The sequence below is a fragment of the Nocardia takedensis NBRC 100417 genome (assembly GCF_000308695.1).
In the GTDB taxonomy this organism is placed as follows: Bacteria; Actinomycetota; Actinomycetes; order Mycobacteriales; family Mycobacteriaceae; genus Nocardia; species Nocardia takedensis.
Genome location: NZ_BAGG01000031.1, coordinates 57,672 through 107,943 on the forward strand (window position 1 = coordinate 57,672; position 50,272 = coordinate 107,943).

The 50,272-nt window shown below is 70.0% G+C and carries 41 protein-coding genes and 2 tRNA genes (1 of these 43 running past the window's edge); 18 read left to right on the top strand and 25 right to left on the bottom strand.

Annotated elements, in window-relative coordinates:
* Positions 1-6,517 carry the 3' portion of a type I polyketide synthase gene (locus ON30_RS06875; RefSeq protein ID WP_040704981.1) on the top strand. 2,816 nt of this gene lie to the left of the window's left edge, so the window shows 6,517 of its 9,333 coding nt (coding positions 2,817-9,333); the start codon falls outside the window, past its left edge; its stop codon occupies positions 6,515-6,517.
* A gap of 11 nt (positions 6,518-6,528) precedes the next feature.
* Positions 6,529-6,957 carry a holo-ACP synthase AcpS gene (acpS, locus tag ON30_RS06880; RefSeq protein WP_040705035.1) on the top strand — a complete coding sequence of 143 codons (429 nt, stop codon included), beginning with the start codon at positions 6,529-6,531 and terminating at the stop codon, positions 6,955-6,957.
* A 76-nt stretch (positions 6,958-7,033) separates the two neighbouring features.
* Here the strand turns inward: acpS and ON30_RS06885 are convergent, their stop codons facing one another.
* Positions 7,034-7,654, bottom strand: coding sequence for a TetR/AcrR family transcriptional regulator (locus ON30_RS06885; RefSeq protein WP_245553962.1), 621 nt, complete (start codon positions 7,652-7,654; stop codon positions 7,034-7,036).
* Positions 7,655-7,891: 237 nt separating this feature from the next.
* Here ON30_RS06885 and ON30_RS06890 point away from each other — a divergent pair, with 237 nt between their 5' ends.
* Positions 7,892-9,310: a DUF7159 family protein gene (locus ON30_RS06890; protein WP_157183644.1), complete on the top strand. Its 1,419-nt coding sequence runs from the start codon at positions 7,892-7,894 to the stop codon at positions 9,308-9,310.
* 76 nt (positions 9,311-9,386) lie between these two features.
* On the opposite strand, the gene ON30_RS06895 is transcribed toward ON30_RS06890, so the two are convergent.
* Both ON30_RS06895 and ON30_RS06900 read right to left on the bottom strand, forming a co-directional pair.
* Positions 9,387-10,166 carry an ABC transporter permease gene (locus ON30_RS06895; RefSeq protein WP_040704983.1) on the bottom strand — a complete coding sequence of 260 codons (780 nt, stop codon included), beginning with the start codon at positions 10,164-10,166 and terminating at the stop codon, positions 9,387-9,389.
* Positions 10,167-10,192: 26 nt separating this feature from the next.
* On the bottom strand, positions 10,193-11,152 hold the full coding sequence (locus ON30_RS06900) for a daunorubicin resistance protein DrrA family ABC transporter ATP-binding protein (RefSeq protein ID WP_040704985.1): 960 nt from the start codon (positions 11,150-11,152) through the stop codon (positions 10,193-10,195).
* Positions 11,153-11,295: 143 nt separating this feature from the next.
* Between ON30_RS06900 and ON30_RS06905 the strand changes: the two genes are divergently transcribed.
* A complete protein-coding gene (locus tag ON30_RS06905) occupies positions 11,296-12,024 on the top strand; it encodes a TetR/AcrR family transcriptional regulator (RefSeq protein ID WP_040704987.1) in 729 nt (242 codons plus the stop codon).
* Between the two features lie 29 nt (positions 12,025-12,053).
* On the opposite strand, the gene bcp is transcribed toward ON30_RS06905, so the two are convergent.
* A complete protein-coding gene (bcp, locus tag ON30_RS06910) occupies positions 12,054-12,527 on the bottom strand; it encodes a thioredoxin-dependent thiol peroxidase (protein ID WP_040705038.1) in 474 nt (157 codons plus the stop codon).
* Positions 12,528-12,664: 137 nt separating this feature from the next.
* Here bcp and ON30_RS06915 point away from each other — a divergent pair, with 137 nt between their 5' ends.
* Positions 12,665-12,886 carry a DUF3618 domain-containing protein gene (locus tag ON30_RS06915; protein WP_040705039.1) on the top strand — a complete coding sequence of 74 codons (222 nt, stop codon included), beginning with the start codon at positions 12,665-12,667 and terminating at the stop codon, positions 12,884-12,886.
* A 69-nt stretch (positions 12,887-12,955) separates the two neighbouring features.
* Here the strand turns inward: ON30_RS06915 and ON30_RS06920 are convergent, their stop codons facing one another.
* Complete coding sequence (locus tag ON30_RS06920) at positions 12,956-13,249, bottom strand: excalibur calcium-binding domain-containing protein (protein ID WP_040704988.1); 294 nt, start codon at positions 13,247-13,249, stop codon at positions 12,956-12,958.
* A gap of 284 nt (positions 13,250-13,533) precedes the next feature.
* On the opposite strand from ON30_RS06920, the gene ON30_RS06925 reads away from it, so the two are divergent.
* Entirely contained in the window at positions 13,534-14,004 is a 471-nt protein-coding gene (locus ON30_RS06925) for a MarR family winged helix-turn-helix transcriptional regulator (RefSeq protein WP_040704989.1), read from the top strand.
* Here ON30_RS06925 and ON30_RS06930 read toward each other — a convergent pair whose 3' ends face one another.
* The 3 genes from ON30_RS06930 to ON30_RS06940 all read right to left on the bottom strand — a co-directional run bounded on the left by ON30_RS06930 (position 14,005) and on the right by ON30_RS06940 (position 16,199).
* Positions 14,005-14,325: a hypothetical protein gene (locus ON30_RS06930; protein ID WP_051029016.1), complete on the bottom strand. Its 321-nt coding sequence runs from the start codon at positions 14,323-14,325 to the stop codon at positions 14,005-14,007. It lies immediately after the preceding gene.
* Between the two features lie 81 nt (positions 14,326-14,406).
* On the bottom strand, positions 14,407-15,030 hold the full coding sequence (locus tag ON30_RS06935; RefSeq protein ID WP_040704992.1) for a transglycosylase SLT domain-containing protein: 624 nt from the start codon (positions 15,028-15,030) through the stop codon (positions 14,407-14,409).
* 1,096 nt (positions 15,031-16,126) lie between these two features.
* Positions 16,127-16,199, bottom strand: a tRNA-Lys gene (locus ON30_RS06940).
* Positions 16,200-16,532: 333 nt separating this feature from the next.
* On the opposite strand from ON30_RS06940, the gene ON30_RS06945 reads away from it, so the two are divergent.
* On the top strand, positions 16,533-17,750 hold the full coding sequence (locus tag ON30_RS06945) for a L,D-transpeptidase (protein ID WP_040704993.1): 1,218 nt from the start codon (positions 16,533-16,535) through the stop codon (positions 17,748-17,750).
* 60 nt (positions 17,751-17,810) lie between these two features.
* Here the strand turns inward: ON30_RS06945 and ON30_RS06950 are convergent, their stop codons facing one another.
* The 3 genes from ON30_RS06950 to orn all read right to left on the bottom strand — a co-directional run bounded on the left by ON30_RS06950 (position 17,811) and on the right by orn (position 19,099).
* Positions 17,811-18,104, bottom strand: coding sequence for a hypothetical protein (locus ON30_RS06950; RefSeq protein ID WP_157183645.1), 294 nt, complete (start codon positions 18,102-18,104; stop codon positions 17,811-17,813).
* Positions 18,105-18,317: 213 nt separating this feature from the next.
* A tRNA-His gene (locus ON30_RS06955) sits at positions 18,318-18,390 on the bottom strand.
* 55 nt (positions 18,391-18,445) lie between these two features.
* A complete protein-coding gene (orn, locus tag ON30_RS06960; RefSeq protein ID WP_040704995.1) occupies positions 18,446-19,099 on the bottom strand; it encodes an oligoribonuclease in 654 nt (217 codons plus the stop codon).
* Positions 19,100-19,292: 193 nt separating this feature from the next.
* Between orn and ON30_RS06965 the strand changes: the two genes are divergently transcribed.
* Both ON30_RS06965 and ON30_RS41670 read left to right on the top strand, forming a co-directional pair.
* Complete coding sequence (locus ON30_RS06965) at positions 19,293-21,104, top strand: helicase HerA-like domain-containing protein (protein WP_040704996.1); 1,812 nt, start codon at positions 19,293-19,295, stop codon at positions 21,102-21,104.
* Positions 21,105-21,196: 92 nt separating this feature from the next.
* The gene (locus ON30_RS41670; protein WP_051029017.1) at positions 21,197-22,843 is read left to right on the top strand and encodes a S8 family peptidase; all 1,647 of its coding nucleotides are present in this window, start codon (positions 21,197-21,199) and stop codon (positions 22,841-22,843) included.
* A gap of 216 nt (positions 22,844-23,059) precedes the next feature.
* On the opposite strand, the gene lysA is transcribed toward ON30_RS41670, so the two are convergent.
* The 4 genes from lysA to ON30_RS06990 form a co-directional block, all read right to left on the bottom strand.
* Positions 23,060-24,403, bottom strand: coding sequence for a diaminopimelate decarboxylase (gene lysA, locus ON30_RS06975; RefSeq protein WP_040704998.1), 1,344 nt, complete (start codon positions 24,401-24,403; stop codon positions 23,060-23,062).
* A gap of 134 nt (positions 24,404-24,537) precedes the next feature.
* Positions 24,538-25,341 (bottom strand): mycolate reductase, encoded by an 804-nt coding sequence (cmrA, locus tag ON30_RS06980; protein WP_040704999.1) that lies wholly within the window; start codon positions 25,339-25,341, stop codon positions 24,538-24,540.
* Between the two features lie 30 nt (positions 25,342-25,371).
* Complete coding sequence (locus ON30_RS06985; protein WP_040705041.1) at positions 25,372-27,402, bottom strand: NADPH-dependent 2,4-dienoyl-CoA reductase; 2,031 nt, start codon at positions 27,400-27,402, stop codon at positions 25,372-25,374.
* 13 nt (positions 27,403-27,415) lie between these two features.
* Positions 27,416-27,973 carry a PadR family transcriptional regulator gene (locus ON30_RS06990; RefSeq protein WP_040705000.1) on the bottom strand — a complete coding sequence of 186 codons (558 nt, stop codon included), beginning with the start codon at positions 27,971-27,973 and terminating at the stop codon, positions 27,416-27,418.
* An 801-nt stretch (positions 27,974-28,774) separates the two neighbouring features.
* Here ON30_RS06990 and ON30_RS06995 point away from each other — a divergent pair.
* Positions 28,775-30,169, top strand: coding sequence for an MFS transporter (locus tag ON30_RS06995; protein WP_051029018.1), 1,395 nt, complete (start codon positions 28,775-28,777; stop codon positions 30,167-30,169).
* A gap of 4 nt (positions 30,170-30,173) precedes the next feature.
* On the opposite strand, the gene ON30_RS07000 is transcribed toward ON30_RS06995, so the two are convergent.
* Entirely contained in the window at positions 30,174-30,785 is a 612-nt protein-coding gene (locus ON30_RS07000; protein ID WP_040705044.1) for a TetR family transcriptional regulator, read from the bottom strand.
* A 150-nt stretch (positions 30,786-30,935) separates the two neighbouring features.
* Here ON30_RS07000 and ON30_RS07005 point away from each other — a divergent pair, with 150 nt between their 5' ends.
* From ON30_RS07005 to ON30_RS07015, 3 genes are all read left to right on the top strand, one after another.
* Entirely contained in the window at positions 30,936-32,039 is a 1,104-nt protein-coding gene (locus ON30_RS07005) for a ferredoxin reductase (protein ID WP_051029019.1), read from the top strand.
* A gap of 45 nt (positions 32,040-32,084) precedes the next feature.
* A complete protein-coding gene (locus tag ON30_RS07010) occupies positions 32,085-33,269 on the top strand; it encodes a fatty acid desaturase family protein (RefSeq protein WP_040705003.1) in 1,185 nt (394 codons plus the stop codon).
* A 107-nt stretch (positions 33,270-33,376) separates the two neighbouring features.
* On the top strand, positions 33,377-33,610 hold the full coding sequence (locus ON30_RS07015; protein ID WP_245553960.1) for a hypothetical protein: 234 nt from the start codon (positions 33,377-33,379) through the stop codon (positions 33,608-33,610).
* A 34-nt stretch (positions 33,611-33,644) separates the two neighbouring features.
* Here the strand turns inward: ON30_RS07015 and ON30_RS07020 are convergent, their stop codons facing one another.
* Positions 33,645-34,160, bottom strand: coding sequence for a DUF4254 domain-containing protein (locus ON30_RS07020; RefSeq protein ID WP_051029024.1), 516 nt, complete (start codon positions 34,158-34,160; stop codon positions 33,645-33,647).
* 447 nt (positions 34,161-34,607) lie between these two features.
* Here ON30_RS07020 and ON30_RS07025 point away from each other — a divergent pair, with 447 nt between their 5' ends.
* On the top strand, positions 34,608-34,928 hold the full coding sequence (locus ON30_RS07025) for a hypothetical protein (RefSeq protein WP_040705005.1): 321 nt from the start codon (positions 34,608-34,610) through the stop codon (positions 34,926-34,928).
* 139 nt (positions 34,929-35,067) lie between these two features.
* On the opposite strand, the gene ON30_RS07030 is transcribed toward ON30_RS07025, so the two are convergent.
* The 4 genes from ON30_RS07030 to ON30_RS07045 form a co-directional block, all read right to left on the bottom strand.
* The gene (locus ON30_RS07030) at positions 35,068-35,934 is read right to left on the bottom strand and encodes an ABC transporter ATP-binding protein (protein ID WP_373282504.1); all 867 of its coding nucleotides are present in this window, start codon (positions 35,932-35,934) and stop codon (positions 35,068-35,070) included.
* A gap of 128 nt (positions 35,935-36,062) precedes the next feature.
* Entirely contained in the window at positions 36,063-36,896 is an 834-nt protein-coding gene (locus ON30_RS07035; protein WP_040705008.1) for an ABC transporter permease, read from the bottom strand.
* A complete protein-coding gene (locus ON30_RS07040; protein ID WP_085999287.1) occupies positions 36,889-37,620 on the bottom strand; it encodes an ABC transporter permease in 732 nt (243 codons plus the stop codon). Before ON30_RS07040 ends, ON30_RS07035 begins: the two co-directional genes overlap by 8 nt.
* A gap of 564 nt (positions 37,621-38,184) precedes the next feature.
* Positions 38,185-41,658 (bottom strand): indolepyruvate ferredoxin oxidoreductase family protein, encoded by a 3,474-nt coding sequence (locus tag ON30_RS07045; protein WP_040705046.1) that lies wholly within the window; start codon positions 41,656-41,658, stop codon positions 38,185-38,187.
* Positions 41,659-41,887: 229 nt separating this feature from the next.
* Here ON30_RS07045 and ON30_RS07050 point away from each other — a divergent pair, with 229 nt between their 5' ends.
* From ON30_RS07050 to ON30_RS07060, 3 genes are all read left to right on the top strand, one after another.
* Positions 41,888-42,748 (top strand): NAD-dependent protein deacetylase, encoded by an 861-nt coding sequence (locus ON30_RS07050; protein WP_040705010.1) that lies wholly within the window; start codon positions 41,888-41,890, stop codon positions 42,746-42,748.
* Positions 42,749-43,006: 258 nt separating this feature from the next.
* On the top strand, positions 43,007-43,330 hold the full coding sequence (locus tag ON30_RS07055; protein ID WP_040705011.1) for a hypothetical protein: 324 nt from the start codon (positions 43,007-43,009) through the stop codon (positions 43,328-43,330).
* On the top strand, positions 43,327-44,718 hold the full coding sequence (locus ON30_RS07060; RefSeq protein ID WP_040705012.1) for a hypothetical protein: 1,392 nt from the start codon (positions 43,327-43,329) through the stop codon (positions 44,716-44,718). The genes ON30_RS07055 and ON30_RS07060 overlap by 4 nt, the downstream gene beginning before the upstream one ends.
* Before the next feature lie 722 nt (positions 44,719-45,440).
* Here ON30_RS07060 and ON30_RS40350 read toward each other — a convergent pair.
* A complete protein-coding gene (locus ON30_RS40350; RefSeq protein WP_174387403.1) occupies positions 45,441-45,980 on the bottom strand; it encodes a hypothetical protein in 540 nt (179 codons plus the stop codon).
* 224 nt (positions 45,981-46,204) lie between these two features.
* Positions 46,205-46,420: a hypothetical protein gene (locus tag ON30_RS40045; protein ID WP_051029021.1), complete on the bottom strand. Its 216-nt coding sequence runs from the start codon at positions 46,418-46,420 to the stop codon at positions 46,205-46,207.
* Positions 46,421-46,480: 60 nt separating this feature from the next.
* Here ON30_RS40045 and ON30_RS40050 point away from each other — a divergent pair, with 60 nt between their 5' ends.
* Positions 46,481-48,355 carry a DUF8176 domain-containing protein gene (locus tag ON30_RS40050; RefSeq protein ID WP_169334888.1) on the top strand — a complete coding sequence of 625 codons (1,875 nt, stop codon included), beginning with the start codon at positions 46,481-46,483 and terminating at the stop codon, positions 48,353-48,355.
* 10 nt (positions 48,356-48,365) lie between these two features.
* Here the strand turns inward: ON30_RS40050 and ON30_RS07075 are convergent, their stop codons facing one another.
* Positions 48,366-48,977, bottom strand: a complete 612-nt coding sequence (locus ON30_RS07075; RefSeq protein ID WP_040705015.1) for a dihydrofolate reductase family protein — start codon at positions 48,975-48,977, stop codon at positions 48,366-48,368.
* Positions 48,978-49,101: 124 nt separating this feature from the next.
* Entirely contained in the window at positions 49,102-50,271 is a 1,170-nt protein-coding gene (locus ON30_RS07080; protein ID WP_040705016.1) for a cation:proton antiporter, read from the bottom strand.
* Between the last annotated feature and the right edge of the window lies 1 nt (position 50,272).

Genomic DNA, 50,272 nt, shown 5'->3' on the forward strand with positions numbered 1-50,272 from the left:
GGTCGACGCGCGCCGGGTCGCCGGGGTGACCGGCGGACCGATCGACACCGTGCTGGCCGCGCCGGACGTGCAGTGGTCCGGGCGCACCACCGTCAACCCGGTGCACCGCCTCGGCGACCTGACCGAGTGGACCGTGGACGGCAAGGGCGCGGTGCACCCGCGCACCGGTGCGACCCTGGTCGAGACCACCGGCCCCGAGGCCGAGAACGCCTACGTCGAGCTGAGCGTCCCGCTGCTGGGCCGCGACGCGGTGAAGATCCGGATCACCGTGCCGGTCTCCGCTTACAACGGCGGCGCGCCGGTCATCACCGAGGACGACGCCGAGACCGCGATGTCGGCGCTGCTGGCGGTCGCCGCCGGACAGTCGCTGCCGGAGGTGAAGGGCGGCACCGCGCACCTGAACGTCGCGTGGACGCCGGATCTGCTGGCCGACCACGCCGGCGTCACCGGATCGGGTCTGCCCGCCTCGCTGAGCACCCTGGGGCGCACCGTGCCCGACGTCTTGGTCGGCGCCTGCTGGCCCGCCGTGTTCGCGGTGCTCGGGGCCACCCGCACCGCCGACGGCGCGAGCGTCATCGAGGGCATGCTCGACCTGGTCCACCTCGATCATCAGGTCCAATTGCACGACGAACTGCCCGCCGACACCAGCGTTCTCGTGGTGCGCGCCACCGCGGGCGAGACCGTCGACACCGATATGGGTCGCGTGGTCGAGGTCAGCGTGAAGATCACCGGCATGCTGGACAAGCCGGAGACCGGTCTGTCGATGCCGCCGGTCGCGACGCTCACCGAGCGCTTCGCCATCCGCGGCCGCAACGGCGCCGGGGAACTGGCCGATCCGCCGCGCGCGGCGGGCTCGGTCTCCGACTCCGTCACCGACACCCCGCGTCGCAGGCGTCGTGACGTCACCATGGTCGCCCCGCGCGCCATGCACGCCTTCGCCGCGGTCTCGGGCGACCACAACCCCATCCACACCAGCGAATCCGCCGCCAAGCTGGCCGGACTCGGCAGCCCGATCGTGCACGGTATGTGGCTCTCGGCCGCCGCCCAGCACGCGGTCTCCGCGGTCGATCCGGACAGCGCGGCGCCCGCGCGGACGCTGACCGCGTGGACCACCCGCTTCCTGGGCATGGTGCGTCCCGGCGCGGAGATCGACGTGCGCGTGGAGCGGATCGCGGTCGACGCGGGCAGCGAGATCGTGGAGGTCTCCTGCCGGACCGGCGGCGATCTGGTGATGACCGCGACCGGTCGCACCGCCGCCCCGAAGACCGTCTACGCCTTCCCCGGCCAGGGCATCCAGGCCAAGGGCATGGGGCTGGACGCGCGGACCCGTTCCAAGGCCGCCAAGGAGATCTGGGACCGCGCCGACAAGCACACCCGCGAGGCCCTCGGCTTCTCGATCCTGGCCGTGGTGCGCGACAATCCGACCTACCTCAAGGCGCGCGGCGTCGAGCACCGGCACCCGGACGGCGTGCTGCACCTGACCCAGTTCACCCAGGTCGCCATGGCCACCCTCGGTGTCGCGCAGGTCGCGGAGTTGCGCGAGGCGGGCGCGATGGTCGAGGGCGCGATGCTGGCCGGTCACTCGGTCGGCGAGTACAACGCGCTGGCCGCGGTGGCCGGTGTGCTGCCGCTCGAGGCCGTGCTCGAGGTGGTGTTCCAGCGCGGTTCGGCCATGCACGAACTGGTGCCGCGTGATGCCAAGGGCCGCAGCAACTACCGGATGGCCGCGATCCGGCCCTCGCAGATCGGACTGCCCGACGACGAGGTCGTCTCGTTCGTGGCCGGTGTGGGCGAGCGGGTCGGCGAATTCCTCGAGGTCGTGAACCTGAACCTGCGCGGCTCGCAGTACGCGATCGCGGGCACGGTCGCGGGCCTGGAGGCGCTGGAGACCGAGATCGACCGCCGCCGTGCCGAATTCGGCGGCAAGCGGGCCTTCATCCTGGTGCCCGGCATCGACGTGCCGTTCCATTCGACGGTGTTGCGCAAGGGCGTGCCGGAGTTCCGGCAGAAGCTCGAGCAGTTGCTCCCGCAGGATCTGCACCCGGAAATCCTGGTCGGCCGCTACATCCCGAACCTGGTGCCCAAGCCGTTCTCGCTGGACCGCGCGTTCGTCCAGGAGATCGCGGACCTGGTGCCCTCCGAGCCGCTGACCGAGGTCCTCGCCGACTTCGACGGCTGGGCCGCGCGCCCCAACGACCTGTGCCGGGTGGTGTTGATCGAGCTGCTGGCCTGGCAGTTCGCCAGCCCGGTGCGCTGGATCGAGACCCAGGACCTGCTGTTCACCGCGGTCGCCGACGGCGGTCTCGGGGTCGAGCGTTTCGTGGAGATCGGTCTCGGCGCTACGCCGACCGTGGCGAACCTGGCGAGCCAGACCCTCAAGCTCCCGAGCTTCGGCTCGGCCGCGGTCGAGGTGCTCAACATCGAGCGCGAGGCGAGCATCGTCTACGCCACCGACACCGATCCCGCGCCGGTGGACGACGAGCCGGAGGACACCCCGGCCGAGACCGCCGCCGCACCCGCCGCCGCGGCCCCCGCGCCCGTGGCGGCGCCGGTCGCGAGCTCGGGCGGACCGCGTCCGGACGACATCGTCTTCAGCGCCGCCGACGCCACCCGCGTGCTCATCGCGCTGTGGACCAAGCTGCGGCTGGACCAGATCGGCCCGGTGGACACCATCGAGGGTCTGTGCGACGGCGTGTCCTCGCGCCGCAACCAGTTGCTGGTCGACCTGGGCGCCGAACTGTCGCTCGGCGCGATCGACGGGGCCGCCGACGCCGACATGGGCGCGCTCTCGGCCACCGTCGAGCGCTTGGCCCGCACCTACAAGCCCTTCGGCTCGGTGCTCTCGGATTCTATCGGCGATCACCTGCGCAAGGTCTTCGGCCCGTCCGGCAAGCGGCCCGCCGCCATCGCCGAACGCGTCAAGAAGGTCTGGGAACTCGGTGACGGCTGGGCCCACCACGTCACCGCCGAGGTCTCCCTCGGCACCCGCGAGGGCGCCAGCGTGCGCGGCGGCGACCTGGGCGGACTGGTCGGCGGCGCGCTCGGCGACGGCGCCGCGGTGGACGCGGCCGTCGACGCGGCCGTGCAGGCCGTGGCCTCCCGACGCGGCGTCTCGGTGACGCTGCCCGCGGCCGGTGGCGGCGGCGGTGGCACCGTCGACGCGGCGGCGCTGGGCGAGTTCACCGAACAGATCACCGGCCGCGACGGCGTGCTGGCCAAGGCCGCGCGCGTCATCCTGGACGAACTCGGGCTCAGCGAACAGATCTCCGCGGTCGAGGCCGCCGACGATTCGCTGGCCGATCTGGTCTCGGCCGAACTCGGCTCGGACTGGCCGCGCATGGTCGCCCCGACCTTCGACGGTCGCAAGGCCGTGCTGATCGACGACCGCTGGGCCACCGCCCGCGAGGACCTGGTCCGGCTGTGGCTGGGCGAGGACAGCGAGGACGTCGCCGTCGAGGGTTACCTCGGCGCGGGCGAAGCCGTTGCCGCGCAGGCCGAATGGTGGCGGGCGCGCGCCAAGCACGAGGCGCGGTCGGTGCTGGCCGGTGTTTACGAGCGCATCGCCGAGGCCGCGCGCACCGAGGAACCGGGTCTGTGGTCCTCCGATGTCGCCGTGATCACCGGGGCGAGCAAGGGTTCCATCGCCGCCGCGGTGACCGGACGCCTGCTGCGCGGTGGCGCGACGGTGGTGGTCACCACTTCGAGCCTGAACGACGAGCGTCTCGGCTTCTACCGCTCGCTCTACCGCGACAACGCCCGCCAGGGCGCGGCGCTGTGGGTGGCGCCCGCGAACATGGCCTCCTACCAGGACATCGACGCGCTCATCGAGTGGGTCGGCACCGAGCAGGTGGACAACGCGGGCGGCGCGAAGGTCAAGACCAAGGACGCCATGACCCCGACCCTGTTGCTGCCGTTCGCGGCGCCGCGGGTGGCGGGCGATCTGTCCGACGCGGGCGCGCGCGCCGAACTCGAGATGCGCGTGCTGCTGTGGTCGGTGGAACGTCTCATCGGCGGACTGTCCGCGCTGGGCGCGGATCACGACGTCGACGCGAAACTGCACGTGGTGCTGCCGGGTTCGCCCAACCGCGGCCTGTTCGGCGGTGACGGCGCCTACGGCGAGTCCAAGGCCGCCCTGGACGCGGTGGTCGCCAAGTGGCGGGCCGAGAAGTCCTGGGCCGCGCGGGTCACGCTGGTGCACGCGCTGATCGGCTGGGTGCGCGGCACCGGCCTGATGGGTCACAACGATCCGATGGTCGACGCGGTCGAGGCCGCGGGCGTGCAGACCTGGTCGACCGCCGAGATGGCCGACGAACTGCTCAAGTGGTGCACCTCGCGGGCCCGTCAGGTGACCGCGACCGGCCCGCAGCAGATCGACCTGACCGGTGGTCTGGCCCGCGCCAAGCTGGACCTGCCCGCGCTGGCCAAGCAGGCCGCCGAACAGGCCGCCGTCGAGGAGAGCGAAGCGGACGACGTCGCGACGATCCCCGCGCTGCCCGCGCCGCCGACCCTGAGTTCGGCGCTGCCCGTCCCCGAATGGGGCGAGGTGACGGCCGATCTCGCGGATATGGTCGTCATCGTGGGCGCGGGCGAACTCGGCCCGTACGGGTCGGCGCGCACGCGCTTCGAGGTCGAGGTGGCCGACGAACTGTCCGCCGCGGGCGTGCTCGAACTGGCCTGGACCACCGGCATGGTCACCTGGGAGAACGATCCCAAGCCCGGCTGGTACGACACCGAATCCGGTGACCTGGTGCCGGAATCCGAACTGGCCGAGCGCTACCACGACGCGGTGGTCGCCCGCTGCGGCGTGCGGCGCTACGCCGACGACGGCGCGATGCTCGACAACACGGCCCCGCTGATGACCTCGGTCTTCCTCGACGAGGACCTGTCGTTCACGGTGGGCACCGAAGCCGAGGCGCGGGCCTTCCACGGGTCCGATCCGGAGCACACGGTCATCACCCCCGCCGAGTCCGGCGACTGGACGGTGACCCGCAAGGCGGGCACCGAGATCCGGGTGCCGCGCAAGACCAAGCTCTCGCGCACCGTCGGGGGCCAGATCCCGACCGGCTGGGACCCGACCATCTGGGGCATCTCCGCCGATATGGCGTCCTCGGTGGACCGGGTCGCGCTGTGGAACATCGCCTGCACCGTGGACGCGTTCGTCAGTTCCGGGTTCAGCCCGGCCGAGCTGATGAGCTGGGTGCACCCCAGCCTGGTGGCCAACACCCAGGGCACGGGCATGGGCGGCATGTCCTCGATGCGCTCGCTCTACGTCGACAACCTGCTCGGCGAGCCGCGCCCGAACGACATCCTCCAGGAGGCGCTGCCGAACGTGGCGCTGGCCCACGTGGTGCAGTCCTACGTCGGCAGCTACGGCGCGATGGTGCACCCGGTGGCGGCGTGCGCGACGGCGGCGGTCTCGGTCGAGGAAGGCGTGGACAAGATCCGCCTCGGCAAGGCCGACGTGGTGGTCGCGGGCGGCTTCGACGATCTCGGCATCGAGGGCATCGTCGGCTTCGGCGACATGTCGGCGACCGCGGATTCGGCGGCGATGAGCGCCAAGGGCATCAGCGACCGCTACTTCTCCCGCGCCAACGACCGTCGTCGCGGCGGCTTCGTCGAATCGCAGGGCGGCGGCACGGTGCTGCTCGCCCGCGGCGAGGTCGCGCTGGAACTCGGTCTGCCGGTGTTGGGCGTGGTGGCCTACGCGCAGTCCTTCGCCGACGGCGTGCACACCTCCATCCCGGCCCCCGGCCTGGGTGCGCTGGGCGCGGGCCGCGGCGGACGCGAATCCCGCTTCGCCGCCGAACTGCGCAAGCTCGGCGTCGGCGCGGACGACATCGCGGTGATCTCCAAGCACGACACCTCCACCGCGGCCAACGATCCCAACGAGTCGGAGTTGCACGAGCGGTTGGCCGAGGCGATCGGCCGCACCGAGGGCGCACCGTTGTTCGTCGTCTCGCAGAAATCGCTGACCGGCCACGCCAAGGGCGGCGCGGCGGCCTTCCAGCTGATCGGCCTGTGCCAGGTGCTGGAGAACGGCGTGGTGCCGCCGAACCGCAGCCTGGACTGCGTCGACGACAAGATGGCCGCCTACCCGCACCTGGTGTGGGCGCGCGAACCGCTGCGCTTCGGCGAGCGTTTCCCGCTCAAGGCCGGTCTGGTGACCTCGCTCGGCTTCGGACACGTCTCGGGTCTGCTCGCGGTCGTGCATCCGGAGGCGTTCGTCCAGGCCATCGCGCCGGGTCGGCGGGCGGACTACCAGCGGCAGGCCGAACAGCGTCAGCTGGCGGGCAGGCAGCGTTTCGCCGAGGCCATGTGCGGCGGCGCGCCGCTCTACGAGCGTCCGGCGGATCGTCGTCTCGGCGGCGAGGGCACACCGTCCTCGACGGTCCGGCAGCTCGAGGCCGACATGCTGTTGTCGACCGAGGCGCGACTGGGCGGTGACGGCGTGTACCGCGCCGACGGATTCGGGTGCAACACCGGGGCTTCCGCTCCGGTCGGCCCGGCGGCGTCGTAGGCTGCGCGTTCGTGACGATTCTCGGCATCGGCCTGGACTTGGTGACCATCTCCGAGTTCTCCGAACAACTCGAACGTGTCGGAACCACCATGCTCAGGGAGAGTTTCACCGCCGGTGAGCGGCGCTACTGCCAGAGCAAGGGCACCGATCCGGCGCGCAGTTACGCGGCGCGGTGGGCGGCGAAGGAGGCGGTCCTCAAGGCGTGGGCCTCCTCCCGGTTCGCCCGCAGCCCGCAGATCGGCGACAACCCGTACCCGCTGATCGAGGTGGTGAACGACGCGTGGGGCAGGCCGAGCATCAAACTGCACGGCCTTGCCGCGGAATTCCTGCCCAGGGTCCGGGTGCACCTGTCGCTGACCCACGACGGCGACACCGCGGCCGCGATGGTCGTGCTCGAGGATCCCGGTGAGCTCGCCGACCTCCTCGAGAATCAGGGCTGAGGCCCGAGGGCGCGAGACGCGAAGGCGGACGGACCGATCGGTCCGTCCGCCTTTCGTCGTGTGCCGGGTCGAGGGCTCAGCGCTGGCTGGCCGTGCGCGATTCCTTCTCGGCCACCAGCAGATACGCGACCATGAGCCGCTTGAGTTCCGAGACCGCCTCGGCGTTGCTCTGATCGTCCTGCACCGAGAAATTCAGCATCGAATAGACCACGTGCACCAGCACTTCGGCCATCATCGTGCGGCGGGCGCGCGGGGTGCGCGGCGTCAGCGGCCGCAGCATCTGCGAGACCACCTCGGCGAATTCCTTCTCGTGGATCGCGCCGGTGGCCCGCGTGGACGGGGTGGACTGCATGGCCAACCACACCTCGCGCCGCGAGGGATCGGTCATCCACAGATTCGCCAGATGATCGACGAACTGGTTCATGTGGCGCAGCCAGTCCAGCGACGGGATCTCGCCGTGGAAGTCCGCGAGTTCCTGGGACACCGCGACCAGATCCTGGCGGTTCAGCTCGCACACGATGACGTACTTGTTGGCGAAGAACTGGTACAGCGTGCCGATCGGCACCTCGGCCCTGGCCGCGACTTCCTCACAGGTGAACGACTCGAAACCGACCTCGACCAGCAGTTCTCTCGACGCCTGGAGCAACGCGTCGAATTTGCGCTTGCTGCGCTCCTGGGTCGGACGGCGCCGCGGCATCAGCTCCTGCGGGTCGTCCTGCAGTTCCAACGCGGGGTCCAGGTGCCGCTTCGCCCTGGCCTCCGTGTGCACATCCACCCACCCAGGCTAGCGGTACCGACACGCGTGCGACACGCGCACTGGGATAGCGTGTTCTGTTCTGTACGATTTCACGACCCATCCGCAGCCCACATCGTGCCGAAGACATAACCGAGCGTGCGTGGATTCATTCCGTTGTTTCCAGGAAGGCACAAATCTGTGGGAGCTCGATCTGTGGTCACCGTCGGCGTCTCCACCGAGCGCGGCGCGGTGCATGCGGTGGTACTGGCCGACACCGGCGAACATCTGCCCGAACGCATCCTGTTGCACCGCGTGGAACGCACCCGCGGCGACACCAAGGCCGACGTGGCCGCCGCGGTCGAGACCGCGATGGACGAGGTCGCCTCGGAGATCGGTCCGCACCGGCGGATCGCGGGCGCGGCGGTCGCCTACCGCGACGCCGCCGAGCGCCGCGCCATCGTCACCCGACTGGCCTCCGGCCCGTGGCATTCGACCTCGATGGTGTCGACCAAATCCGCGCACCTGAGCCTGGCGGCGATGATGCCGTGGCTCGGCGACCACGACCACCTGCTGATCTGCGAGGTGGTCCCCGGCTACCAGTCCTTCACGCTGGTCGACCGGGCCCGCACCCGGGTACTCGCGGCCACCTCGCAGTCCGGGATCGCCAGCGAGCATTCGCTGGCCATCGCCGTCACGGCCGCCTGGGATCAGCTCGAGGCGGCCGCCGTGCGCCCCGACGCGGTGGTCATGATCGGCTCGGCCGCCGACGCCGCCGTGGTACGCGCCGCGCTCGAAGGTTTCGGGGTGCCGGTCCTACCCTGCCCGATCTCGGTGTCCGCGCCCGCGGCGGGCGCGGCGATCTCGGCGCTGCCCGAAACGGTCGGCGTCGTCTCCGGCGACGACGTCGAGGACGTGCCCCGCTACGGCCGCGGCACCGCCGCCCTGCTGGCCGCGGCCAGCGTGCTGGCGGGCGGCCTGCTGGCGGGCGGGGTCTACATGGTCGACTCGCTGTCCACCCCCACCTCGACGGTGCTGGCCGACACCCACACCACCGCGGATTCGCGCGTCATCGAGGAGGACGCGGTCAGCCCGCCGCCCGCGCCCGCTCCGGTGATCCCTGGCCGCACGCCCACGATCACCCTGCCGCGCGCGCAGGGCCCGACCGTCCCCGCCGCCCACGACACCGGCACCACGGGCCGTTTCTGGGGCACCCGCCCGATGACGCCCGATCAGCCCACCCCGGCCCTGGAATCCGAGGAGCGCACGCCCGAACCGCTGACCCCCGGTACGGGCGCACCGGGGTCCACCCGGGTCGGCAATCCCGATGCGGCGATGCTGTTCCCGGGCGAGACCCCGCCGCCGCCCGCGTTCACCCCCGAGGCGCAGCAGTGGTGGGACAACCACTTCCGGCTCATGATGCAGTGGGCCTCCGAACAGCTCACCCCGGCCCAGCCCGAGGCTCCCGAGGCGCGCACCGAACGGTCCTCGCGCACCGAGGAATCCGGCGAGCAGCGGTCCGGCGCGCACGACGGCGGCGAGTACGTCGAAGGCGGCGCGATCGGGCAGCGCACCGCGGTGCACGGTCGGCACGCGGCGGGCAGGCACGCCGCGGTCTGAACCTCAGAAGTCACGAGACCCTCGACGATAGGTACGCCGAGGGTCTCGTGCTTTGTCCGGACGCACTCCGGTGCGGTCAGTCGGCGGTGCGGCGGGCGAACAGCGTGCGGGCCCCGAGGAATCCGAGCGCCGCGATCCCGAGGCACCACGCCGCGCCGACGGCCGCGCTGTCGCCGATCTCGGTGCCGGTCAGCAGTCCGCGCACCGTCTCGATGACCGGGGTGACCGGCTGGTGTTCGGCGAAGGCGTGCAGCCAGCCGGGCATGGTCTCCGGCGGGACGAACGCGCTGCTGACGTAGGGCAGGAACAGGAAGAAGAACGTGAACCCGTTGGCCGCTTCCGGATTGGCGGCCAGGACGCCGAGGCAGGCGGCGAGCCAGGACAGCGCGAGGACGAACAGCGCGATCATCGCGAACGCCCCGAGCCAGCGCAGCGGGTCGGCGGTGGGCCGGAATCCGACGGCGACCGCCACCGCGATCACCAGGGTCGTGGTGATCATGTTGCGGATCAGGCTCTCCAGGACATGTCCGGTGAGCACCGCCGAGCGGCCGATGTCCATGGCGCGGAACCGGTCGATGATGCCTTCGGACAGGTCGGTGGACAGGCTGACCGCGGTGGTGGCCGCGCCGAATCCCGCGCACAGCAGGATGATTCCCGGCACGACGTAGTCGATGTAGGCGCCGGGGCCGATCTCGATGGCGCCGCCGAAGACGTAGACGAACATCAGCAGGATCACCACCGGCACCGCGACGGTCATGATCAGGGAGTCGGGGCTGCGCAGGGTGTGGCGCAGGTTGCGGTCGAGCATGGTGGCGCAGTCCTGGGCGGCGCGCACCGCGGGGGACAGGGTGGTCATCGCGGGTCTCGTTCGTTCGGGGTCGCTCAGGCGACCGATGCGGGGTGGGCGGGATGTCCGGTCAGGGCGAAGAACACGTCGTCCAGATCGGGGATGTGCACGGTGAGCTGTTCGACGGTGATGTCGAGTTCCTCGAAGCGATCCAGCAGGCGTTTCACATCGCCCGCGTTGCCGTCGGAGGGCACCTGGAGGGTGAGTTCGTCGTCGTCGGCGGCCCCCGCGCGCTCGGCGATCGCGGCGACGGCGGCGCCGAGTTGGCTCCGGTCGCCGAAGCGCAGTCGGATGTGTCCGCCCGGCGCGCGCTGTTTGAGTTCCTCGGGGGTGCCCTCGGCGACGATGACGCCGTGGTCGAGCAGCGCGACGCGGTCGGCGAGTTGGTCGGCTTCCTCGAGGTATTGGGTGGTGAGGAAGACGGTGACGCCTTCGGCGGTGAGCCGTTGGATGACCTGCCAGAGTTCGCGACGGCTGCGCGGGTCCAGGCCGGTGGTGGGTTCGTCGAGGAAGATCAGGTCGGGGCGGCCCATCAGGCTCATGGCCAGGTCGAGACGGCGGCGCAGCCCGCCGGAGTAGGTTCCGGCGCGTCGGTCGGCGTGTTCGACCAGGTCGAAGCGTTCGAGCAGTTCGGCGGTGCGCGCGGTGTTCTCGGCGCGGTCCAGGTGCAGCAACCTGCCGGTCATGCGCAGGTTCTCCCGCCCGGTGAGGACGTCGTCGACGGCCGAGTACTGCCCGGTGACGCCGATCCGGCGGCGGACGGCGGCGGGTTCGCCGAGCGGGTCGTGGCCCAGGACGCGGATCTCGCCGCGGTCGGGACGGCCGAGGGTGGCCAGGATGCGGACCAGAGTGGTCTTGCCCGCGCCGTTGGGGCCGAGCAGGGCGAAGACGGTGCCCGCGGGCACCGTCAGGTCGATGCCGGTGAGCACGGTGTGCTCGCCATGGGACTTGGCGAGTCCGCGGACGGTCAGGGCGGGGTGCGGTGCACGGGACATGAGGTCTCCTGAACTGCTTATGTGATAAACAGAGTTTATAGAGTAAACAGTTCTTACGCGCAAGGGCGGTCTTGGACAGCGATCGGGCCCCGACCACAATGGGGGCGGGAGTCCGCTACCCAGGAGAGGAGACGGGACCGTCGATGACCGAGTCCGACAACACCGAAGTCCCCAGGTCACTGGCGTTGCTGTGGGGATTGGACACCCCGGGCGGACGCGGTCCCAAGCGGGGACTCAGCCTCGAGCGCATCCTCGAAGCGGCGGTGGAAGTGGCCGACGCCGAGGGCTATCAGGCGCTGTCCATGGGCCGGGTGGCCAAGCACCTCGGCTTCACGGCCATGTCGCTCTACCGCTACGTCGACAGCAAGCAGACCCTGGTCGACCTGCTCCTGGACTGGGTGATCGGGCCGCCGCCCGCCGTCGAGCCGGGCGCATCGTGGCGGACCGGACTGCGCGGGTGGGCGGTCGCCGAATACGAGGCCATCGCGCGGCACCCCTGGTGGCTGGACATCCCGCTCATCGGCCCGCCCATGGGACCCAACAACATCGCGTGGCTGGAGGCGGGACTCGGGGTGCTGGCCGAGACCGGCATCCCGGTGCAGGTTCGGCTCCAATTGGTCATGAACCTGACCTTCTACGTCATGGGCCGGATGCGGGTGGCGCGCGGACTCGACGTCGGGGACGTCGAGGATGATCCCGCCGCCGACGCGCTGGTCCGGCTGATCGATCCGGCGCGCTTCCCGAACGTGGCGGCGGCGTTCCGCGCGGACCCGTCCTTCGAGGACGACATCGACTGGGTCAAGGCCGATTTCGAGTTCGGCCTGGACCGGATGCTGGACGGATACGAGGACCACGTCCGCACCCTGCGGTGAGCCGCGCCCGACTCACCGCGGCGCGAAACTCAGACCGACAGGTCGCGACGCAGCTTGGCGACGTGACCTGTCGCGCGCACGTTGTACTGGGCGACCTCGATGCGGCCCTGTTCGTCGACCAGGAAGGTGGAGCGGATCACGCCCTTGACCGTCTTGCCGTACATGGTCTTCTCGCCGAACGCGCCCCACGCGGCGAGCACCTGCTTGTCCGGATCCGACAGCAGCGGGAAGGTGAGCTTCTCCGCGTCGCGGAACTTGGCCAGCTTGGCGGGCTTGTCGGGGGAAATGCCGAGTACGGCCAGACCGGCGCCCTCGAGGTCGGCGAGGTTGTCGCGGAAGTCGCAGGCTTGCTTGGTGCAGCCCGGCGTGCTCGCAGCGGGGTAGAAGTAGACGATCACCTTGCGGCCGCGGTAGTCGGCGAGCGAGACCTCCGCGCCGTCGGCGTCGAGCAGCGTGAACGCGGGGGCGGTGTCGCCGGGGGAGAGTCGTTGGTTGTCGGTCACGCCCTGCACGGTAACCGACCGGGCCGACATCGAGCGGCCCGATACACTCGTGCCGAGCCCCGGTGACGCGCGGACTGCTCGGCTCGCACGCCAGGTCCGTGCCCGGCGGCACGCCAATCCGACAGGAGGACAGTTACGTGGCAAGGGATACCGAGCGGATCGAGCGGGACATCGAGGAGGCCCGCGCCCGGCTCGCGAGCACGCTCGACGAGATCGCGGTGCGCGCCGATCCGCAGCGGATCGCGAACGACACCAAGCATCTGGTGGTGGCCAAGCTGAACGAGCCGAAGATCAAGTACAGCCTGATCGGCGCGGGAGCGGTCGTGGTCGGGTTGGTGCTGGTCAAGCTGTTCCGCTGACCGAACCCCGAACAAAAAACACCCGGTGCGGCGCATTCGCCACACCGGGTGTTCTCGTTTTCGGTGGTATCAGACCGTCGGGCAGGCGAATCCGTCGCCGTCGGGATCCAGGTGCGGTCCGTAGCCGGGCTCGCCGCGGAACAAGGGGGCGCGACCTGCCGCTCGGGCGTCGTCGCAGTTGTTGAAGGCGCCTCCCGCGGAACCGGTCTGGGTGAGACCGGCCGAACCGGTCGCGGCCACGCCGGTGTCGATGGCGGAGGAGCCCGTCCCCGCCGAACCGGTGGGGACGGCCATGGCGACCGGGGCCGCGAGCAGGGTCAACCCCGCCGCGGCGGCGCTGACGGTGAGCCGGCGAACGTTCATGAATTCCTCTGTGTCTGCTGTGATGGTTGTGGCGTCTGGGTCGGGCGACGCCGCCTCCACCTTCGTGACGTGCCGTCCACTTGTCAACCGCGCGGTCCGGGATCGAGGGCCGCGCGGGCGGTTTCGCGACCGCGCGCCGGTTGTCGGGAGGTGTGCGTCACGGTGTCCGCGCGGCCGGGGTATCCGGGGGCGCGACCGGACCGGGCGTTCGGGGGATCGTGGACATGGGCCGTGGTCCGACCGTTAGTGTCCATGTCAACTAAATGAGGGTTAGGATCAATCTCGTGGTGCAGTGGTTGAGCGATGACGAGCAGCGGACCTGGCAGGCCTATGTGCGGCTGCGGCAGCGGTTGGACGCGGCGCTGGCCGCCGGGTTGGCGCGCGACGGCCTGTCCTGGGCCGACTACGAACTGCTCGTCGCGCTCTCGGCCGCACCCGGTGACTGTCTGCGCGCCAAGGATCTGGCCGCCGAGGTGTGCTGGGAGAAGAGCAGACTCTCGAAACATCTGGCGCGCATGGCCTCTCGCGGTCTGGTGGAGCGCACCCCCGCCGCCGACGACGCCAGGGGCATCCTGGTCCGGCTCACCCCGCACGGCCGCGAGGCCATCGAACGGGCCGCGCCCAACCACGTCGAATTGGTGCGCGCGCTGTTCATCGAACCGATGACCGCCGAGGAAGCCGAATCGCTGCGCTCCTTCGCCGACCGTGTCGTCCCGCAGGCCGAACAGGCCTCGACGCTGGACGGCGCGCGCTGATCAGTCCGCCGCCCACGGCTTGACCGGCGGTTTGACCCAGAGGATCTTCTCCGCGGCGTGCGGGCGACCGGTCGCGGGATGATCGGGGTTGCGCAGCGCCCACGCCGACTTCTCGGTCAGCAGATCCGCGACCGCGGTCCAGGTCTCTTCCGTGCTCGGCGGATTGGTGTCCGCGGCCCTGGCCAGCTTGCGCCGGGCGGCGGCGGGCAGGGCGAGCAGTTCGGCCGCGTCGATGTCGCGGTCCCACAGGTAAGCGGCCAAGCGGCGCGCCTTCTCGGCGCGGCGGCTGACCGACGCGTCGGTGTGCGCGTAATCGGCCACGGCGGTGATCCTAGACGGGGCCGACCCCCGGTCCCGATCGGGTGCGATCGGTCCGGGGGTCGGAATGCCGGGGATGACGGATCAGTACGCGCTGTTGACGTTGTCCATCGAGCCGTAGCGGTGCGCGGCGTAGTTGCAGGCCGCGACGATGTTGGAGACCGGGTTCCACACGTCGAACGCGGTGCCTTCCACGTGGTAGGCGGCGAAGGTGGGGTCGATCACCTGGAGCAGGCCCTTGGACGGGATGCCCATCGCGGCGTTGGAGTCCCACAGGTTGATGGCCTGGGGGTTGCCGGTGGACTCGCGCATGATGTTGCGGTGGATGCCCTCGTAGGTGCCCGGGATGCCCTTGGCGGACATGATGTCGAGCGCCTGACGGATCCAGCCGTCGAGGTTGTCGGCGTAGACCGGGGCGGGCGGAGCGGGGGCCGGCATCGGGGCGGGGACCGCCTCGGGAGCGGGCGCCGGGGCCGCCTCGGGGGCGGGAGCCGCGATCGCCTCGGCGGCGGGCGCGGGGGCGGCAGCCTGCACGGCGGCCACGGGCTGTTCGTCGGCGACGACGGCGGGGCGAGCGGAGGCGCTCTCATCGGCCATCGACACGGCGGAGGAGGCCGCGACGGCAATGATCCCCGCGGCGGCCACGGCGAAGGTGAAGCCTTCGCGGGCGGTGGTGCGGCGAATACGAGAAAAGCGTCCTGCGAGCATTGCGATGATTCCTTCTTCGGGGACTTGGTACCGATCGGCCGTGGATGGGCAGCGTCGATCAGGGGCGAGCGCCGTCGGGCGGACACTCACCGTTCGAGCAGATGTGCTGTTGTGTGATTTTTTTGTGAGGGGGCGAATGCCTCCCTGACAGCACGCCGTTCTTGCGGCGGGTGTCTGCCTGCGCGCTCCGCGCGTTCCCGCTTCGGGAACTCCACGACGAGGTGGATTCAGGCGGAGGGTGGGGATCGAGTATCCGAGCGCCGGATACACTCAGCGACCGATAGGAAGTCCTTGCGGGCTCCTGCGGCCGTTTTCCCGAATGCGAGTTGATAACTCCTCGGTCCAACCAAACCTCAGGTCTGTTCAACGACCTGATTGCAGAATGGTCACGGTAGTTGAACGCAGGGTGAACGAAAAGTTAATCCAAGGTGCTGGCGATCTTGGAAAGCCCAGGTTGAGAACAAAACCAGGGGCTTATGCAGGGGGTTTGCCACTAAACCTTATGTGGCCCACATCACAGAACTTTCCGCGTGACGCGCGCCATTTGCCCGTCGATTGCCCGAAAAGGCTGTCCGTTTTGTGATTGCTGATGTCGCGCGGTCACCATGCCGTTACGGTGCCGAGTCCGTACCGTGCCGCGAGCGCCCGGATAACGGTGATCGTGACCTGGGCTACACCCGCCGGGACCTGTGGGCGGTCCGCGGAGCGGCCGTGTGGCCGGTTGCGGGAGCCGCCGACGTCACCGTGACAGGCCGGGTGTCCCTCGGCGTGGGCGCGTGGGGGAGGGACGTCCCGAAGGGCGGCCAGCGCGTCGGGCGGGCGCAGGTGGTGGCGTCGGATGGACGCAAGCGGTGCCGGCGACGCGGGCGGAGACTACGACCGTACGGGGATGACGTGCGGCACAGTGGTTTTCACCGGCTCGGAAAGCTGAGGGCCATGTCGATGTCCGGGAGAGATCACGATTTCGGCGCAGCATGGGCGGCAGTGCGAACCGAACGGTCGGGATTTCGTATGCTTCGAGATCAGCGATATCGACGAGCGACACGAATCGGGAGTGACCACCGCGTTTCCGCTGGTGACGGGAGGTTGTGAAGTGTGCGCCATCAGGGACTCGAACCCCGAACCCGCTGATTAAGAGTCAGCTGCTCTGCCAATTGAGCTAATGGCGCTTGCCCCGTGTTCCGGTGCGGGACAAACAGTAACAGGCGGAGGGCGCAGAAGTGAAATCGCCTGCTGAGCGGGCCGAACACGCGGTGTGCGGCACTGTTCACATCCGGGCGCGTCGGTGTTAACACCGACCGCCGTCGCGTTGATCTACCGGGGTGAGGTCCGATTCGGGCGGTATGACTTTCGCCTTGGAACGGGTCCCGCTCGGCCGGCACAATGTTGGTCGTGGCCTCGACCGATCCCGCCGGCGCGGTGGGTTGAGCGCAATTTATTTCGGTTGGATCCGAAGCCATCGGCGTCTGCGCAGGACGTCGTGATGTGAAACGGGGTTGATTATGAGCGTTGGTCGAGGTAGAGCCGGTCGATCGATGCGCGCACTGGCCGCACCGGTCGCCTTGCTCGCGGTGCTCACGCTCGCGCTGTCGGCGTGTTCATCCACACAGGACAATTCGGCCACGGCCGTGGCGATCGATCGGAACCCGATCACCGAGTTGATCAAGCCCAAGCTCATGTCCCCGGTCAAGGACGGTGACGTCGGCGTGTCGCCCGGCATGCCGATGAAGTTCGCCGTGGAGGACGGGCAGTTCACCACTGTGACGTTGGTCAACCCGCAGAACCAGCCGGTGGCGGGCAAGCTCGCCGCCGACGGGCGCAGTTGGGAGACCACCGAGGTCCTCGGCTACGGCAAGACCTACACCCTCACCGCGCAGGCGATCGGCCTCGGCGGCGCGAACTCCACGTCGCTGCGCTTCACCACCAGTTCCCCGCAGAACCAGACCCACCCGTACCTGATCCCCGGCGAGGGCGAAGTGGTCGGCATCGGTCAGCCGGTGGCGGTGCAGTTCGATGAGAACATCCCCGACCGCAAGGCCGCCCAGGACGCCATCGAGATCACCACCGAGCCCGCGGTGGAGGGCGCGTTCTACTGGGTGAACAATCGCGAGGTGCGCTGGCGGCCCGAACATTTCTGGACCCCGGGCACCAAGGTCACCATCAACGTCAACGTCTACGGCAAGAACCTCGGCAACGGCCTCTACGGCCAGGACAATCTGACCTCGCACTTCGTCATCGGCGACGCGACGGTGTTCACCGCCGACGACAACACCAAGCAGGTCGTGGTCGAGCAGAACGGCCAGGTCGTCAAGACCATGCCGACCTCGATGGGCAAGGACAGCACGCCCACCGACAACGGGATCTACATCGTCGCCGACCGGCACGAGAAGATCATCATGGACTCCTCGACCTACGGTGTCGCGGTGAACTCCGCCGACGGCTACCGCACGCCGGTCGACTTCGCGACGCGACTGTCCTACAGCGGCATCTTCTTCCACTCCGCGCCGTGGTCGGTGGGCGCGCAGGGCTACTCCAACACCAGCCACGGCTGCCTGAACCTGAGTCCGGCCGACGCGCAGTGGGTGTTCCAGAACGCCAAGCGCGGCGACATCACCATCGTCAAGAACACCGTGGGCGGCACGCTGTCCGGCGTGGACGGCCTCGGCGACTGGAACATCCCGTGGCCGGAATGGAAGGCGGGCAACGCCGACATCGGCTGATCCGGAGACGAGAAAAGGCTCCTCGCGCGCGGCGCGGGGAGCCTTTTTCGTCGGCCGGTGTCAGTCGGGGATGTTCGGCCCCGGGGTGCCCGGGCAGGTGAGATTGGCGTTCATGGCGCTGCCGATCGCCGCGCACAGCAGCGGACCGCCGAAGATGAGCCGTTCCAGGCCCGGCGCGGACCCCGAGTCACCGGACCCGGTGGTGGTCGCGCCCCCGGAGGACCCCGCGGAGAACCCCGTGGTGACCGATCCTGACCCGGAATCGACGACGGGGGCGACAACAGCCGCCGTGGCGGCGGAGGAGCCGAGCAGTGAGCCCGCTCCGACAAGAGCGGCGATGACCGCGGAACGCATCACGAACTTGCTGTCTTTCTGGTCGCACAATGAGCGGGCGACACGGCTTCGCCCGCGACGGAAGTCTACGGACCCCACGGCGATCTGTACCACTTTCTGGCCATCTTGCGTTTCACAGCACACCCGAGCGGACCGTACACAGTGACACAGCACAGGGCGGACCCGGAGAAACGAAGGAGGCCCAGGTCGGGGGTGCCGACCTGGGCCTCTCGGGGTGAGTGACGGGACTCGAACCCGCGACAGCCAGGATCACAACCTGGTGCTCTACCAACTGAACTACACTCACCATCGCCGGCGAATCACCGGCGCGCTCGATACTAGCGTGTCACCCCGGCCGAACCCTAATCGGCGTCCGGTGCGCCGCCTTCGCGCGAGGTGAGCCGGTCTTTGTCGGCGGCGCGGGCGAGTTCGTTCGCGACGGCGGCGATCTCGGTGGTGGAGGGGCCGGGTGCGGTCACGAACGCGGTGCGCCGGTAGTACTCGAGTTCGCGGATGGATTCCTTGATATCGGCGAGCGCGCGGTGGGTCAGACCCTTTTCCGGCTGACCGAAATAGATGCGCGGATACCAGCGGCGACACAGTTCCTTGATGGAACTGACATCGATCATCCGGTAGTGCAGATGGGTGTCGAGTGCGGGCATGTCCCTGGCGATGAATCCGCGGTCGGTGGCGATCGAATTTCCGGCCAGCGGAACAGTTCCCGGCGCGGGCGCGAATTGCCGGACATAGTCGAGGACCTGTTGTTCGGCTTCGGCCAGGGTGACGGTGGACCGGCGGACCTCCTCGGTCAGCCCGGAGCGCGCGTGCATGTCGGCGACCACCGCGGGCATCGCGGCCAGCGCCTCGTCGTCGGCGTGGATCACGATGTCCACGCCGTCGCCGAGGATGTTGAGATCGCTGTCGGTCACCAGCGCGGCGACCTCGATCAGTTTGTCGCTGTCGAGGCGCAGCCCCGTCATTTCACAATCCATCCACACCACAAGTTTGTCCGACACCCGGGACACCTTACTGGGTTCGATTTGTCGGGCGAGCCAAGTCGCGGCGGGCGTCACCGGGTCGGTGAGCGCCGGTACCGATATCGGCGGGGATAGGCTTTCGGGGAAGTTCGGCCCAGGTTGTGTTCCACGGCGTTTCCCACGACGACGAATCCCGCGCACGCGGGAGCGAGAACCACACGGAGGACGTGCCATGAGCGAGGATTCCGCGGCGGATCGGCAGGAGACGGGCGCGTCCTCGGCGCGGGAGAAGGCGCAGGCCGCCCGGGCGGCGGCGTTGGAGGCGGCGCGCAAGGCCGCCGAGGCGCAGGCCGCCGCCGAGGCGGCCGAGCGGGACCTGCTCGCCCAAGAGGCGGCGGTCGCGACCGGGGTGGACGGGATCGGCGCGGTGCGGGCCGCCGAACAGGCAGAACGGGCGTCGGAGGACGCGGGCGCGGCGGATGAGCGGCGCAGCGCGGCCGAAGCCGACCTCGCGGCCGCGGACGCGACCTTGGCTCGGGAGATCGCCGACGGTTACGCGGTGACGGGCGCGGCGCTGGAATTGGGGACGGTGGTCGTGGACGGGCGGGTCGACCCGTCGGCGCGCGTGCGGATTCCGCTGGCCACGCTCAACCGGCACGGCTTGGTCGCGGGCGCGACGGGCACCGGTAAGACCAAGACCCTCCAGGGGATCGCGGAGCAGTTGTCGGCGGCGGGCGTCCCGGTGGTGCTGGCCGATGTGAAGGGCGATCTGGCGGGATTGTCGCGTCCGGGGGTCGCCGACGACCGGATCACGGCCCGCGCGGCCGAGACCGGCGCGTCGGACTGGACGCCCACCGCTTTTCCCACCGAATTCGTCTCGCTGGGCGCCGACGGTGTGGGCGTGCCGATCCGCGCGACGGTGACCTCGTTCGGTCCGGTCCTGATGAGCAAGGTGCTCGGCCTGAACGAGACCCAGGAGTCCACGTTGGGGTTGATCTTCCACTGGGCCGACAGCCAGGGGTTGGCGCTGCTGGATCTGAAGGATCTGCGGGCGGTCATCACCCACCTGACCAGTCCCGAGGGCAAACAGGACCTGAAGGGGATCGGCGGGGTGTCGGCGGCGACGGCGGGGGTGATCCTGCGGGCGCTGGTGAATCTGGAGGCCGAGGGCGGGCAGACGTTCTTCGGCGAACCGGAACTCGACCCGGCGGATCTGGTGCGCCTCTCGGGGGAGCGGGGCGTGATCACGCTGTTCGAGTTGGGCGCGCAGGCCGCCCGGCCGGTGATGTTCTCCACGTTCCTGATGTGGGTGCTGGCCGATCTGTTCCAGACCCTGCCCGAGGTCGGCGACATCGATCGGCCGAAGCTGGTGTTCCTCTTCGATGAGGCCCACCTGCTGTTCTCGGACGCCTCGAAGGCGTTCCTGGACCAGGTCGAGCAGACGGTGAAGCTGATCCGTTCCAAGGGCGTCGGGGTGTTGTTCTGCACCCAGTTGCCCACCGACATCCCGAATCCGGTGCTCTCGCAGTTGGGCGCGCGGATCCAGCACGCGTTGCGCGCGTTCACCCCCGACGATCAGAAGGCGCTGTCCAAGACGGTGCGCACCTATCCGAAGACCTCGATCTACGACCTGGAGCAGGCGCTGACCTCGTTGGGCACCGGTGAGGCGATCGTGACGGTGCTCTCCGAGCACGGCGCGCCGACCCCGGTGGCCTGGACCAGGATCGCGCCGCCGCGCTCGCTGATGGAGGCGATCGGCGCGGACGCCATCCGCTCGGCGGCGTTGACCAGCGCGTTGGCGGCCAAGTACAGGCACAGCATCGATCGGGAGTCGGCCTACGAGATCCTGAGCCGCAAGATCGAGGCGGCCGCCGAACCGGCCGCGCAGGCGCCGCCCGTGCCGGGTCGTCCGACGGCCGAGGAGGATTCGGCCGCCGAGCGCATCATGCGCAATCCGGCGGTGAAGAGTTTCCTGCGTTCGGCGGCGAGCGCGGCGGGCCGCGAGATCAGCCGCAGCCTGTTCGGCACCCGCAAGCGGCGCTAGGCGCCCGCGCGCGGCGATAGGTCCTGCGCGACGGCTACATTCGGCAGGTCGGCCATCTCGCCGGCGACCACGGCCTGTCGGAGGGAGTCACGGTGCCCATCGCGAATTTCGGGACGAAGGACGAGCCGGGTTTCGAGTTGGTGCGCAGCCCGGATCTGATCGTGGTGCGCGCCCGCTCCGGCCCCGGCGTGCCGCGCCGGATCGGGTCGGTGCGCACGCCGCTGAGCGCCGAACTCGACGACGCGCGGTTCGTCGTCGGCTATCCGGAGGCCGGGGTGGAGGTGTACCGGTTGCCCGCCGAATCGTCGGTCGAGCAGCGCAAGCGGGTGCTGCGGGCCGCGCCCGAGATCCGTTTCGCCGGCCACGTTCTGGTCGCTCCCGGGTCGGCGGAACCGGTGCTCTACACCGAGAACGTCTTCGTCCAGTTCGTTCCCGAGGTCACGCGGGCGCGGTGTCGGGAACTGCTCGCCGCCGCCGGACTGACCGTCAAGGACGAGGTGACCTACGCGGAGAACGCCTATTTCGCGGCCGCGCCGGAAGGGACCGGACTGCGGGTCTTCGACATCGCCGCCGATCTGCTCGCCCGCGCGGACGTGCGCTACAGCCATCCCGAGCTGATCCGGCCGCGGGCACGCAAGACCGTGTTCCCGCGGCAGTGGCATCTGGACCGCACGACCATCGGCGGCGTCGTGGTCGACGCGCACGCGGGAGTCGCTGCGGCGCACGCGATCACGCGCGGCGCGGGAATCACCGTGGCCGTGGTGGACGACGGCGTCGACGTCGATCATCCCGAGTTCGCCGGCGCGACGAAGATCGTCGCGCCGCGCGATGTCACCCTGGGCGTCGATGATCCGCGCCCCAAGGACGCCTTCGGCACCGGACCCGACGCGGGCGACAACCATGGCACCGCCTGTGCCGGGGTGGCCTGCGCCAACGGGACCGTCGGCGCCTCGGGTGTCGCGCCGGAGTCCGCGCTGATGCCGATCCGGTTGGTGTCCGGTCTGGGCTCGCAGGCCGAGGCGCAGGCGTTCCGATGGGCGGCCGAGCACGGCGCGGACGTCATCTCGTGCAGTTGGGGTCCGGCCGACGGCGCGTGGTTCCGCCCGCAGGACCCCGAGCACGACCGCGTGGTGCGGATGCCGGCGAGCACCCGACTCGCCATCGAGTACGCGGTCACGAAAGGGCGCGGCGGGCGCGGGTGCGTGGTGCTGTTCGCCGCGGGCAACGGCAACGAGTCGGTCGACAACGACGGCTACGCGAGTTCGCCGCTGGTGCTGGCGGTCGCCGCCTGCAACGACACCGGAAAGCGCAGCGTGTACAGCGATTTCGGGCGCGCGGTGTGGTGCGCGTTCCCGAGCAGCGACATGGGTCACGAGCCCTTCGGACACCCGCCGCCGCTGACCACCGGCATCTGGACCGTGGACCGGCACGGCCGCGACGGCTACAACACCGGCCGCAACGGCGACGGCGACCCGGCGGGCCAGTTCACCGGCAGCTTCGGCGGCACCTCGAGCGCGTGCCCGGGCGCGGCGGGCGTGGTGGCGCTGATGCTGTCGGTGCGGCCGGAACTGACACCCGACCGGGTGCGGAACCTGTTGAAGAACACCTGTGTCCGCATCGATCCGGAAGGCGGCGAGTACGACGCCACCGGACACAGCCCGAAGTACGGCTACGGGCGGGTGGACGCGCTGGCCGCGGTCCGCGCCGCCGCCGCGGCCGACCCGGTGCCGGTGGTCTGAGTCGCGTCGCACTCCGGCGGACAAGCCCGTCGCCGTGCGCCGAGGCCCGTTTTCCTGCGTGCAGCGCCGCTCGCCGTGTGGTCTGGCCCGGCGCGCAGCGCGGGGCCGTGTGCGCACGCTCGCTCGCCGTGTGGGCACGCTCGGTGGCCGGGCGCACCGTCCCGCGTCCGGATCGCAGCCTCGATCGAGGAGTCGTAGCGGTGTGGTGCCACGTCGTCAGACCGCGATGTCGCGGCGCAGCAGGTCTTCGACGGTCTCGCGCCGCACCAACTCCCGCGCGCGACCGTCCGCGACCGCGATGATCGGCGGTCGGCCGACGCTGTTGTAGGTGGAGGCGAGGCTGTGGTGGTACGCGCCGGTGCACGGCACGGCCAGCACCTCGCCCGCGCGCAGGTCGACGGGTAGTCGCACGTCGGCGGCCAAGACGTCGCCCGCCTCGCAGAAGCGGCCCGCGACGGTGGCGGTCATCTGCGGACCGCAGGGGTGTCGATTGGCGACGACGACGTCGTAGCGCGCGCCGTAGAGGGCCACTCGCGGGTTGTCGCCCATGCCGCCGTCGACGGTCACGTAGGTGTGGCCGCCCTCGACGTGTTTGACCGAGACGACCCGGTAGAGCGTGACGCCCGCGCGGGCGACGATCGCGCGTCCCGGTTCGAGGATGAGCACCGGGCGCGGGAAGTGCTGTCGCGCGCAGGCCGCGTCGAGCGCGTCCTCGAGGACCTGGGCGAGTTCGGTCAGGTTAAGTTCGGCGTCGCCTGGCCGGTAGGCGACCGCGTGTCCGCCGCCGAGGTCGAGTTCGGTGAGCAGGACGCCGTGCTCGCGCCGGATCACGGCCATCTCGGCGACCAGGCGGCGCACGGCTTCGCCGTAGTGGTCGGGGTCGTGGATCTGCGAGCCGAGGTGACAGTGCAGTCCGACCAGGCGCAGGTTCGGCTGCCGCAGCACCCTGGCGACCGCGTCGGCGGCGGCCTCGGAGCCGAGGGGGAAGCCGAATTTCTGGTCGAGCACGCCGGTGTGGACCGCCGGGTGACCGTGGACGTCGATGCCGGGCGAGAGGCGCAGCAGCACGTCTACCGGGGTGGTGGCGAGCGCGCTGAGCAGGGTGATCTCGGCGGGCGAGTCGACGACGATCCGGCCGACGCCCGCCCGCACCGCCGCGCGGAGTTCGTCGCAGGTCTTACCGTTGCCGTGCACGATGATCCGGCGCGGCGGCACCCCGGCGGCCAGGGCGAGGGCCAGTTCTCCCGAGGAGCACACGTCGACCCACAGGCCCTCCTCGGCGACCCAGGACGCGACCGCGCGGATCATCAGCGCCTTGCCCGCGTAGGCGATCCGCGCCTCGGGGAAGACCGCGCGATAGGCGCGGCACCGGGCACGGACCTCCGTCTCGTCCAGGACGTAGGTGGGCGTGCCGTAGTGGTCGGCGATATCGGCCAGCGCGACCGAGCCGACGGTGACCCGGCCCTCGTCGTCGTAGTGCGTCTCGCGCGGCCAGACGGCCGCGTCCAGGCGCGGGGGTGTTCCCGATCGCAGCGACGGAAAGATCTCGAGCAGCGTCACGGTGTCTCCTGGGGCGTCCCCGCCGTTCGGTATGCGGGGTCGTTGTCAGGATCGCGCCGCTGCCCGCCGGTGGACCCGCCGTTGACGGAACCCTGACGCTCGGCGCGCCCATCCGGACGCTTTCGCGACGGGCCTCAGTTGCCCAGGCGGCGGTACAGCGCGCCGGCGATCGGCGCGGACACCGCGCGCGGCGCGTACTGGCCCGCGACGCTCATCCCCTTGCCGAGCAGGCCGGGGACCACGCGCATCTTGTTGCGGGCCAGCGCGTCCAGCGACAGTTTCGCGGTGTGCTCGGCGGAGACCCAGATGAACTCGGGAACCTTGTTGTCGGAGACGAACGCCTCGGTCTGCTCGGGGTTGTCGGTGCGCACCGGGCCGGGGGCCAGCAGCGTGACGTGCACGCCCCGCCCGCGCAACTCACCGCGCAGCGATTCGGAGAAGCTGTTGGTGAACGCCTTGGACGCCGCGTAGGTGGCGTTGTTCGGGATCGGCATGTTGCCCGCCGCGGACCCGGTGATCAGGATGCCGCCGCCACCGCGCGCGAGCATGCCGGGCAGCACCGCCAAGCTCAGGTCGTGCACCGCGACGGCGTTGAGTTCCATCACCGACCGCTCGACGGCGGGATCGAGGTCGGCGACCGCGCCGAAGGTCGCCACGCCCGCGTTGTTGCACAGGATCGCGATGTCGCGGGCGGCCAGTTCCTCGACCAGGGGGGCGCGCTGCGCGCGATCGGACAGGTCGACCGCGCGCACCTCGGCGGTGACGCCGTGCCGCTCGGTGAGCCGTTGCGCCAGATCGGCGAGCAGTTCGCCGCGGCGGGCGACGAGGATCAGCGAATAGCCGCGGGCCGCGAGTTCGACGGCAAGGGCGGTGCCGATCCCGGAGGAGGCTCCGGTGACGACCGCGCGATTGTCCGAGGTGGGGGAAGGCAGACTCACGCTGCGAGCCTAGGCGATGCCCGCGCGCCGCTACAGCCGGGCCGCCAGCCTGGTGCCCTGGTCGATGGCCCGTTTGGCGTCGAGTTCGGCGGCCACTTCGGCGCCGCCGATCAGATGCGGTCGCAGCCCCGCCGCGAGTAGCGGTTCGACCAGGTCGCGCACCGATTCCTGGCCCGCGCACACGATGACGTTGTCGACCGGGATGAGCTGGGGCCGCTTGCGTTTCTCCCCGAAACTGACGTGCAGGCCGCGGTCGTCGATGCGCTCGTAGTTGACGCCGCCGACCTGTTCGACGCCCTTGGCGCGCAGTGCCGCCCGGTGCACCCAACCGGAGGTCTTGCCCAGGCCGGCCCCGAACGACCCCGGTTTGCGTTGCAGCAGGACGACATCGCGGGCAGCGGGGGAGGGGCGCGGTGCGGCGAGCTGTCCGCGGACCCGCTCGTCATCGGCGTCGACGCCCCATTCCTGTTTCCACTCGTCGAGTTTGAGCGTGGGGTGGCCCTCGACGGTGAGGTATTCGCTGACGTCATAGCCGATGCCGCCCGCGCCGATGACGGCGACCCGCTTGCCGACCGGTTTGGCCTCGCGCACGAGTTCGGCGTAGGACAGCACCATCGGGTGGTCGATGCCGGGGATGTCGGGGATGCGCGGTCGGACGCCGGTGGCCAGGACGACTTCGTCGTAGCCGCCGTCGATCAGGTCCGCGGCGCTCGCCCTGGTCCCCAACCGCACCGTGACGCCGGTGATCTCCAGCATCCGGGTGAAATAGCGCAGGGATTCGTCGAATTCTTCTTTGCCGGGGATGCGGCGGGCGATGTCGAACTGGCCGCCGATGCGATCCTCGGCCTCGAACAGGTCGACCCGGTGGCCGCGTTCGGCGAGGTTGACCGCCGCCGACAGCCCGGCGGGCCCCGCCCCGACGACGGCGATCCGTTTGGCGCGGCGGGTGGGCAGCAAGGTCAGCTGCGTCTCGTGGCCCGCGCGCGGGTTGAGCAGGCAGGAGACGGTCTTGTGCTGGAACGCGTGGTCCAGGCACGCCTGGTTGCAGGCGATACAGGTGTTGATCTCGTCCACCCGGTCGGCCGCGGCCTTGTTGGCCCATTCCGGGTCGGCCAGCAGCGGGCGGGCCAGCGAGATCAACTGCGCGTCACCGCGGGTGAGGATCTCCTCGGCGATCTCGGGCATGTTGATCCGGTTGGACGCGCAGACCGGGATGTCGACCGCGCGGGTGATCTTGGCGGTGAACTCCACGAACGCCGCGCGCGGCACGGAGGTCACGATGGTCGGCACCCGGGCCTCGTGCCAGCCGATATCGGTGTTGAGGATGTCGGCGCCAGCGGCTTCGAGTTCGCGGGCCAGGTCCAGGATCTCCTCGAAGGTCTGGCCGTTCTCGACCAGTTCGGCCATCGACAGCCGGAAGATCAGCAGGAAGTCGGGGCCGAGGGCGGCGCGGGTGCGGCGCACGATCTCCACGGCCAGCCTCCGGCGTTTGGCCGGTGTGCCGCCCCATTCGTCGGTGCGCTTGTTGGTGCGCGGGGCGAGGAACTGGTTGATGAAATAGCCTTCGCCGCCCATGATCTCGCAGCCGTCGTACCCGGCGAACTTCGCCAGTTCGGCGCAGCGGACGTAGTCCTCGATGGTCCGCCGCACGCCCTTGGCCGACAGCGACCGCGGCCGGAACGGGTTGATGGGCGCTTTGATCGAGGAGGCCGAGACACTGCCGGGCACATACGAGTACCGGCCCGCGTGCAGGATCTGGATCGCGATCTTGCCGCCCGCCTCGTGCACGGCCTTCGTGATCGCCCGGTGCCGGTACGCCTCGGTGCGGGTGGTGAGTTTCGCGCCGAAGGGCAGCAGCCAACCGGTGCGGTTGGGGGCGTAACCGCCGGTGATGATCAGACCCACACCGCCCTTCGCGCGTTCGGCGAAGTAGGCCGCCAGTCGGTGGATGTCCCAGGCCCGGTCCTCGAGGCCGGTGTGCATCGATCCCATGACCACGCGGTTGCGCAGGGTGGTCGAACCGACCTCGAGCGGTTCGAAAAGGCGGGGGAAGGCGCTCATCGGGAAATCTCCGTCACTCCGGGTGCGGGGCTGACGCACGCGGTCCTAGTGCTTGCAGGATCTCGTCGCACCAGTCGATGAACCCGGATTCCACGCGGATGCCGCCGCGCAGGACCAGGTACTGGTGCAGGGCGGTGCCGGAGAGCTGTTCCGGCGCCGGGAAGTCGCGTTTCTCGACCAGGCGGAACACCTCGAGCCGTTCGGCGTGCCGGGCGCGATGGTGGGCCACCTGGGCGAGCAGGTCGTCGATGTCGCCGTGCGCGGCGGCGCGGATCTTGACGCCGAGTTCGCTGCGCGGGATGTCGGTGTTGGTGGGTTCGGCCAGCCAGCGCGCGAGTTCGGCGTGACCCGCGGCGTTGACGGCATAGACCTTCTTGTCGGGTTTGCCCTCCTGGGCAACGGTTTCGCCGTCCAGCCACCCCGCGTCCTCCATCCGCTTGAGCACGCGGTAGATCTGCTGGTGGGTTGCGTTCCAGAAGTACCCGATGGATTTGTCGAAGCGCCGGGCCAGTTCGTAACCCGAGCCCGCGCGTTCGGTCAGCGATACCAGTAGCGCGTGCTCGAGGGCCATGCCGACACGCTACCCGTAACACCCGGTACTATGCAATTAGGTGCATAGCATCAAATGGCGACATTCCCGGTCACAGACACAACCACCCGGTACACCCCCACAAGCATCATCACCACCCCACGCCCCCCACTCGGGCGCGAGTCTTACGAACGCCGTTCGCGGCCGTCTCGTCGTCCAACGGGCGAAGCGCATGCACCGTAGTGGTGATCACTCGGTACACCCCTCAGGCAACGTCACCGCCTCACGCCCCCACTCGGGAGCGAGCCCGACGAGCGACGTTCGCGGCCGTCTCGTCGGCCGGCGGGCGAAGCGCATGCGCCGCAGGCGCGAGTCTCGCCCGCCGGCCGACGAGACATAGGGGCCGCGAACACGCCGCGACGGAGTCGCGGCCAATAAACACCGGGTACACCGCCCTGAGACCCGTAATCCGGCAACTCCCGACCCACCACACCTCACCGGCGACCTCACCACCAAAACCGGCCGGCACGGCAAACTCCCCAAGCAACATCACCACCTCACGCTGCCCTGCCGGTACAACCCCGCAAGCAACACACCCCACGCCCTTCACTCGGGTGCGAGCCTGACGAGCGCCGTTCGCGCCGTCTCGTCGGCCGGTGGGCGAAGCGCTTGTGCCGTAGTGGTGATCACTCGGTATACCCCTCAGGCGACGTCCCCACCTAGCGTCCCCCACTCGGGTGCGAGCCCGACGAGCCTCCTTCACGGCCGTCCCGCCCACCACCCGACGAGACGAAAAGGGCCGCGAACACGCCGCGCCGAAGGCGCGGCCAATAAGGTACAGCCATGACCGAGGTGTACGGCGATCCGAACGAGAAGTACGCCGATGCGGCCATCGGGCAGTCCGCCGGGCGCGGGCAGATCGTGGCGTGGGGGTTGTGGGACTGGGGTTCCTCGGCTTTTCAAGCCGTGGTGCTCACGTTCGTCTTCTCGGTCTATCTCACCGACAAGGTCGGCGAGGATCTGCCCGGCGATGTCAGCGCGAGCGCGTGGTTGGCTTGGGCCATCGCGGGCGCGGGGGTGGTGGTGGCTCTTACCGCGCCGGTCGCGGGACAGTATTTCGATGCCGCCGCCCGCCGTAAACGCGCGCTCGGCGTGCTGACCGCGTTGACGGTGTTGTCGATGACGGGCCTGTTCTTCGTCCACGACGACTACCACGACCTGTGGCTCGGGTTGGTGCTGTTGGCTTTCGGTTCGGCGGTGTTCGAGTTGGCGGGCGTGCCCTACAACGCCATGCTGCGCCAGGTCTCCACGCCCGACACCGTCGGACGGGTTTCCGGATTCGGCTGGGCCATGGGCTATTTCGGCGGGATCGTGCTGCTGCTGATCTGCTATGTCGGCTTCATCGCGGGTGACGGCGACAGTCGGGGACTGCTCGGTGTGCCGACCGACGAGGGCCTCAACATCCGCTTGGTGGCACTGCTGGCCGCGGTCTGGTTCGCCGCGTTCGCGATTCCGGTGCTCGTCGCGGTGCCGGAACTGCCTCGTGTCGAGGCCGACGCGCCGGTCGCGGGCAAGCGGTGGCGTGGCCGTCTCGCTGACCTGGGCAGCTTCTTCGGCGCCTACGCGACGCTGTGGCGGGATCTGTGCGAATTGTGGTCCGTGGACCGGCGGACCGTGGGATTCCTGGTGGCCAGCGCGGTTTTCCGGGACGGGTTGGCCGGTGTGTTCACCTTCGGCGCGGTGCTCGCGGTCGGTGTGTACGGGATCGCCGACGCCGACGTGCTGCTGTTCGGGATCGCCGCGAACGTGGTGGCCGCGCTCGGCGCGCTGGTCGCGGGACGTTTCGACGACCGGGTGGGCCCGAAGACGGTGATCGTGGTGTCGCTGGCCTCGATGCTGGTGTGGGGCACGGTGCTGCTGTTCGTGTCCGGTCCGCTGCTGTTCTGGATCTTCGGCCTGCTGTTGACGGTCTCGGTCGGTCCCGCGCAGTCCTCGGCCCGATCCTTCTTGGCCCGGCTCGCACCGCCCGGACGCGAGGGGCAGATGTTCGGGCTCTACACCACCACGGGGCGGGCGGCGTCGTTCCTCGCCCCGGCCTTGTTCGGTTTCTTCGTGTGGGTCTTCGACGCCGAACGCGCGGGGATCGCCGGGCTGTTGCTGGTGATCGGTGTGGGACTGGCCGTGCTGATCCCGGTGCGCGGGCCCGATCCGCGCATGGTGGTCGGCGAGACGGCGTAGCGGCTCAGGCCGGCTTCCACATTCCCATCCCGAGCACGATCAACCGCACCTGTGTCACGGTCCGGTCGATGACGGCGGCCTCCTCGCGCGGCCTGGCCGCGAGGTAGGCGGCGATGCCGTCGGCGACGGTGGAGATCAGCAGGTCGGCGGCGGTTTCCAGATCCTTGGGGCCCCAGTCGTCCAGGGCGCGCACCCGGGACAGGTCGGCGACCAGTTCCCGCATGATCAGGTGCAGTTCGCTCGCGATGGCGGCGCGCACGGCCGCCGCGCCGCCGTGGCGTTCGCGGATGAGGAAGCCGAACAGTTCGCGGCGCGGTTCCACCTGGTCGAACAGGTAGCGCACGACTTCCGACAGGTTCGCGTCGGGTTTGCGCCGAACCTCGCGCAGCGACAGGCGCAGTCGGTTGATTCCCTCGTCGACCAGGGCGGTGGCCAGATCCTCGAGCGAGGTGAAGTGCCGGTAGAACGCGGTGGGCACGATGCCGGCCGAACGCGCGATCTCGCGCAGGCTCAGGGCGGCGAAACCGCGCTCGGCGGCCAGCGCCAGGGTGCCGTCCATGAGGGCCTGGCGGGTGCGCTCCTTGCGTTCGTGTCGGGTTTCCGCCTGTTCGGTCATTTCGGTGAGCATACAGCCGTTCACCATCGCATCCTCCTTTTTTGTGCCTTCTGTCACAGTTCGAGCCGGTTGACAGGGTGTACCGGTCATCAGTCACACTGGTTTTAGTGCACAAGCGTGCACTGAATATTGATAGCACGGGAGAGGCTCATGGTGGATCTCATCGATCTGGTGCAGACCCTGACCACACCGCATCCGCTCGACCGCTACCTGGAACTGGTGAAGCCCACACTCACCGCCCGCCAGATGCGGGCCGAAGTCGTGCGCGTGGGCCGGTCCACTCCGGGATCGGTGACCCTCACGCTGCGGCCCACCCGGCACTGGCGCGGCCACCGGGCCGGACAGTACGTCCGCCTCGGCATCGTCATCGACGGCGTGCGGCACAGCCGGTGCTATTCACCGGTCAACGCCGAGAACGGCCGCGGCCGCCACCTCCAGGTGACCGTCAAGGCGCACGGCGACGGACTGGTCTCGCGCTACCTGCACCGCTCGGCCAAGCCGGGCATGGTGGTCGACCTGGAACCCGCCGCGGGCACGTTCCACCTGCCGCGCGTGCGTCCCGACCGCGTCCTGCTCATCAGCGGCGGCAGCGGCATCACCCCGGTGCTGTCGATGATGCGGACCCTGGCCGCCGAGGACTACCGCGGCGAGGTGGTGTTCCTGCACTACGCGAAGTCGCCGTCGCTGGTCCCGCACCGCGAGGACCTCGAGGCCATCGCCACGGCCCATCCGAACTTCCGCGTGGAGTTGCGGTATCCCGGCCGTCCGCAGGTCAACGACGCGGTCGACGGTCCGCTCACCGAGATCGGCGGCGGCGCTCACCTCGACCGCGCCGAACTCGACCGGGTCGCGCCGTGGTTCGCCGACGCGCAGACCTACGTGTGCGGCCCGGAACCGCTGATGGCCGCCGCGCGGGAGATCCACCGCGCCGCGGGCGTCGAGGACCGCCTGCACACCGAGGAGTTCACCCTCACCCTCGCGCCGGTCGCTCCGGGCGAGGCCGAGGGCACGGTGTGCTTCTCCGGCAGCGGGGTATCCGCCGACAACAACGGCGCGAGCCTGCTCGAGCAGGCCGAGGCCGCCGGGCTGACGCCCGAATACGGCTGCCGCATGGGGATCTGCTTCTCCTGCACCGCCGTGCGCCGCAGCGGGTCCACGCGCAACCTGCGCACCGGCGAGATCGACAGCGAGGCCGATCAGCCCATCCAACTGTGCGTCAACGCCCCCGCGGGCGACGTCGACATCGACATCTGACGCACCACCGACGCGCACAACCATCGAATCGACAGGGGAGTTGACATGACCATACTCACCGAAACCAAAGACGGACCGCTGGTCCTGAGCCCGGACCAGGTCGAGGAACTGGGCAAGGCGCTCGACGATCTGCGCGCCCGCGTGGTCGCCGACCTGGGCGAGCGCGATCGCGAGTACATCTACTCGATCATCAAGGCGCAGCGCGGTTTCGAGATCGCGGGCCGCTCGCTGATGTATCTGGGCTTCCTGCCGCCGGTGTGGCTGGCCGCGGTCGCCGCGTTGAGCGTGTCCAAGATCCTGGACAACATGGAGATCGGCCACAACGTCATGCACGGCCAGTACGACTGGATGCGTGAACGCGACCTGAACTCCCGCGAATTCGAGTGGGACACGGTCTGCCCGGCCGACCAGTGGAAGCATTCGCACAACTACATGCACCACACCTTCACCAACATCCACGGCAAGGACCGTGACATCGGCTACGGCATCCTGCGCATCGACGAGGCGCAGGAGTGGAACCCGCTGCGGCTGGCCAATCCGGCGTTCGCCTTCGCGCTGATGATGTTGTTCGAGTGGGGCGTGATGCTGCACGACCTCGAGGTCGAGAACATCGTGCAGGGCAAGCGCTCCTGGGCCGATGTCAAGGGCCTGCTCAAGGGGCAGTGGCGCAAGGCGGGCAGGCAGGTGCTCAAGGACTACGTGGTGTTCCCGCTGCTGTCCGGGCCGCTGTTCTTCAGCACGCTGGCCGGCAACGCCACCGCCAACGTGGTCCGCAACATCTGGGCCTACTCGATCATCTTCTGCGGACACTTCCCCTCGGGCGTACAGACGTTCACCGAGGACGAGACCGCCGAGGAGACCAGGGGCGAATGGTATGTGCGCCAGATGCTCGGTTCGGCCAACATCACCGGCAGCCCGCTGTTCCACATCATGTCGGGCAATCTCTCGCACCAGATCGAACACCACCTGTTCCCGGACCTGCCCGCCAACCGGTACCCGGAAATGGCGCCGGAGGTCCGTGAACTGTGCGAGAAGTACGGCCTGCCCTACAACACCGGCCCGCTCGGCAAACAGATCGGCTCGGTGTGGGCGAAGATCTGCAAACTCGCACTTCCGGACGCGTTCTACGAATCCCGCCTCGCCGAGTTCCTGCCCGCCGCGCTCCGGCCGGAACACACGCCCGGTGTTATCGTGATGCGTCAGCGGAAGGCGACCGAAGTGGGCGGGTAATGATCGGAAAATTCGAGAGCAACAAGGATTTGATTCAGGAATTAACGTCCTCCGGCGCGCGGCACATCGGGAATATTGCCGGCATCATCACCGGTACCGTCGCCGAGGTGACCCGGGAGATCGGCGAGTGGATCACCGACGCCATCGAGATGAACGAGGCGGCGGCCGCGGCCCGGCGTGACGCCGAACAGGTCGGCGCGGAGGATCTCGATCCCGTCGAGGTGACCGATCCCGCGGACACCGTGGTCCCGAAGGCAGAGGCCGTTCCCGAGCCCCGGGTCGAGGACCCGCGGCCCTACCTCGACGCCGAAGTCGTGGTCGAACCGGACGAACGGCCCTGACCAGTCCCTGAATCGACGTCGCGACGGCTGCCGGTCACCAGACCGGCAGCCGTCGCCGTCGTTGGGCCACATCGGTGATCAGGTCCTGGTAGCCGTCGGCCAACTCGGCCAGGCGGGTCCAGTGCAGATGCGCGTCGGGTTCGGCGGGTTCGGCGGCGGGCGTTCGGCCCAGAGCCTGGTGGGCCACAATCCATTTCGCGGCCATCCGGTCGATCACCGCGCCCAAGGTCTCGGTGTGCAGCGAGGCGCCGGATCGGTGCGCCACATTGGCCGCCACCCACCGGTCGATGCGGCCGACGAGTTCGCCGCGGCGGCGATCGATGTCGTCGAGCAGGTGCGCGCACGCCGCGACCAGACCGCTCGGAGCCTGCGGGTCGCGGGCCTGGGCCAGGGCCAGATGACGGCGTTCGTGGCATTCGGCGAGTTCCCTGGCCACGGCGAGCACCGAATGTCTCGGCCTTGAATCGGATTCGGCGAACGCGCGTAGCAGGGCCGCCCGTGGCGGAAGATCGTCGGTTCCGAGTTGATCACCGGCGTACTCGGTAGGCATGTCCACGTCCCTGCTGTGGCGGTCCGACTGCTGGATGCGCCGGCGCCGAGGGGGGTTCGGGCAGGTGCACCCCTCGGCGTCGGCGCAGTCCCCGAACGCGTTCGCCTTCTCCCCCCGACAGGGATCACCGGCACGGCAGAGCAAACCGGGAAATCCGCGACGATGCGATGAAGAAGGCGTCCGGAGAATTCGGGACTCCTTCAGGAAAGCGCGCGGACGCCGGAAAGCGCAACCATATGGTGTAAGAATGATCGCCGGGGCCGGGAATCGTTATCGTCCGTTACGGACCGGTCACCGGAATGCCGCCATCGCGAGCGATTCGATTGTCCGCGAGGATAATTCGGCGGTGCGATGGTCCGGCGCGGACCGCGGCGTCCAGCGCACCTCCGGCTATCGACCGTAGGCGGCGGCTGCGGCGGACCCGGCGATCGGCTAGCCTCGCTTTTCGTGCCCGCCTACGTGTCATCGCCCGAGCTGACTTTCGGCTTCCTGTTCGCCCTGGAAGACCCGGAGCGAATCGCCGAGGTCGTGCGCGACCTCATCCTCGCGCGCACCGTCTCGGTATTCCGACTCGCCAGGCTCTCCGACGACGACGGGCCGCCCGAACGCTACGTGGTCAACTGGGCCGCGATCCCGCAGATCTCGGTCACCACCCGCGCCCCCGAACTCCCCGACCTGGCGGCGAACGGGGTCATGCTCGTCAACGCCTTCCTCGGCGAGGGCGGCGAGGTCAGCCTGTACTCGGCGACCGGCCAGACACCGGGCTGATCCGCGTCGTCCCCGGTGAACGACCGTGCACCGGGGCGCTCCGCTCCGACGGCGGGCGGATGCTCAGCAGGCGGGGGTTCAGCAGGCGGGGTGCTCGGCGGGCCGACGCTCAGCGGGCCAGCGCTCGGCGGGCCGGCGCTCAGCGTGCCGACTCGTAGATGCGGCGGACGACGTCCTCGATCTCGGGTTCCTCGATCGACAGATCGCGCACCCTGGCCCGATCCGACACCGCCGCCAGCAGGGCGGCCGCGGTCGTGGTCCGCGCGTCGAAGGCCAGTCGCTGTCGCATCCCGTTGCCCTCGCTGGTCAACAATTGCGCCGCGCACGGCAGATCCACCAGGTCCGGCGTCGGGTCGGCCAGTTCGACGACCAGCACGCGCCGCGCCCCGACCGTCGCGCCCAGTCCCGGCAGCGACCCGTCGTAGACCAGGCTGCCGTGGTCGACCACCAGCACCCGGTCGCACAATCGCTCGATATCGCCCATGTCGTGGGTGGTGAGCAGCAGGGTGGTGCCCCGGTCGACGCGTTCGGCGCGCAGGAACTCGCGTAGTCGCTGCTTGGACAGCACGTCCAGACCGATGGTGGGTTCGTCCAGGATCACCAGTTCGGGGGAGTGCAGCAGGGCGGCCGCGACCTCCGCGCGCATCCGCTGCCCCAGCGACAGCTGCCGCACCGGGGTGTCCAAGGTCTCGGCCATCTCCAACTGTTCGACCAGTTCGTAGGTGCGCTTGCGGGTGATGTCGGGATCGAGGCGGTGGATCGCGGCCAGGATCGAGAAGGATTCGCGCAGCGGCAGATCCCACCACAGTTGCGAGCGCTGACCGAACACCACGCCGATGCGGGCGGCGAGTTGGCGGCGCTGGCGCACCGGTTCCAGTCCGCAGGTGCGCACCGTGCCCGAGGTGGGCACCAGGATTCCGGTCAGCATCTTGATCGTGGTGGACTTGCCCGCGCCGTTGGCCCCGATGTAGCCCACCGCCGCGCCGCGCTCCACCTGGAAGCTCATGTTGTCGACCGCGGTGAGAATGTCGCGCTGCCTGCGCAACCGGCGACCGTCGCGCCGGTAGAGGGTGAACTGTCGTGTCAGGTTGTGGATGTCGATGATCGCGTCCGATGACTCGCTGGCCGCCACGCTTATCCGCCGCCTCCCTGATAGTGCCGTGTTCCGATCCGCCACAGACCGAGTGCGAGGGCCCACACCCACAGCGTCGCGACGGGGGTCAGCCACGCCAGCCACGACGGCAGCAGCGGCGGTCCGGGCAGGTCGAGCAGCGCGATGGTGGGCAGGTACGCGGTGAACGACACCGGAATGGCCAGGCCGAACAGGATCTTCAGCTCCGTCGGGAAGACCGAGGCGGGCTGCATCGCGGCGAAGGAACCGCCGTAGGTGAAGCTGTTGGTCATCTCCGAGCCGTCGATCAGGAAGAACTGGAGACCGGCCGCGCAGACGAACAGTCCGGCGAACAGCGCGATCCCGCCGAGCAGGGTGATCGCGAGCAGGGCGACCGTGTCCGCGCCCCACTGAATATCGTTGCGCACCAGTCCGATTCCGAGCACGACGAAGGCGACCGCGGCGCGCGCGAGCCTGCGCAGCGAGATGTCGCTGGTGATCAGTTGCAGCAGCAGCGGTTGCGGCCGCAGGTGGAAGGCGTCGAGGGTGCCCATGCGGATCATCGTCGGCAGGGTGTCCAGGTGTCCGACCAGCAATTGCGCGAGCGCGAAACTGGTGTTGCTGAGCCCGAACAGCAACAGCGCGCCGTCCAGGTCGAGGCCGCCGAGCACCCGCACCGTGTGGAAGATGACCCACACCTCGGCGAATTCGACGAGTCCGATGAGGAAGGCGCTGAAGACCTCGCTGGCGAAGGACAGCCGATAGGTCTGCTGGGCACGCATCCGCGAGCGCAGCACCGCGACATACGGGGTGAGCCAGGTGCCCGCGGGCGCGGCGAGCGGCGTGGGGTCAACCACCCTGCACCTCCAGTCTGCGGCGCCCCGCCGCCAGCAGCATCCGGCCCGCAATGCCGATCAACACGATCCATACCGCCTGTGTGGCGACGACCGTCAACGCCTCGGTCCCGACCACGCGCCCGGAGAGAATATCGATCGGCGCCTGGAGAATCGAAGGAAACGGTGTGGCGTGCGCGAAGTCGCGCAGCCCCTCCGGGAACATATGGACCGGCACGAACAGCCCGGCCAGAAACGTGCCGCAAATCTGGTATAGCACTCGGATGCCACGGGTTTCCACCACCCAGAAACCGATCAGGCCAACAGCGAATAACGACAGGAACGACAGGGTCACCGCGGATAACACCGACAGCGCGCCGAGCAGATACGGCCACGGCGAAGCGGGCAACTCGAGTCCGAAGGTGAGATATCCGAACAGTACGCTCGGTATCCCGCGCGGGATCAGGGTGCAGGCGGCGCGGCCGAGATCGGCCGCCAGATAACCGAGTTGGATGTCGATCGGGCGCAGGAAGTCGACGGCGACATCGCCGTTCTTGACCCGATCCACCAATTCCAGGGGCGGGCCCATGAACTGGGTGGCGCCGAGCAACGCCTGTGAGAGCCAGACGTAGGCGCCGATCGAACCCTCGTCGTAGCCGCCGAAATCGCCCGCCGCCCGGACCGCGGCCAGCATCACCGCGGCGCGGACCAGTCCGAACACGCAGTTGGTGAACAGGCCGGCCAGCATGGCCACCAGATACTGGGACTGGCGGCGGTATCCGGCGATCGCGAGTTGCCGGTAGACCCGGACCGTTCGCCACGCCCGCACGGCCATGTCACACCATTCCTCCCCCTCCGCACTGCCGCGCACGAGGTGTCAACTTTAGTGCGGCCACGAGGTGGGCGCGACGATTCGACGCGATTCGACGAAAAGTGCCGCCGACGGCGTGACGCATTGCCGGAAACATGATCTTTTCACACCGATCGCGCGCCTTGCGGAGTACGCGTGATCGCATTTGCGCGAGTGCGCGTGTCCTCGGTCGGGAGAGCGGTTTTCGGGGTTCTCGAATCGAACATTCGTGCCCGTGTCGGTCGGTCGACGGACATCGGGACCGCGAGGGCCGACGGACGGACTACATCGGTAATTGCGGTTTTCGTTCACCGACGCAGGTTCGGACGCCGCGATGCGAAATCCGATCCCGGTGCGATGCGGAATCGACGTGCGCACCCGGGAAATCGACCGTCGCGGAGCACGAGCGGCCGAGCCGCTCCGGCCGTGCGCGAGCCCGCGAAGCGATCGACAGGCAAACGGTCAGAGACGGGGCGGATCGATGCCCAACGCCGTCAACCGATCCGCGTAGCCGCGCACCGACGCGAGTTTGATCCCCTCGTAGCCCCGCACGAGGTCCGCGAGTCCGGCCGCCGTCACCGCGCGGTCGTAGGTCGCGGCATCCAACCGCTCGGCCAAGCCGGTGACCATCGCGGTGTAGTGGGCGAGCAACCGGCGTTCCAGTCGCCGCATCGACGTGTGGCCGAACGGGTCGAACGCGGTGCCGCGCAGGCGCTTGCCGCGGGCCAGCAGGCGCAACGTGCCGTGGGCGCGCGGCCCGATGCCGATCTTGTGTTCGAGCCCCATCGCGCGCAGCAGCGGCGGATGCAGCCGGTAGGTCAGTCGCGTGCCGTCGGGGAACTTCTCGGCGACCTCGGCCAGGAAGTCGGGATCGGTGAGGCGGCGGGCGACGTCGTACTCGTCCTTGTAGGCCGTGAACGCGTAGAGCCCCACCGCCGTCTTCTCGCTGAACTCGGTGCGGTCGGTGACGGCGCGTTCGGCCCGCCACACCCGCTCGACCGTGTCCAGATAGGTACGCGCGGTGCGCAACCCCTGGTAGCCGATCAGTTCGGCGGCCCGGATCTCGACCAGCCTGCGGGTCTCCCCGGTCACGGTGCATCCGGCGAACAGGTCGGGCGGCGCGGTGGCGTGGGTGGCGCGCCGCGGCGTCCGCGCGGTGGCGGCGGCGAAGTCGGCGGGCCGGGCCACCGCCACTCGCCCCCAGCGGAACGCGGCGATGTTGGCGGCCACCGCGACCCCGTTGACGTCGATGGCCTCCTCCACGGCCGAGGGCGGCAGGCGCAGGCCGCCGCGCTGCACGGCCGCGCCGATCACCAGGAAGTTCGCCGTCGCGGTGTCACCGAAAAGCGCTTCGGCGGCGGCCGCGGCGTCGAAGGACACCAAGGCCCGCGACACCGAGTCCAGGCGCGCCAGCATCCGGGCGGTGTCCGGGTATTCGACCGTGCGGTCGTAGACCATGGCCCCGGTCGGCGTCCGCGAGGTGGACGCGATCGTCACCGTGTGCGCCGCCGATCCGTACCCCAGGTTCTTGGCGTCGGCGGCGACCAGCAGGTCGAAGGCGAGCAGACAGTCCGCCGATCCCGGGGTCAGGCGGTTCGCCGGTTCCAGCGGACCCGTCGAGAAGCGCAGGTGCGACACCACCGGGCCCGCCTTCTGGCTCAGGCCGGTCTGATCCAGGCTCGCGACCTCGTGCCCCGAGCGCAGCGCGGCGGTCGCGAGCACCTGGTTCGCCGTGACGATCCCGGTGCCGCCGATGCCCGCCAGCAGCACGTTCTGCGTCCCCGCCGCGACGGGCGCGGACGGCGGGTCCGGCAGCGCGGGCGGCGCGGGCCGATCCGCGCGGGCTTTGCGTTTCGCGCCGTCCTCCGGCAACTCCACCGTGACGAACGACGGGCAGTCGCCGTCCAGACAGCTGTAGTCGGTGTTGCAGGAGGTCTGGTCGATGCGGGTCTTGCGCCCGAATTCGGTGTCCACCGGTTGCACCGACAGGCAGTTGCTCTTGACCCCGCAGTCGCCGCAGCCCTCGCACACGGCCTCGTTGATCAGTACCCGGGTCCGGCGCACCGGCAGCATGCCGCGCTTGCGCCTGCGTCGGGCGTCGGCGGCGCAGTGCTGGTCGTAGATCAGCACCGTCACGCCGGGGATCTCGCGCAGCAGCCGCTGGGCCTCGTCCAAGCGGTCGCGCGACCACAGCAACGTGCCCTTCGCCAGGTCGCGCCGCCGGTACCGCGACGGATCGTCGGCGCAGACCACGATGCGCGCCACCCCCTCGACGGCCAGTTTGCGGGTCAGCGCGGGCACCGTGAGCGCGCCCTCCGCGTCCTGCGCGCCCGTCATCGCGACGACGTCGTTGTGCAGGAGTTTGAAGGTGATGTTCACCCCGGCCGCCACGCACGCCTGCACCGCCAACTGCCCGGAGTGGAAATACGTACCGTCGCCGATGTTCTGGAACAGGTGCGGGACCTCGGTGAACGGGGCCTGCCCGATCCACTGCGCCCCTTCGCCGCCCATCTGGGTCAGGCCGAGCACCGCGCTGTCGGACCGGCCGGACATGGTCACCAGCGTGTGACAGCCGATCCCGCCGCCCGCCAGCGAGCCGTCCGGCACCGCGGTCGACCGGTTGTGCGGACAGCCGCTACAGAAATAGGCCGTGCGCGCGGCGGGCAGCGGCGTCAGCGTGAGCGGCGGGGGCAGCGGACGTCGCATCTCGACCGCGCCCGTCAGCACCCGGCGCAGTGGGGCGAGCACCCGACCCGCGGTGAGTTCGCCGTCGCGGGGGAACAGCGGCCGCCCTTCGGCGTCGGCCTTGCCGAGCACGCGCGGCGGCGCGGCGGTGTCGTAGAGCAGGTCGCGGATCTGGGTCTCCAGGAACGCGGTCTTGTCCTCCACCACCACGATCCGCTCCAGGCCCGCGGCGAATTCCCGGATACGGTCCGGGACCAGCGGGAACGGCATGCCGATGCGCAGCAGGCGGATCCCGGCGGCTGCCAGCGCGGCGTCGTCGACGCCGAGATCGAGCAGCGCCTGGCGGACCGCGTCGAAGGTCGTCCCCGTCGCGGCGATCCCGATCCGCGCCGCCGGCGGGTCGACCTCGAGCACGTCGAGCGCGTTGCGCGCTCCGTAGGCGCGGACCAGCGCCCAGCGCGGCCCGTACAGGTCGGCTTCGGCGATCACACTGTCCACCGGGGCGGCCATCGGCCGTTGCAGGTACGTGAAAGGCTTTCCGTCCCATTCGATCTCGGGGATCACCAGGTCGAGATCGCCGACCGTGCCGTCCACCGTCCACGCGCCGTCGGCCACGTCGGCGACGATCTTCAACGCCACCGGACATCCGCTGACCCGCGACAGCGCCACCCCGTGCAAGCCCATCGTCACGATCTCGCGGGCATTGCGCGGGAACAGCACCGGGATGTTCAGCGCCGCCAGCGACCGCTCGCTGACCGCGGGCACCGTCGAGGATTTCGAGGCCGGATCGTCGCCCACCATGAGCAGCACGCCGCCGCGCGGGTTCACCCCGTACATCGTGGCGTGCCGCAGCGCGTCGGTCGCGCGGTCCAGTCCGGGACCCTTGCCGTACCAGATGCCCACCACGCCGTCGTGGGTCGCGGCGTTCGGCGGCAGCGCGGCCTGACTGCCCCACACCGAGGTCGCGGCCAGTTCCTCGTTGAGTCCGGGCACGAAGGCGATGTCGTGTTCGGACAGGACCCCGGGCATCCCGGCCAGCATCCGGTCCACCCCGCCGAGCGGGCTGCCCTGGTAGCCGGAGACGAAAGTGGCGACCCGGCGGCCCGCGCGCAGGTCGCGGACATGTTGCTCGATCATCAGACGGGCGATGGCCTGGACGCCGGTCAACACGACCGGCCCCGTCCCGACGCGGTAGCGGTCGGCCAGGTCGTAGGGGGTGCTGATCAGGTCGCGGTCGGCGAGCTCGGTCATGCGATCCACCCATCCAGCGCCCGGTGGGGCGCTTCGGTGAGTTTGGGCACTTCGGTACTCCCATCCTGGAACCGCTGCGCTACCTGTGCAACCGATGTGGATATCACTGCGCAGTGTGCGCAATTCGAAGGTGTGCGGTGGGGTCACTGGTGAGCACAGTGCGCGATGGATGTGACCACCGTCACCGCCGAGTGGTCGCCGGGTCCGCCGCCCGTCGTACCCTGAAACCATGTCCGAGATCGCGCACCCGTCGCTCGCGCGACTGACCGCGCTGCTCGAGGGTCGCCGCGTGGCCGTGCTGACGGGAGCGGGCGTGTCCACCGACAGCGGCATCCCCGACTACCGCGGCCCCGACTCCCCGCCCCGCACCCCCATGACCTACCAGCAGTTCGTCGGCGACCCGGTCTTCCGGCAGCGGTACTGGGCGCGCAACCACGTCGGCTGGCGACACATGGACGCCGCGCGCCCCAACCTCGGGCACCGCGCACTCGCCCGACTCGAACGCCTCGGCGTGGTCACCGGGCTGATCACCCAGAACGTCGACCTGCTGCACACCAAAGCGGGCCACCGCCGGGTCCTCGACCTGCACGGCGTCTACGCGCGCGTCCGCTGCCTCGGCTGTTCCGCGCTCACCTCCCGCATGACGCTGGCCGACCGTCTGGAAGCCGCCAATCCCGGATTCGGCGCGCGCGTCGCGGTCACCGGCGTCGAGGTCGCCCCCGACGCGGACGCGATCGTCGCCGACACCGCCGCGTTCCGCGTGGTCGACTGCGAACACTGCGGCGGACTGCTCAAACCCGACATCGTCTACTTCGGCGAGAACGTCCCGCGCGAGCGGGTCGCCGACGCGTTCGGCTTGGTCGACGCCGCGCAGGTGCTGCTCGTCGTGGGCTCCTCGCTCACCGTCCAGTCCGGATTGCGCTTCGCGCGGCACGCCGCGAAACAAGGGAAGCCGGTCGTGATCGTCAACCGGGGTGACACCCGCGCCGACGACCTCGCCGCCTTGACCGTGGCCGCCGGATGTTCGGACGTGCTGACCGCGGTGGCCGACCGGTTGGCGGGCGTGCGCTCGCCCGCGTTGTCCCACTGACATCGCGCCCCGTCCGCGAGAAGTGCTCCGTGACAACCGGATCCGCGATCTTCCAGGCGGGTGAAGGGTTCTGTCGCGCTCGTGCGGGCGGTGTCGAAGACCGCGCACCGGGCGAATGAGACGAAAACCTCACCGGCCGACCAGGGGAAACGCCGGTCGTCTCCGGGGAACGGAAGCGCGATCGGCACCCGCCCGGGTACGCTCGCTGTGTCGAATCATGCCGCGACATCGACTTATTGGTTTCCGTGAGGGGGAACAATGGACGCGCTGAAGCTCGACCCGGCGGCGATGGCCGCCTACACCGCGACAGCGGAGACGGTGTCGCGCCAGTTGGCGTCCGCCGCCGCGGTCGCCGGAGACGCGGTGCACGCGGAACGTCTCGCCGCCGACCTCGGCATGGTCGGCGCGGAGTTCGCGCAGCGGTTCACCGCGGCGGTCGCCGAACATTCCCAGGCGCTCTCGACGGCAGGCCAACTCGTCGCCGCCTACGGGCAGGTCCTGCGCGACTACAGCGGCCGCGCGCAGGACGTCGACGCGCGGACCGCCGACGTGGTCGGCAAAGCAGGGGAGGAACTGGCATGAAACGGTTGCGTTCGCGCGGCGACAACGGGGAGGCGAGCCGGGCCCGCACCCTCGATCCCACCGTCGATCCGCCGATCGTCACGGCCCTGCTCGAACCGATCCTGACGCTGCGCGCCTCGCTCGGCACGGGGGCGGGCGCACCCGATCCGGCGATCGTCGACGCGCTGTCGGCGGCGTCGAACCAGGCCGCCGAATCCGAGGAACCGCACCGGCGCGGCGTGCACGCGCTCGAATCCACCTGGACCTCCGGCGCGGCCGACCTGGCCGTCCCGTCGCTGCGCACCACCCAGACCGAACTCGGTGAGATCTCCGACCGCGGCCCCGCCTACGTCGACGTGCTCGCCGACGCGCAGACCACCAGTTCTCGCGGCGCGCAGAAGGTCGACCAGATCATCGCCGACTTCCGGCGCGACGCGCGCCGCATCCTCGGCGTCGCCACCGCCTCGCCCGACACCGACGCCGTCATCGAACGCGGTGCGCAAGCGCTGCGCGACGCCATCGACACCGTGCAGACCACCCGCACCGAGATGGACGACCACACCCGGCGTCTGGACGGCATGGCTCCGCTCACCGTGTCCGCGCCGGCGGGCGTCACCGCGAACGCGGGCACCTCGGCGTACCCGAACGTCGGCGGCGGCACCGGCGGCACCACCCAGTACCTCAACGGCACCACCGCCGTCACCACCGCCAACGGGCAACCCATGGACCCGGTGCTCGCCGCGCAGTTGCAGTTGCAGCAGCAACTCATCTCGGCGGGCGTACAGGTCGGCACCGCCGCCATCAGCGCGGGAGTCGACATCGGCACCCACCTCATCGACAAGATCGTCGAAGTCGGCACGCACGCCATGGACACCGTCGCCGCCTCCGCCGACAAGGCCATCGCCCAGGCGATCCCGGAACTCCTGCATCCCGGCAGCACCACCGACCCGGCGGGCGCCGGAACCGGCACACCGAAGAGCGGCGCGGGGCAGTTCGATTTCGGCGGCACCGGCGCCGGTGGCACCGGCGGCGGGCAGGGCGCGGCCCCGAACACCGGCAACGGCCGCGGCGGCAGCCCGCAGTCCAACGCCCAGAACGACCCGCCCACCACCATCGACCCCCGGCCCGCTCCCATGCCGCAGAACCCGTTCTCCGGAAACAGCGTGGCTCCCAACGGTTCCGGTGGCACCGCCGCCGCACCCGTCACCCCGCGCGCCGCCGTCCCCGAACCCGCGCAACAGCACGGCCCCACCGGCGGCGTCGCCATGCCACCCCAATCGGGTGCGGGCGACCAGGACCACAAACCCCGTGACGGCCAACTCGGCGTGACGGTCCCGGCCGCACTCGACCTCGAGCCGGTCACCGTCCCGGCCGCGGTCATCGGCGATTTCGGCGATGACTTCGCCTGATTCCGGACAACCGGGCCAACCTGTCAACCCCTTCGACACGGGCCTGCCCATGCTCCGCCCGCCCGCCCGGAAACCCAAACGCCGAAAAGGCGCTCGCCGCAACCCACCGCGCCCCCGCGCGGACGTTCCCACCCCCGGAACCGAGGCGGACGGCCGTGATACCGACGCACCGTCGAAAGCGGCAGCGCCGGAGGCGCATGGGGAGAGCCGTGTCGAGGGCTCGCCTGCTGGTGAAGTCGCGCGCGTGGGAGAAGTCGCACCTGATGGGCGGGGTGCGAGTCCGGCCGTGGGCGGCGAGCGAGGGCGGAGTCGTGTCGAGGACGCGCGTGTGGGTGAAGTCGCGCGTGCGGGAGGAGCAGCGCCTGACGTTCGGGGAGCGAGTCCTGCCCGAGGCGACGCGCAGGGGTCGAGTCGTGTCGCGGACGCCCGTGCGGTTGAGGTAGCACCCAGCGCGCGGGCCGCCCGTCGCGCCGAGGGCGGCGCGCGCGGGCAGGGGCGTCCCGAGGACGTGCGCGCGGGGGATTTCGTCGCCGATGAGGAGGGGGCGACCGACGCCGGGCGGATTCCGTCGTCACCGTCCACACCCGAGGCTGCCGCGACCACGTCGGGCGGCGCCGCCGACCGACCCGAGCGCGATCCGTCGAAACTCCGGCCGATGAGCGAGATCGCGCGCCCGCTGGCCTACGTGGCACGCGCGGAAGTCCCCGCCGCCGCGCGTCCGGTCACCGACGAGCCCGCCACACCCGCGAGTGCGGCTCCCGTGAGCGGTCGGCGCGACTACGAGGGCATCCCCACCTGGGCCACGTCCGTCCCGCCGATTCCGCCTTGGGTACGCGATGACGAAGGCACCTATGTGCCGATCGATCTCGAAGACGAACCCGGCCCGAATCCTGCACGAGCCGAGGACGAGACGGTTTCGCCGCCGCCGAAGCCACAGCCGGCACCACCCACACCGACGCCACCACCCACACCGCCACCGACGACGACACCGACAGCGCCTGCGTCGACACCGACACCGACACCGACAGCGTCGACACCGACACCGACAGCGCCTGCGTCGACACCGACACCGACAGCGACAGCGTCGACACCGACACCGACAGCGTCGACACCGACACCGACAGCGTCGACACCGACACCGACAGCGTCGACACCGACACCGACAGCGTCGACACCGACACCGAGGACGTCCGAAGCACCGACACCGGCAGCAGCAGCGCGGCCACCGACGCCGACCCCCGCAATACCGGCAGCGCGGCCACCGACGCCGGTGTCAGCATCGACACCGATGGCGGCGCTGCCACCGCCGGCGGCTCCGGCATCCGCGTCGGCACCAGGGCCGAAGACGCCGGCATCGGTGTCGACACAGACACCAGGGCCCGCGGCGATGCCGAAAGAGGAGGAGGCGGCGCCGTCGGCCGCATCGGCAGGCGCCACGGTGTCGCCGAGTCATGCTCCGGAAGCGTCCCCGGGCGCGTATTCCTCGTCAGCGCCGGACCACTTCCCACGGTGGGCGGATGCCATCCCACTGCCACCGTGGACGCGCGACCAGCACGCGAGCGCGGCGGGCGACGAGTCGGAGGCGGGCGCTGTGCCCGCGGATCGCGGTGGGCACGATCGACACCCGGATCCGGTCGCGTCCGCACCGCTCGAAGAATCGCGGCGGGTTCGCGACGAACAGTGGGGCGCGCAGTCCCGACACGAGGTATCCGATCCTCCCGAACCGCCTCGCGGGCAACCGGATTCACCCGACGATCCGATGATGTCGGAATACGACGGCGCATGGACTCCTCCGGCGGGTCCGAACCTTCGGAACGGCACGGCGGACGAGATCCCCTGGCGGGATCCCGACATCATCGGCGGCGGTGAGTACTTCCCGCTGCGGGAATTCGACGATCCCGTCGACTACTCCTGGGTCCCCGCCGTCGACCAGCCCGAGGAGTCGACCTCGCCTCCCGAACACGCCGATGCCGCGCGAGACCGTTCGCCTGCCGGACCTCCCTGGGAGAACGTGAAACCCGATCGGGCCGAGGCGGTTCCAGCGCGGGACGCGACCGCCGACGAGGTGGCGCTGGGCGACGCGGACCACCGCGAGGCTGAACCTCTCGGTGAGGCGGACAGCGGCCCCCACACCCCCGCCACCGAATCGGGTGAGGACACGACACAGCTCACCTCGGACAAGAAGGCGAACTCAGCAGTGGGACGTGATCGCGGACCGGACGTCGCCGACGAAACGCGTAACCAGTACTTGCCCACCGAAAGCGCCGATTCCGACGAACCTCTCGCGTCCGGCGCGCACGAACCGATCGGCACCCGTGGCCACGACCCCGACAACGATGCCGTGAACGACGCACCCGAGCCGACGACCACCTGGCGTGGCAACGGTGGAGAGGCGGATCGCGAATTCGGTCACGACAATTCGGCACTCGACGGCGATTTCGCCCTGAACAGCGACTTCGATCCCGACCGCTACTCCGATCCCGACCGCTACTCCGATCCCGATCACGCCTCGAGTGCCCCTCGCGTTCCACGTGCCGACGGCGATTTCGGTTCCGACCATGACTTCGCCCCCGACGAGGACTCCGCCGACGATTTCGACCCCGACTGGGATCACAAACCGCCCCTCGACCGAGATCCGACCGACTCGAACGAGCGCCACGAGGAGGAACCGGGGGCGGTCGAGCGTCGACGCGGCGTGGTCCCGGGCCTGCTCGGTGACATGTTGCGCGGCGAGGCGGCGGGCGCTTGGCGCGATCCCGATGTTCCGTCCGACGATGTACCGGCGCGGCCGTCGCCGCCCGCGGTAGAACCGCCGTTGCCGGAGTACGCGGGGGCGGGGTGGGATCAACCGTCGGGGAATTGGGAGCAGTGGCTCGATCAGGCGCCGAGAGTGGAGACGGTGCCGCCGGTGCCGTCCCAGCCCAGGTTGCGGGGGCGGGCCGAGGAGGACGAAACGGTTCCCGAGGTGGAGACGGAGATCCGGGTTCCGGCGATCGTGGATCGCACGGGCGGGAATCCGGGGATGGCGTTGCGCCGTCCGCGACCTGCCGCGGCGACGCGGGAGCAGAGCGGCGGGAACCGCTTCGTGGGTGTGCTGGTGGCGGTCGGCATCGTGGTGGCGTTGGCGGCGGTGGTGATGATCGCGGTGAACGGTTCGGACGGGGAGAAGCGTCCGACGGCGGCGGCGCCGAGTGCCGTGCCCGTCGCGCCGAAGACGACCGCGGCCACACCGACCGAGGGGGAGCCCGCGGTGATCGCGACGCCCGATTGCGTGCAACGCCGCACACCGGAGATCGTGTCGGGCACCGACGCGGGCGGCACCACGGACGGCCCGTCGGCGATCCTGGCGTTCGAGCGCGCCTATTACGTGCAGCGGTCGGGCTATGCGGCGCGGGCGGTGGTGGCGGAGGATTCGTCGGTGCCTGCCGCCGAGCAGATCCAGCGCGGCATCAACCGGATTCCGGTGGGCACGCTGTATTGCGTGGAGATCACGCGGGCGGAGGGCGCGGACGCCTCGCGGTGGCGGGTGCGGTTGACCCAGCAGGTCCCGGGCGCCGAACCGACCACGTTCACCCAGGTGATCACCACCGTGACCACCGCGAATCGCACCGTGATCACGGCGATCGCCGCCGGGTGAGGGCGGCCGTTCAGTCGGCTGCCTGCTCGAGGTGCGCCTTGGCCTGCTCGTAATCGCCTTCGAGGGCTTCACCGGGCCCGTAGACCAGGTACACGACCCCGGTCGCGAAGGTCTGCGAGGACAGCAGTCGCAGCGGCACGGTGTCGCCTTCGCCGAAGAGTCGTTCGCCTTTGCCGACGGCGATGGGGTGCACGAACAGGTGCAATTCATCGAGCACGCCCGCGGCGAGCAACTGCCGCACGATCGACGGGGACCCGCTCATGGCGATGTCGGTGGCTCCGGGTTCCTGTTTGAGCGCGGTGGCGGCCTCGACGAGGTCGCCCTGCAACTGTTCGGAGTTGCGCCACTGGAATTCCAGCGTCCGGTGCGAGACGACGATCTTGCGGGCGTCGCCGAGCGCGGCGGCCATGCCCGCGTCTTCGCCGCCGGCCGCTTCGCGTTCGGGCCACGCGCCCGCGAAGCTGTCGTAGGTCTCGCGGCCCAGCAGCAGGGTGTCGGCGGTGCCGAGTTGGGCGGTGACGGCCACGCCCATCTCGTCGTTGAAGTAGGGGAAGTGCCAGTCCTGCGGGTCCCCGATGACTCCGTCGATCGAGATGAACAGTCCCGCGGTGATCTTTCGCATCGCTTACTCCTGGTGGGTGCGCCGTGTTCGGTGGGTTCGGTGGTGTGGACGGGGTCGGCGCGCCGGATTCATCGGCGGCCGAGCACCGTCACGACTATGACCTACCGCACCGCACCGACTGGGGTCATTCCGCGACGGGTTCGACCTGCGGTTTCGCCTTGCGGTCCAGTGCCCAGCGGGTGATCGGTTCGACCACGCGGGCCGCGATCGGGCCGAGGATCGCCATGAGCAGCACGTAGGTGGTGGCCAGCGCGGCGAATTGCGCGGGCAGCGCGCCCGCGGTGACGGCCAGACCCGCGATGACGATGGAGAATTCGCCGCGGGCCACCAGGGCCGTGCCCGCGCGGGCCCGGCCCAGCGGACTCGCGCCCGCGCGTTTGGCCGCCCACCACCCGGTGACGATCTTGGTGACGGTGGTGACGACCGCGAGCAGCACCGCCCACCCCAGGACGGGCGGAATGCCGGCCGGGTCGGTGCTCAGGCCGAAGAGGACGAAGAACATCGCGGCGAACAGGTCGCGCAGCGGTTCCAGGATCTTGGTGGCGTTGTGGGCGGTGGAGTCGGAGATGGCGATGCCGAGCAGGAACGCCCCGACCGCCGCCGAGACCTGCACCGCCGAGGCGAGTCCGGCCACCAGCAGGGCCGCGCCGAGCAGTTTGAGCAGGAAGATCTCGCGGTCGTCGCTGGCGACCACCGCGGAGACGTATTTGCCGTAACGCAGGGCGACCACGAGCACGACGGTGACCGCGACCAGCGCGATGCCGAGGGTGGTCAGGCCGGTGACGAACCCGACGCCGGCCAGTACGGCCGTCAGCGCGGGGAGGTAGGCGGCCATCGCCAGGTCTTCGAAGACGAGGATGGACAGGATGACCGGCGTCTCCCGGTTGCCGAGTCGGCCCAGGTCGTTGAGGACTTTGGCGACGATGCCGGAGGAGGAGATGTAGGTGACGCCCGCCAAGGCGATCGCGCCGGTGAAGCCGAGTCCGAGCATGAGGGCGACGATGACGCCGGGGGTGGCGTTGAGGGCGATGTCGAGCAGGCCGGCGGGCCAGGATCGGCGCATGCCGGTGACGAGTTCGGCCGCGGTGTATTCCAGGCCGAGCAGTAGCAGCAGCAGGACGACGCCGATCTCACTGGCCAGGTGGATGAATTCGTCGACCGCGTGGAGTTCGACGATGCCGCCTTTGCCGAAGACCAGTCCGCCGATGAGGTAGAGCGGGATGGGGGACAGGCCGATCCGGGCCGCGACGCGACCGAGGACTCCGAGGCCGAAGAACACCGCGCCCAGTTGCACG

Excerpts from the sequence above, each read along its gene's own strand:
- ON30_RS07045 (WP_040705046.1), bottom strand. The coding sequence starts at position 41,658 with ATGACCGAGCTCGCCGACCGCGACCTGATCAGCACCCCCTACGACCTG.
- ON30_RS06920 (WP_040704988.1), bottom strand. The coding sequence starts at position 13,249 with ATGAACGTTCGCCGGCTCACCGTCAGCGCCGCCGCGGCGGGGTTGACC.
- ON30_RS07050 (WP_040705010.1), top strand. The coding sequence starts at position 41,888 with ATGTCCGAGATCGCGCACCCGTCGCTCGCGCGACTGACCGCGCTGCTC.
- ON30_RS06945 (WP_040704993.1), top strand. The coding sequence starts at position 16,533 with ATGAGCGTTGGTCGAGGTAGAGCCGGTCGATCGATGCGCGCACTGGCC.
- ON30_RS07040 (WP_085999287.1), bottom strand. The coding sequence starts at position 37,620 with ATGCTGGCCGGCCTGTTCACCAACTGCGTGTTCGGACTGGTCCGCGCC.
- ON30_RS06895 (WP_040704983.1), bottom strand. The coding sequence starts at position 10,166 with ATGACCACCCTGTCCCCCGCGGTGCGCGCCGCCCAGGACTGCGCCACC.
- ON30_RS07020 (WP_051029024.1), bottom strand. The coding sequence starts at position 34,160 with ATGCCTACCGAGTACGCCGGTGATCAACTCGGAACCGACGATCTTCCG.
- ON30_RS06905 (WP_040704987.1), top strand. The coding sequence starts at position 11,296 with ATGACCGAGTCCGACAACACCGAAGTCCCCAGGTCACTGGCGTTGCTG.
- ON30_RS07075 (WP_040705015.1), bottom strand. The coding sequence starts at position 48,977 with ATGCGAAAGATCACCGCGGGACTGTTCATCTCGATCGACGGAGTCATC.
- ON30_RS06950 (WP_157183645.1), bottom strand. The coding sequence starts at position 18,104 with ATGCGTTCCGCGGTCATCGCCGCTCTTGTCGGAGCGGGCTCACTGCTC.
- ON30_RS06985 (WP_040705041.1), bottom strand. The coding sequence starts at position 27,402 with ATGAGCGCCTTCCCCCGCCTTTTCGAACCGCTCGAGGTCGGTTCGACC.
- ON30_RS07000 (WP_040705044.1), bottom strand. The coding sequence starts at position 30,785 with ATGACCGAACAGGCGGAAACCCGACACGAACGCAAGGAGCGCACCCGC.
- ON30_RS07005 (WP_051029019.1), top strand. The coding sequence starts at position 30,936 with ATGGTGGATCTCATCGATCTGGTGCAGACCCTGACCACACCGCATCCG.
- ON30_RS06935 (WP_040704992.1), bottom strand. The coding sequence starts at position 15,030 with ATGCTCGCAGGACGCTTTTCTCGTATTCGCCGCACCACCGCCCGCGAA.
- ON30_RS07055 (WP_040705011.1), top strand. The coding sequence starts at position 43,007 with ATGGACGCGCTGAAGCTCGACCCGGCGGCGATGGCCGCCTACACCGCG.
- ON30_RS06965 (WP_040704996.1), top strand. The coding sequence starts at position 19,293 with ATGAGCGAGGATTCCGCGGCGGATCGGCAGGAGACGGGCGCGTCCTCG.
- ON30_RS06900 (WP_040704985.1), bottom strand. The coding sequence starts at position 11,152 with ATGTCCCGTGCACCGCACCCCGCCCTGACCGTCCGCGGACTCGCCAAG.
- ON30_RS07060 (WP_040705012.1), top strand. The coding sequence starts at position 43,327 with ATGAAACGGTTGCGTTCGCGCGGCGACAACGGGGAGGCGAGCCGGGCC.
- ON30_RS06885 (WP_245553962.1), bottom strand. The coding sequence starts at position 7,654 with ATGCCGCGGCGCCGTCCGACCCAGGAGCGCAGCAAGCGCAAATTCGAC.
- ON30_RS06990 (WP_040705000.1), bottom strand. The coding sequence starts at position 27,973 with ATGGCCCTCGAGCACGCGCTACTGGTATCGCTGACCGAACGCGCGGGC.
- ON30_RS07010 (WP_040705003.1), top strand. The coding sequence starts at position 32,085 with ATGACCATACTCACCGAAACCAAAGACGGACCGCTGGTCCTGAGCCCG.
- ON30_RS06995 (WP_051029018.1), top strand. The coding sequence starts at position 28,775 with ATGACCGAGGTGTACGGCGATCCGAACGAGAAGTACGCCGATGCGGCC.
- ON30_RS40050 (WP_169334888.1), top strand. The coding sequence starts at position 46,481 with ATGTCGGAATACGACGGCGCATGGACTCCTCCGGCGGGTCCGAACCTT.
- ON30_RS07030 (WP_373282504.1), bottom strand. The coding sequence starts at position 35,934 with ATGAGCTTCCAGGTGGAGCGCGGCGCGGCGGTGGGCTACATCGGGGCC.